This is a genomic window from Staphylococcus coagulans (assembly GCF_022557135.1).
Taxonomy (GTDB): domain Bacteria; phylum Bacillota; class Bacilli; order Staphylococcales; family Staphylococcaceae; genus Staphylococcus; species Staphylococcus coagulans.
This window is the reverse complement of record NZ_CP092966.1, coordinates 1,711,091-1,768,761: the sequence shown is the minus strand read 5'-3', so window position 1 is coordinate 1,768,761 and position 57,671 is coordinate 1,711,091. Positions and strand designations below refer to the sequence as shown.

Sequence of the window (57,671 nt, the reverse complement as noted above, 5' to 3'; positions counted from 1 at the left end):
ATCATTTTATACAGTGACAAACTCTATATAGTGCTCTTTTTGTTATTTATCTCAGGTACATTTTCACCAGCTAATGATATATTATCTAATATCTTAATACCTAAAGTCGTTAATAAAAATGAATTAATATCTGCCAATAGTATTTATTATATCCAATTTGATGTAGCGCTTATTTTAGGCCCAATTATTTCAGGTGTTTTCTTGAGTCTTCATTATAATAGTATTGGTTTTATAGTTAACGCAATTACATTTTTAATTTCGCTCTTTTTATTTTTAAAACTTATAAATAAGCTAGATAATGAAAAAACTAATGATATAGAGCAGAAAGTGGTTCTAAAAGAACACTCTTTAAAAAACATTATAAAAGAAACAGGCGTTTTATCTTTGCTAGTCAATAACTCATTGTGGAATCTGCTTATATGGGGTGTTTATCCTGTTGTGATACCCATATTTATTAAGAATGAAATCGATAATAATCCAATTATATTTTCCGTGTTTTCATCTCTCTTATCTTTAGGGATTGTTATAGGGAGTATATTAATTTCTAAATTAAAAATTAAAAGTAGCAGAAAGATTATAGACTTTTCTATTATTGCGCATGGTATCGTCTTCTTTATTATAGGTACAACTCATAATGATTTTTTTCTTTCTATTACTAGCATTTTTATTTGGTATCATTTCTGTTCCAGCAATGATATTTTCTAAAACATATATCCAAGAAAATATACCTGAGCAAAATCAAGGAAGAATATTTTCCTTGCTGTATGCTTTTAGTACGGTAGGTTACCCTTTAGGACTAGCGATATCAGCTTTTATAGTTAATATCATAGGCGTTAGGTATGCTATCCTGACTTTATCAACGATACTTATTGTGACTATTGTTTTTTCAAAAATAACTAGAGGTGCTTACGAGAATTTCAAATCGTTAAATTAAAATGTGTACTGAATATAAAAAGCATTACTTTTACGCAATCGTTAAAAGTAATGCTTCTTAATTTATTGGGTTTAATGACATAATTAAGCGTTATATTTTGCATCCACGAGTTTAAGTGCTTTATTACGGTTGCTAAAATGTTTTTTACTTATTTGATCTAACGTTTGAATACCGTGTTTTTCTATTATTTTTGCTGCGGTGAGATCTACTTTATGACTCGCACCTTTTAATATAGGCATACGATATTTTTCTGATAATAAGTCCATGTGTTTAACAAAAGCGTAGCGTGAAATGATACTTGCTGCTGCAATGGCTAGTGATTTTGATTCACCTTTCGTTTCAAATTGTGTTTTGTCCAATTCAGGGACGTTACCTGATGCATATCTTTGATAAACAGCAGGTTGAGCGAATTGGTCAATTACAATGTAATCGAGCATTGTGCTATCGATTTTTTTTAATACATTTTTAATGCATTCGTTATGTAAGACAGCTTTCATTTTAACTTGTGACCAGCCCAAACTTTGGCGTTCATTGTATTTAGGATTATCGAGTACAAGTAGTGAGTGAGGTAAAAAAGTGACAAGTTGTTCTGCTAATTCTGTAATTTTAGCATCCGTTAATTTTTTTGAATCGTCGACCCCTAATTCTTTAAGGATGGGGATATTTTGTTTTGATACAAAACAAGCACATACCGTAAGTGGACCGAAATAGTCGCCACTCCCAGCCTCGTCGCTCCCTATACAGTTCATATTGTTATATGAAATGGAGGTTGTTGACTTTGATTGCGTTTGTGATGGGGGTGAAGAAGGACTTGCTTTCGATCCAAGAAGTTGCTTAGCGATTGCTTCAGCGTTTTGCCCTTGAAACATTACTTTTTTTGAATGATAAATACTAATCGTAGTACTTTTATATTTCGCACGTGCTTGCATCCCTGTAGGAAGGTTTTGCATTTCTGGTTTCAGTTGAGCTAAAAGTTGTTCGATGTCAGCTGAACTCAGTTTTACAACAATATTTGACATGTTTTAACCTCGCTTCTTATTTTTCCCCTCAAATCGTAACACAGCGACGAGAAGATATAAACGATAAAGTAGAATTCAAAGGTTTCGTCTATAACATGCAGTTTACCATTTGAAATCAACTTTCTATATGGAATATTATTTTATTTGAAGAATATTAATTGTAGATAATAAGCAATGTGACGTGAATTTGATATGTAGGTATAAATGAAAAAAGACGTTCTCTTAGTTTGTAGTTCTAACGAAGCATTGCACTCTGAATGATACACAAAAGCACCTATCTCGTGTATAATGAACCATGATGAATAAAAATGAAAATAGGGCTAGGTGAGTGAAGATGGGTGAGTTCAAAAATCGAATCAATGTAACGATTAATGATCAGAATTATACGATTTTAGGAGAAGACGATCCTGAACATATTCGTTATGTCGCTGACTTAGTAGATGGTAAAATAAAAGAGTTAGGACGCAAAAATGCAGGTTTGGATTCGGTTAGGAAATCTGTGCTAACCGCAGTCAATGTTATGCATGAACTCGTACTCTTAGAAGAAGAAAATGCGCGTTTGCGAGAAGAGATACAGCGTTTAAAACAAAGAGGCAACTAATGTGTTATTATTATTCATTTTAATTGTCATTTTTTTGTTTGCGATGACAGGGTTTCATAGAGGCAGGGTTGCAAGTGCACTACATTTAGGAAGTACGTTTTTTTCGTTATGGGTGGCAAGTCGCTTTTATCACCCACTCAGTCATTACTCTAAATTATTTATACCTTATCCAAGAACGCGTGCATATGAAACGGATTTTGTAGTAGCGTTAGATCATCACGAGGCAAGGTTCAATCACATTGTGGTGTTTCTCCTCATTGTGATTGTCGTCAAAACAATGATGTATCTTGTGATTAACAGTTTTGACCAGCTGTTTGAGACGCAACGGATGACAGTGTTCAATCGTTTAATGGGTGCATTTGTAGCATGTTGTTCTGCATTCATTTGTCTGCATTATATCTGCTTTTTATTTGCGTTATTTCCAGATGCAACCCTTCAAAATGCATTGGCGCATTCTATGACAGGTCAATGGTTCGTAAAAGAGGTTCCACTATTATCAGAGTTTACATTGAATTTAAAATAGACCAAATCAACGAGGCTGAAACGTAAATGGATCTCATACTGTTTCACCCTCTTTTTTAATGAGGTGATATGATGACAAAAAAAGAAGTAATTCGTTTATTAGAAAATATTGCGACATATATGGAATTAAAAGGTGAAAATGCGTTTAAAGTATCAGCATACCGCAAAGCAGTGCAGAGTCTAGAAGCTGATGAACGTACAATGGATCAAATTAAAGATGTGACAGAGTTAAAAAATATTGGGAAAGGTGTAGGAGAAGTGATCAACACGTTTGTACAAACCGGAAAATCTCCTACGTTAGAATCACTGAAAGCTGAAGTTCCGAGTGGCCTTATTCCTTTACTTAAAATAAAAGGATTAGGAAGTAAAAGAATAGCTAAGCTTTATCATGAATTAAATATCACAGATCAGGCTTCTTTTCAAAAGGCATGTGAAAATCATGAAATCAGTGCACTCAGTGGTTTTGGTAAAAAAACCGAAGAGAAATATTTAGAAGAAGTGAAAGCATTAGGTGCAAAAAAAGATCGTTATCCTATTGATACGATGATGGGTTTGAGTCGCACAATTGATGACTATTTACAAACAATTGACGAGATTGAGCGTTTTGAAGTTGCAGGTAGTTTTCGTCGTATGAAAGAAATGAGTAAGGATTTAGACTATATCATTAGTACGAATGCGCCTTTGAAAGTGCAAAAGCAACTGTTAGAGATGCCCAATAAAGTAGAAGATGTCGCGGTAGGTGAAACGAAAGTCTCATTGGAGTTGAGTTATGATGACGAGACGATTGGTGTGGATTTCCGTTTAATCGAGCCTAAAGCTTTCTATCATACACTACAACACTTCACAGGTTCTAAAGCCCATAATATTAGAATTCGTCAAATTGCTAAAGAAACACAAGAAAAAGTGAGTGAGTATGGGATTGAGCAACCAGATGGTCAGCTACTGCAATTGGATAGTGAAGCGGCGATTTATGAACATTTTGGTGTGCAATGGATAGAACCAAGTATGCGAGAAGATGGTTCAGAATTTGATAGAGACTTGTCAAAGATTATCAGATTAGAAGATATTAATGGTGACATTCATATGCATACGACCGCAAGTGATGGTGCACATCAATTGCGTGAGATGATTGAAGCGAATATTGAAAAAGGCTATGGTTTTATGTGTATCACTGACCATTCTCAAAGTTTACGAGTAGCTAATGGCTTGTCAGTCGAACGTTTATTAAAACAAAATGAAGAGATTAAAGCATTAAATGAAGAATATTCAGAGATAGATATTTATTCAGGGACAGAAATGGATATCCTTCCAGATGGCCGATTAGATTATGATGATGACGTATTATCACAATTGGATTATGTCATTGCATCGATCCATCAAAGTTTTAATCAATCTGAAAAAGATATTATGAAGCGTTTAGAAAGTGCGTGTCGAAATCCTTACGTTCGCCACATTGCTCACCCGACTGGACGCCTTATTGGGCGAAGAGACGGCTACAAACCAGATATTAGCCAGTTGGTGAAATTATGTCGAGAAACTGGCACAGTTTTAGAAATCAATGCTAATCCAAAACGGTTAGATTTAAGTGCCGAGGTGTTACGCCAAAATCCAGACTTAATGGTGTCAATTAATACAGATGCGCATCATACAAGACATTTAGATTTTATGAAATTTGGTATCGCAACAGCCCAAAAAGGTTTTGTAAAAAAAGAAAGTGTAGTGAATGCTATGTCTCGTGAAGCATTTAAATCATTTCTTACGAACCCAAAGCAACCTAAATAGAAATTGAGGGATTGGATGAAACAAAAAACTTTAGAAATATTAGAGTTTGATAAGATTAAATCATTGATAGAACAAGAAGTGATGAGTGATTTAGCAGTTGAAAAGGTTAAGCAGCTGACACCCTCTTCTGACTATGATACGGTCGTTTATCAAATGAATGAAATGGACGAAATTGCTAGAATTTATAATCAATATCGTATCCCGAGTATGAGCGGATTATCACGTGTAGAGCCTTTCATTAAACGTGCAACAATTGGCGGTACTTTAAATGTACAGGAATTAAATGCGATAAAGATGCTGATTCAAGTTCAAAATCAGTTTAAGACATTTTACAATCAAATCGTTGAAGATGAAGAGACGATTAATTATGAAATTTTGGACACACAGATGCAACAATTACCGGTCTTAACAGAGTTATATCAATCAATTCATCAAAAATGTGATAGTGATGATTTGTATGATTCTGCAAGTGTGCAGTTACAGTCGATTCGAAGTCGTATCTCTAAAACAAATCAAAATGTTAAAACACAGCTTGATCGCATTGTAAAATCTACCGGAAATCAAAAAAAGCTTTCTGATGCCATTGTGACAGTGAGAAATGAACGTAATGTTATTCCTGTTAAAGCTGAATATCGACAAGATTTTAATGGTATTGTTCATGACCAATCGGCTTCAGGTCAAACACTCTATATTGAGCCTGCATCAGTTGTAGAATTAAACAACCAAGTTAGCCGTCTACGCAGTGAAGAAGCAATAGAGCGTCAACGGATTTTAACTGAATTAACACAAGAAGTTGCAGAAGCAGCTGATGCTTGCTTGCTTTCTGAAAAGGTTATGGGACATTTAGACTTTTTGATTGGTAAAGCGAGATATGCCTCTAAAATCAAAGGGACTAAACCAGAATTTTTTAAAGAGCGACAAGTCTATTTGCCGAAAGCATTTCATCCACTCTTGGATCGTGAAACGGTTGTGGCGAATACTATAGAATTTGCTTCTTCTATTCAAACCGTAATCATTACCGGTCCGAATACGGGTGGTAAGACCGTAACGCTTAAAACATTGGGATTAATTATTATCATGGCGCAATCTGGTTTACTGATTCCAACTTTAGATGGCAGTCAATTGAGCGTATTTGATCATGTATTTTGCGATATTGGTGACGAACAATCTATTGAGCAGTCGCTTTCAACGTTTTCTTCACATATGAAAACCATCGTTTCTATTTTAGACGAAGCGAATGCACAAAGCTTGATACTTTTTGACGAATTGGGTGCTGGAACTGATCCAAGTGAAGGTGCGGCATTAGCTATGAGCATTCTAGATGATGTTCATGAGTTAGGCGCGCTTGTGATGGCAACAACGCATTATCCTGAATTAAAGGCTTATAGTTATAATCGCGCAGGTGTGATGAATGCAAGTGTTGAATTTGATGTCAATACGTTAAGTCCGACTTACAAATTATTAATGGGTGTACCCGGACGTTCAAATGCGTTTGATATTTCTAAGCGTCTTGGATTAAAATCTAAAATTATTCATCACGCAAAATCAATGATTGGTCAAGATGAACAAGAAATTAATGAAATGATTGCAGCATTAGAAAACAATGCAAAACGTGTAGACAATCAACGAATTGAATTAGATCGTCTTGTTCGTGAAGCTTCTCAAACGCATAAAGCATTATCAGCAGCATATGAGAAATATCAAAATTATGAAGCGCGGTTAATGGAAGAGGCTAAAGAAAAAGCGAATCAGCGTGTGAAATCGGCAATGGAAGAAGCAGATGATATTTTGAAATCGTTGCGAGAGATGCGCGATCAAAAAGGTGCAGAAGTTAAAGAACATGAACTTATCGAACAAAAGAAACGACTTGAAGACCAGTATGAAGCATCCTCAATCAAACAAAATGTTAAAAAGCAAAAATGGGATGATATTGTGGCTGGCGATGAAGTTAAAGTATTATCGTACGGTCAAAAAGGTGAAGTTTTAGAGCTATTGGATAATGAAGAAGCCGTTGTACAAATGGGGATTATTAAAATGAAAATCCCGTTAAAAGATTTAGAGAAAAAAGAAAAGACGAAAGAAAAAACGACAAAAATGGTCACAAGAACAAACCGTTCGCCAGTGAAAATGGAGTTAGATTTAAGAGGATATCGCTATGATGAAGCTATGATTGCTTTAGACCAATATCTTGATCAAGCGGTATTGAGCAATTACGAAGACGTTTATATTATTCACGGAAAAGGAACGGGTGCACTTCAAAAAGGTGTGCAACAACATTTGAAAAAACACAAAAGCGTCTCCACTTTTAGAACGGGAATGCCAAGTGAAGGTGGTTTTGGTGTGACGGTTGCTACAATTAAATAATGAGCAATTGTAGTGAAATGCTAAATACAATTTGTTATAATTTGACCATCACATGATAATTAAGGAGGCAACTTCCTATGGCATTAATAGAAGTAAAAGATTCAAATTTTGAAGAACAAATTAATGAAGGTGTTAAATTAGTAGACTTTTGGGCAACTTGGTGTGGTCCATGTAAAATGATTGCGCCTGTTTTAGAAGACTTAGCGCAAGATTATGACGGTAAAGTAGATATCTTAAAATTAGATGTCGACCAAAACCAAGCAACAGCTGCAAAATACGAAGTGATGAGTATTCCAACACTTATCGTATTTAAAGACGGTGAACCAGTTGATAAAGTTGTTGGTTTCCAACCAAAAGAAAATTTAGCTCAAGTTCTAGATAAACACATTTAATGTGAGTGCCTCTTTTTTAATTTAAACGAAAGACGTTATCGCATTATTATGGAAAATTAAAAGCGCAATAGGTGATGACATGATTGATGCGCTTAAAAGAAGCTAATATCTATAAAATCGCCATTGCGGGGGTGAGATAGATTATAATTGTAATTGATTATAATTCTATTTCACTCCCTTTTCATTGTTAGAGCTGGGGAAATAAAGAAGGTGAATGAATGATGGAGGATACAAAGCAGCATATTAAGCAAAAATTGTCTGTGTTGCCTATGGAGCCGGGTTGTTACTTAATGAAAGATCGGCAAGACCAAGTGATTTATGTAGGCAAAGCGAAGAAATTAAGAAATCGTGTCCGTTCTTATTTTACAGGTGCACATGATACGAAAACAACGCGACTTGTAAGAGAAATAGTTGATTTCGAGTATATTGTCACATCGAGCGAGACAGAGTCATTGCTATTGGAACTAAATTTGATTAAAAAGTATCAACCTCGTTATAACGTATTATTAAAAGATGATAAAAGCTACCCCTTTATTAAAATAACAAAAGAGCGACATCCTAAACTAATTGTAACCCGAACAGTTCGTAAAGGAAGCGGAAAATATTTTGGGCCTTATCCTAATGCTTATTCTGCACATGAGACAAAAAAATTATTAGATCGTATCTATCCATTTCGTAAATGTGATAAAATGCCAGATCGTTTATGCCTCTATTATCATATTGGGCAATGTTTAGGACCTTGTGTGTATCCGGTAGACCAATCTGAATATGAAAGAATGACAAGGGAAATTACCGAATTTTTAAACGGGGAAGATAAAACGATTTTAAGAAATCTTGAAGAAAAAATGCAAAAAGCAAGTGAGAATCTAGAATTTGAACAAGCGAAAGAATATCGTGATTTAATTCAACACATTCATAATCTAACCAAAAAGCAAAAAATTATGTCAGCCGATCAAACGGTTAGAGACGTTTTCGGTTATAGCGTGAATAAAGGATGGATGTGTATCCAAGTCTTTTTCATTAGACAAGGTAATCTGATTGAAAGAGAAGCAACGATGTTTCCATTGCAACAAACCCCTGAAGAAGAATTCTATACATTTATTGGTCAGTTCTATCAATTAAATCAACATTTCTTACCTAGGGAAGTTCACGTTCCTTCAAATCTTGATACGACTATGATTGGTTCAGTAGTAGATACAAAAATCGTTTCGCCTCAGCGTGGTCAAAAAAAGCAACTTGTTGATATGGCAAATAAAAATGCACATATTGCATTAGACAATAAATTTGAACTCATTGCTAGAGATGAATCTCGAACAGTCAAAGCAATCGAACAATTGGGCGATGCGATGGGGATTCAAACTCCCATTCGTATTGAGGCTTTTGATAATTCGAACATACAAGGTGTTGATCCCGTTTCTGCAATGGTCAGTTTTGTCGATGGAAAGCCAGATAAAAAAGGTTATCGTAAATACAAAATAAAATCTGTTGAAGGTCCAGATGATTATAAGTCTATGCAAGAAGCAGTGCGTCGTCGCTATACACGTGTGTTAAATGAAGGTTTGCCTCTTCCAGACTTGATTATTGTTGACGGGGGGAAAGGACACATGTCAAGTGTCGCAAGTGTATTAGAAAATGAGTTAGGCTTAGACATTCCCATTGCAGGGCTCGCTAAAAATGACAAGCACCAAACTTCAGAATTATTGTATGGAGAGACCGCACAAGTTATTCCTTTGAAGAAAAATAGTCAAGCCTTCTATTTATTGCATCGTATTCAAGATGAAGTGCATCGTTTTGCGATTACTTTCCATCGTCAAACGAGACAAAAAACAGGAATGCAATCGGTACTAGATCAAGTCGAAGGTATCGGTCCAAAACGTAAAACAAAATTATTAAGAACATTTGGTTCGATTAGAAAAATGCGTGAAGCAAGTGTGGAGCAACTTCAAGAAGCAGGACTGCCTAAAAATACGGCCACTTTACTCTATGAAACACTAAAAGAGAAAAATGAATGAATTTGGTATGAGAATCATTCTCATACCCAAATTTGTCACATTTAGTGTTACAATGAAGGAGAGTTGATTTCTTTTTTTATATTCATATGCAAACGTTTTCTAAAATCCGACAGTTAAAAAGAAATCAAAAATTTAAAAGTATTGCAGGGGGGACTTCCTTTGGCACAATCGAAGAATCAATTCTACCTTCGACGTTTACATTCTTTACTTGGTGTGATTCCATTAGGCGCATTTTTACTTGTTCATTTAATGGTAAACCATCAAGCAACACAAGGGGTAGAAGCATTTAATAAAGCGGCGCACTTTATGGAGTCGCTACCATTTCTATACGCCTTAGAGATTATCATGATTTATATTCCAATTTTATATCATGCAGTCTACGGCGTACATATTGCATTTACGGCGAGTCAAAATATCGGGCATTACTCGTATATGCGAAACTGGTTATTCTTACTTCAACGTGCATCTGGATTATTAACATTTGTCTTTATTATGATTCACTTATGGCAAACACGTATTCAAAAATTCTTCGGGCAAGAAGTCAATTTTGATATGGTCCATCAAATTGTTTCTAATCCAGCTTGGCTCATTTTCTATATTGTATGTATTATTGCGGTAGTATTCCATTTTTCGAATGGTCTTTGGTCATTCTTAGTTACATGGGGTTTCCTACAATCACCAAAATCACAACGCGTATTTACTTGGATTTCACTTATTGTGTTCGTGATTGTTTCTTACATCGGTGTTAGCGCAATTTTAGCTTTCGTATAACGTTTAATCATTTCAGGGGAGTGACAATTCTATGGCAGAGAAGAAAATTATTGTTGTCGGGGGCGGACTTGCCGGTCTCATGTCAACAATTAAAGCAGCGGAACAGGGAGCGCATGTAGATTTATTCTCAATTGTTCCAGTAAAACGCTCTCACTCTGTTTGTGCGCAGGGTGGTATTAATGGAGCAGTCAACACTAAAGGTGAAGGTGATTCTCCATGGATACACTTCGACGATACAGTTTATGGGGGCGACTTTTTAGCGGATCAACCTCCAGTTAAAGCCATGACTGAAGCAGCGCCGAAGATAATCCACTTATTAGATCGTATGGGCGTCATGTTTAACAGAACAAATGAAGGTTTATTAGACTTCCGACGTTTTGGTGGAACGCTACATCACAGAACTGCTTTCGCAGGTGCCACAACAGGTCAACAGTTGCTATATGCACTAGATGAACAAGTTCGTAGCTTTGAAGTTGATGGCTATGTAACAAAATATGAAGGTTGGGAATTTTTAGGTATCGTTAAAGACGAGGACAATGCCGCACGTGGTATTGTAGCTCAAAATATCACAACTTCAGAAATTCAATCTTTCGGTTCAGATGCTGTTATTATGGCAACAGGTGGCCCGGGTATTATCTTCGGTAAAACAACGAACTCTATGATCAATACAGGTTCTGCAGCTTCGATTGTTTATCAACAAGGGGTTAAATATGCTAATGGCGAGTTTATTCAAATCCATCCAACTGCAATTCCAGGCGACGATAAACTTCGTCTTATGAGTGAATCCGCACGTGGTGAAGGTGGACGTATTTGGACATACAAAGATGGTAAGCCATGGTATTTCTTGGAAGAAAAATATCCTGACTATGGTAACCTTGTACCGCGTGATATTGCGACACGTGAAATTTTTGATGTCTGTGTTAACCAAAAACTCGGTATCAATGGTGAAAACATGGTTTACCTCGATTTATCACATAAAGATCCACACGAGTTAGATGTTAAACTCGGTGGTATCATTGAAATTTATGAAAAATTTACTGGTGATGATCCGCGTAAAGTACCAATGAAAATTTTCCCAGCGGTTCACTATTCAATGGGTGGCCTTTATGTAGATTATGATCAAATGACAAATATAGATGGGTTATTTGCAGCAGGAGAGTGTGACTTTTCACAACATGGGGGTAACCGCTTAGGTGCCAACTCACTCTTATCCGCAATATATGGCGGAACAGTAGCTGGACCAAACGCAGTTAAATATGTTGAAAATGTTGAAAAATCATATGTCGACATGGATGAAAGTATGTATCAACGTCGTGTAGAAGAAGAGCAAGCACGTTTTGATAAGTTGTTGAATATGAAAGGAACAGAAAACGCATATAAACTGCACCGTGAACTTGGTGAAATTATGACAGCGAATGTAACGGTAGTACGTCATAACGATAATCTTTTAGAGACGGATAAAAAGATTGTTGAATTAATGAAACGTTACCACGATATTGACATGGAAGATACATCACAATGGAGTAACCAAGCGGTCTTCTTTACACGTCAATTGTGGAATATGCTTGTACTAGCACGTGTGATTACAATTGGTGCATACAATCGTAACGAATCACGTGGTGCACATTATAAACCTGAATTCCCGAACAGAAATGACGATGAGTGGTTGAAACATACATTAGCTGAGTATAAAGGACCAGAAGAAAAACCAGCATTCACGTATAAACCAGTTGATGTAAGCTTAATTCCACCTCGTAAACGTGACTACACAAGTAAGTCAAAAGGGGGTAAAAAATAATGGCAGAAACGGCAGAAAAACAACCAACTGAAACAAAAACTTCTAACAAAACAGTTACGTTAATTATTAAACGTCAAAAAGATCAAAATTCAAAACCTTATGAAGAAACATTTGTTATTCCTTATCGAGAAAACATGAATGTGATTGCTGCATTAATGGAAATTCGACGTAATCCGATTAATGATAAAGGGGAAAAAACAACACCTGTCACATGGGATATGAGTTGCTTAGAAGAGGTTTGTGGTGCGTGTTCAATGGTGATTAACGGGCGTGCACGCCAATCATGTTCTGCTATTGTTGATCAACTAGAACAACCGATTCGACTTGAGCCTATGAATACTTTCCCTGTTATCCGTGATTTACAAGTAGACCGTACACGGATGTTTGATAACCTTAAACGTATGAAAGCATGGGTACCTATCGATGGAACATATGACTTAGGACCAGGACCTCGTATGCCAGAGAAAAAACGTCAAACAGCATATGAATTATCTAAATGTATGACTTGTGGGGTATGCTTAGAAGTATGTCCAAACGTGACAAGCACTAACAATTTTGTAGGCGCTCAAGCTATTTCGCAAGTACGTTTATTCAACTTGCATCCAACAGGCGCTATGACTAAAGATGAACGTTTAAATGCGCTTATGGATCAAGGTGGCTTACAAGCATGTGGTAATTCACAAAACTGTGTGCAAGCTTGTCCTAAAGGTATTCCATTAACAACATCAATTGCTGCACTTAATCGTGAAACATCATTCCATATGTTCAAATCGTTCTTTGGTTCAGACCATGAAGTTGAATAATTGAAATATAGGCGGTGAATGGACTCAAATGTGAGTCTATTCACCGCTTTTTCTATTTCAAGATAAAAGAAAAAAGTACAGGAACGACTGGACGACACGTACGCTTTCAGTGTCCAATAATATAACAGATATGATAAAATAAAATACATAATGAAAATGAACAGGATGAATGTGATGGATAAACCGATTGGAGTTATGGATTCGGGCGTTGGGGGCCTTACTGTTGCGAAAGAGATTATGAGACAACTTCCTAATGAAACGATTTATTACTTAGGGGATGTTGGACGTTGTCCATATGGGCCGAGAAACCAAGAAGAAGTTAAACAGTTTACGATTGAAATGGCGATGTATTTAACACAGTTTGATATAAAAATGCTGGTAATAGCTTGTAATACAGCGACAGCCGTTGCTTTAGAACCTTTACAAAAGCAATTAAGAATTCCGGTTATCGGAGTGATTGAGCCCGGAGCCCGTACAGCAATTATGACAACTAAAAATCAAAACGTACTTGTTCTAGGGACAGAAGGAACAATTAAATCTGAAGCTTACAGAGAGCATATTAAGCGTATCAATCCTAAAGTAGATGTATACGGTGTGGCATGTCCAGGATTTGTCCCATTGGTAGAAGAAATGAAGTATAAAGATCCGACCATTACGAATATTATTATTCACCAAACGCTTAAGAGTTGGAGACAAACAGATGCGGATACAGTGATTTTAGGGTGTACCCATTATCCACTGCTTTATCAACCGATATTTGACTACTTTGGTAAAACGAAAACAGTCATTTCATCCGGTCTAGAAACAGCGAGAGAAGTGAGTGCACTTTTAACATTTAGTCAAGAGCATGCAAACTATGATCCACATCCGAAACATCGTTTTTTCGCAAATGGAGAAGTGAGATACATGACTTATATTATTAAAGAATGGCTCAACATAGACACACAAGTAGAACGCATACATTTAGGTGAGGAGGAATAAAAATGACGGATATTGTTATTGCATCGTCAAACAAAGGTAAAATAAACGATTTTAAAGTTATTTTTTCAGATTATAATGTAATTGGAATCAATGAAATCATTGAAGACTTTGATGTAGAAGAAACAGGGACTACATTTGAAGAAAATGCACGTTTGAAATCTGAAGCGGCAGCTAAAGCTTTAAATAAGACCGTGATTGCTGATGATAGTGGTTTAGAAGTAACCGCATTGAATGGCGAACCTGGCGTTTATTCAGCACGATATGCAGGGCTAGAGAAAAATGATGAAGCTAACATTCAAAAAGTACTCGAAGGTTTAGAAGATAAAAGCGATCGCACGGCTCGTTTTGTTTGTGTCATCAGTATGACCACTGCAGAAGGCGTAACGAAAACATTTAGAGGTACGGTTGAAGGGGAAATTACGTTGAACAAAATTGGTGAAAATGGATTTGGATATGATCCTATTTTCTTAGTACCTGACCAACAAAAAACAATGGCGCAATTAACAGCTGAAGAGAAAGCGGATATCAGTCATCGACGAAAAGCAATTGATCAACTGCAAGCCTATATTGAAGGTGAGGCAAAATGAAAAAGCTAATAGTCGCTAGTGATAACCATTCAGAATCAGGTATCTTGTATCAAATTTATGAAGAACACCAAGATGCAGATGCATTTTATCATTTGGGCGATTCTGAATTTGCCTATCAAGATACGGAGTTAAGCTTATATCATCGCGTAAAAGGCAACATGGACTTTTATCCTGAATTTCCAGAATCACAAGCAGACAATTTTGAAGAAGTAAATGTTTTTTACACACATGGCCATTTATTTGGAGTCAATCGTTCACGTGTAGAATTGGCATATGTTGCAGCACAACATCAAGCAACGATTGCATTATATGGACATACCCATGTGGCACGTTACGAAAAAATCAATGATGTACACGTGATTAATCCAGGAAGCATATCACAATCTAGAAGTGATATTGAAGAAACATATGCAGAACTGATAATCGATGGAAAAGACAGTGAAGTTCGATTTAGAAATCGTGATCACAAGATAATAGAAACAATCCCTTTCGAGCTATAAAGTAGCATTTTTAAATCGCTTATTTTATAAAGCGAGGATATTGCGACAGAATTATATTAATTAATGTACCATCTGTATTTATAGATATTTGAAGAAAGTCTTGTTTTGGCTCAGTCAAAGTGAATTATCATTTAAAAAATAAAAAAGCCGCTGTTCCATACTATTTTATGGATGCGCGGCTTTTTAGGTACATACATCATACATACGAGCGGTTCGTGTTAAAAGCAAGATTATTTGTTGTCGCCACCAAATAAACCTTTGATGAATTCGATGGCTTTTTTGATTAGGTTGATGATAAACATTGTCTTCACCTCCTTTGTATTTCTTAACTGTAGTATAACGGTTAATTTCCGAGTCTAGTGCATTTTGACCTACTTGGTAACTTTAGTTTCTTAAATGTAGTTAATAAACATATGTCTTACAGTCATGATTGCGTAAGTGTAGTATTTTATTAAATAATAAATATAAATAAAAAGTAATTATTGTATTATTCTGTATTTCAGATTTGCAAATTTATAAAACAAATATTATAATGGTAAACTTTGAACTTAAAAGGCTCAAAAAAATAGACTTTAAAAGTAAGAGGGGCTATTATTTCGAAAATGGAATAGTAGTTGAAAAATGAACATGATTAAATCATTTAAATTAGATTGCAAACTACTGATTATTTATAAAATGATAAACTTTTTATTAAATCTAAACAAATAGATTGCTTGATTATATTTAACTCTATATAATACAGCTTAATGCAATTGAAACATTGTAGACATTTGATTATAAGGGAGAAAAAAATTAGTGAAAAAAACGCAAAAATTCGGTATTAGAAAGCATAAATTTGGTGCTGCCTCGGTTTTATTAGGGATTATGGTATTTATAGGAATCGGTCATCATCATGAAGCTGAAGCCGCAGAAGATGTTAGAAAGCAAAATACAATAGGGAATAGAAATGAAGATAATAGTGAAATAGATGAAAATACTGCAGAACAAGTAAATATAGAGCAAGAGCAAAATCAAGATTTAAAATTACAGGCAGAAAATCAACAAAGCCAAAGTGAAAAACAAACAGAAGTGAATGCTGTTTCAGCACAACCGTTTAAAGCAGAAGCACAAGAGCAAGTGCCTTCGAATACAACAGTTGAAGCATCTGAGCGAAAATCTGAAGAAGTAGGTGAGGGGAAACCTGCAACTCAGAATCAAACAACTGCACCTCAGTCATTAACAGCGCCCACTACAGCAAAGAGCGCAGAAACACAAACATCCACATCACCACAAGTAAGGGCTACAACTTATAACAATACCCAACAAGGTCAAGACGTTACGAATAAAGTGAAAGTTACAAAGAGTTCAATTGAAGTACCAAACAATAATGAAAACGCCATTAATCCACATAATGCTGAACGAGCAAAACTAAATTATGAATGGGAGTTTGAACAAGGCATTAAAAAAAATGACTATTTCGATTTCACAATTTCTAATAATGTGAATACGAATGGTATCACTGTAAGAAAAAAAGTTCCTGATATAAAAAATGGGTCATTAGTTATGGCTACGGGACAAGTATTAGAAAATGGTGGAATAAGATATACATTTACAGATTATGTAGACGATAAAATTAATGTTAAAGCCAATCTTTCTTTAAACTTATTTATTGATCCAGTGGTCGTTAAAGAGGAAGGAAATCAAACGATAACTTCTAAAATTGGTGAACATACGGTAACAAAAGATGTAAATATCAAATATTTAAAAGGTGTTAGCCACAATGGAATAGAAGTAAATGGTTCCATCGAATCTTTGGATAAAGAAAAAGGAACATTTACACATGTTGCCTATATAAACCCAAATGGAAGAAGTATTGGCACCGTGAGCGTATATGGAAGAATTACTGAAGGACAAAAAGCTAATGCTGGCACGCCGAAAGTTCAAATATACGAATATGTGGGTCAAGGAAATTTACCAAGTAGTGTAATAATAGAAAAAGATAAAACAGATTTATATAAAAATGTAACAGATAGTTTAAAAAAGAATTTAACAATTAATAATGAAAACTATCAATTGAATTTTGAAAGCTTGAACAAAAAATATGTCATCGTTTATGAGGGGTATTACAAAAACGATACAGACAAATTCAATTTTCAAACTCAAATGAGTGGTTATCCTTCTTTTTATAGTAACTATTATTATAGTAATTACTATGGCAGTGCAATTTGGAACAATGGAATTAAGTTTTATGATAATAACGCCAATGGTGCTGGGGATAACGCACCAAAAGTAGAGAGTAATCTTTTCGAATTTGAAAAACTAACTGCTGCTGAAGGCGCAAGTGGTTTTAATGAAGGTACTATTGAAATAGAAGATACGAAACCATTAGAATGGGATGAAACTTCAATACCAGATGGAATGAAAGGTGAAAATTCTGGTGATATCATTACCGAGGATTCTAATCCAATCGAAATTTCAGAATCAACACATGAGAATTCAGAACATCATTCAGATGTTGTAGAGTTTGAAGAAGAAACAAATCCAGGTGGTAGTGAAAGTCAACATGAGTCAAATGTTGTTGAATATGATGAAGATACGGCTAAAGGTATTGTGACAGGTGCTGTGACTGACCATACTACAGTTGAAGATACAAAAGAATATACAACTGAAAACAGTTTAGTTGAATTAGAAGATACGTTGAATCCTAACGTGAGCGGACAAGCTGAAGGGCCTATTGAAGAAATCACTGAAAATGACGACTACAATGAAATGAGTGGTCTGGGCTTAGAAGGTGGAGATAGTGGTTACACAAAAACTGAAGAAATTGACGAAAATCATTTTATTGATACAAATAGTCAATTAGGAACTGAAAATGGAACAAATTCAGATAATCAAACATTTGAAGAGGATACAGAAGATGATAAGCCTGTATACCAAATCGGCTCAAGTCAAGAAATAGTCGAAGATACAACATTAGCAAGTGAAAGTGGAATGAATTCAGGCAACCAAACATTTGAAGAAGATACAAATGAGGACAAACCTGTATACCAAATTGGCTCAAGTCAAGAAATAGTCGAAGATACAACATTACCAAATGAAAGTGGAATGAATTCAGACAATCAAACATTTGAAGAAGACACAGAAGAAGATAAAGATGTTATCCAACAAGGTGGTCACAGTCCGGTAGATATTACTGAAGACACACAACCACAAATCAGTGGTCAGCATCAAGGTGAACAAACGTTTGAAGAGGATACTGTAACACCAGATCAACCGCAACCACCTGTTGATCGTGAGTTCACGCCTCAAGATAACGTACCGCCTATGCCACCTACAGATGAGGAAATATCGCCGAAGGATCCAGAAATGCTAACACCACCAGTGAATGAAGAAACTCAGCCAAATCAACCGCATCCTTCTTCACCACCAATGGAAAACATAACAGCTAATGATCCAAAAACACCAGTGGCGCCTAAAGATTTAGAGACAGTGCCATCTGTTTCAAAACAGACTACAATGACTAGTGGCCAGGCGAAGAAAACTAATCAATCTGAAGCCATGGTTCAAACAGAAAATCAAAAATCACAGATTAATCAAGCAGAAGATGCAAAAGAAAATCAACATAGTACTACTGACGAAAAAGCATTACCAATTACTGGACAAGGAAGAGCAAATCAAACTCCTGTTGTTTTAGGTACTATGATTGGCGTATTTGGACTGTTACTTCTACGTCGCAGAAAAAATAATCATCATACAAAATAGTATTGTATTTGTATGAAATAAATCTTTTGAATAAGGTTTTAAGCAAAAAGAGTTCGCTTTAAACGGGCTCTTTTTTGTTGTTTAATTTATGGAAAGTGATATGAATATAGAATTCTTAATTCGAAATTAATGTATAGAAAGTAAAGAGAGTTCATTATTGTTTTATTGTTGCTACTGATAAAGCGAATTCATAAGCTAAAAGAAATGATGAATATTTCTCAAAATCATTAAATTCATTTAATAATGATGATAAATATTTATGAATAGTTAATTAATAGTTAATTACTAAATGGTAGAAAATCATGTATTGTATATATCTGTTAGTTATAAAAATTGGAGGAAAAAATTTTGAAAAATAAATTGATAACAAAATCATTATTAGCAATTGCTACAATTGGAATTACAGCAACAACATTTATTGGAACTGCTGATGCAAGCGTAGTTAAAGGAACAAAAGAGAAAACAAATATCACTACTAAAATTGATGTAAATAATAAGTTTAATTTAACACCAAAAAGACAGCAACAACTTGAAAAAGCAAAACAATTAGTAACTGAATTCGAAAAAACACATACAGTTCAAGCACATCGAAAAGCACAAAGAGCCGTAAACATTGTTTCTTTTGAGTATCAATCTCAAAAAAATGAATTACAACAAAGAATAGAAAATGTTTTAAAACAAGGATATGTAAAATAATCAAGCATTTAAGTACTGGTTGTAGATTTTAATTCATGACATTACACTTTTTAAAGCTAACATATCGGTTAATCTGACATATTGAGAGTTTGTCAGAATGAATTCAATAAACCTATACCAACCAATAACTGACATGTCTATGCGATAGGAAAGTTTAAAATTTAATTTAATCCAATGAAGAGCGCCATGATTTCTAATAATTGTTAGAAATCATGGCGCTTTTTACTGTAAGAAGAAAACCATGCGTTATGCGATAGAAAGGGTTTTGAAATAATAGAAGCTATAGCATGTAAAGAATATATTCATATGTTAATGAGTATAGCACCAAAACTAAGTGTCGATCAATTTGTGGATATTTAGAAGGTAAGAGTAGTTAATGATATTGGATAGACACGCCCATTTAACCTCCAAACATTGAAAAGGAAAATTAAAAACTTAATATTAGAAAATGCTGAAAAATATATAATTATCAAAAACAACTTGAGAAAGAAAATGAATAAATAAACCCCGCCTACAATAGGTGGGGGTGAAATAACAGGGACTCGGCTCCTTAATGGGTCCCTAAAAATCTTTTTTATATAATGAGTTACTAATAGATAAATAAAAAGAACCCCGTCGTTACGGGATTCTTAATTTTAAAAAGTACTTAAATTTCAGTAAATAGCGTCCTGGGAGGGATTCGAACCCCCGACCGATGGCTTAGAAGGCCATTGCTCTATCCAGCTGAGCTACCAGGACATTTTTAACACAAGATTAATTATAACGAACAATTTGTGATAAATCAATATTGTCTTCAAATCTTTTATATACAATTAACACGATATACAAAATATTACAATATAAATTTGTCGGTATATATTAGAATCTTAAACTGGAACAACATGAGGCGATTATAAACAATAAATTTTGATTTCTCATAGTAATCTTAATATGCAATCCATTTTTAAATTAAAGAGACAGTTGCTGACTAAAATATGCGTTAGTTTTAAAAGATAGCACAATCTTTGTCAGTAACTGTCAAATTCGAAAGAAGTATCACAAGTATAAGTGGCTTTTTGCGTAATGGAATGTTTCTCTAGTTCTATGCTGCAAGAGTCCTAATAATGTGAGTACACCTACTTTACCCACAATCATTGTTATTATAATAAGCAACTTAGCGACTGAGCCATATTCCGTCGAAATACCTGTAGACAAACCGACTGTACCAAATGCAGAAATGACTTCAAAGGCAATCGCTTCAAATTGTAAGTTAGGTTGTGCGACTGAAAAGCAAAAGATAATCATAATCACGAACATCATAGCTGTTAACGTAATCGCAACTGCTTTTTGAATTTGTTTTTGATCAATAGATCGGCGGAATAAATGTGTGTGGCGGTGCCCATTCAATGATGTGATGACATATAAAATCACAAGTGCGAATGTCGTAACTTTAATCCCACCCGCTGCACTGATAGGTCCAGCACCGATAAACATTAAAATCATCGTCAACATTAATGTACCTGGCGCGAGATGTGAAAAATCGATGGTATTAAAGCCAGCTGTTCTGGTACTTACAGACTGAAAGAATGATGCTAGAAGTTGTTGTGAAAATGACATACCTTTAAAAGCGTGTGCGTATTCTAAGATAAAGTAACCTAATGTACCAACAACAATTAATATAAACGTGACAAAAAGTGTGACTTTTGTATGAAGCTGCAATCTTTTAAGTTGATGTGTTGTGACAATATCGAATAAAACGATATAGCCGATACCACCTAAAATAATTAACATAGCCACCATCAAATTAACGACGGGATCATGAGCGTAAGTAATTAAGTTATCACTAAAAAGTGAAAATCCTGCATTATTCAGTGCAGAGACAGAGGTAAATACGCTAATAAAAAGGCCATAAGACCAACCATATTCAGGCACAAATACAGTTGAAAGTACAAGTGCACCTATTGTTTCGAAACTGATTGTGAATATGAAAATAAATTTGGAAAAATCCGTGACATTTAATGATTCGTCAATATTTAACTCCAATTTGAAAAGCTGATTATTTCGATAACTAATCCGCTTTTGAGATATAATTAATGCCAATATTGAAACAGCAACAATCCCCATACCACCGATTTGGATAAGCAGCATGATGATTGTTTCTCCTAATACATTAAACTGTGATGTAATATCGACTGTTGATAAACCTGTAACCGTAAAAGCACTCGTTGCTACGTACATTGCGTCAATAAAAGAAATGGGCTTTTTACCCGTCCACGGTAAATAGAGAAGGATACTTCCTATGAGCGTGGTAGTTAAAAATAATGTGAGATATATTTGAATTGGTTGTTTTTTACTATACATCATTAAAGCCTCAGTTCTTTTTTGGATATAATAACATGTTATTTTGAAAAAACAAGTCTCTACTTTTTTGAACAACAAAATAAAGTAGGAAGTGGATACACTCGAGAAAAGTGTCTCTATCTTCCTACTTTATCATAAAAGATTAATACTGAGATAATAGAAAAAATATTATTTTGCAAATGTGTCAACTAGACCTTTAATTAATTTGACAATTCCTAAGATAATGCTTGCCCATGTCATTAGAATGACCTCCTTAGAATAAATTGTACTTTTATTATATAAGGAATGTCATTAAAAAAGTGGCATATTTCCTAATAAGTAAATTTTTATGCGTATGTGTCTAATATTGTTAAATTCAATGACAGTTAGGCATTATTCTATACAGATATGCATATAAATTAATTTATAAAGACAATTAAGTTGCGTAACTGTATATATTAAATTGTAAAAAGTACAGTTGCGCATGTTTTGTTGTCATTCAAGAAATAAATAACACAATTTAAAATAAATAGGCTATCGTAAAGACAACAAAGTTGTTGAATGCAACACTTTGTTACAAAAATCTATCTTAATTAAAGGAGTGTATTTTAATGTCAGATTTAATCAATGTAATTAAAGATACTATCCAAGCAGGTATTGATCAAGATTGGGTTACTATGGGGACAGGCATCGCAGATATTGTAGCAAAAGGTATTGACGTTATTTCTGGTTTCTTTGGATAAGATTTTCTTTCAATTAACAATCAAACATAGCTCATATTGTTCGATTCAACATAGAATATAATAGTGAGACAACAAGTGGTGAAAAGAACCTACTTGTTGTCTTTCTTTTTATTTAAAATTGTAAGTTGATTTTGGTAAACTTGAAAACAGATTAACTAAAAATGGAGTGGACAAATTGAGTTATAAAGTGATTTTATTCGATTTTGATGATACATTAGTTGATTTTGATGATGCGGAAGTTAAAGCATATGATCATTTGATGGCCGTCTATCAAGTTCCTAAAGCATTACATAATTACAAAGCATTTAAAAAGATTAATCAAGCACATTGGGAGGCATTCCAACGTGGAGAAATAACAAAACAAGAAGTGTTATGTCATCGTTTTATAGAAACGTTTTCAACTTATCAGATGGAAGTAGATGGATACGAAGCAGATGTAACTTTTCGTGACGGGTTAGCATTAGCGCCCATTAAATGGTTAGAAGGCATTGAAAAGGTATTAGATGATTTAAAAAGTAAGTATAAAATTGCTATTGTGACAAATGGTGTTACAGATACTCAAAAACGACGTATTGCCCAAACTGATCTGAAAACTTTTGTTGATTCCATTTTTATTTCAGATGAAATTGGGGCACAAAAACCGCGTGTAGAATTTTTTGATGCTGTATTTAACGTATTTGATCAATATGAAAAAAATGATTTCTTAATCGTTGGAGATTCTTTAACTTCAGATATCCAAGGTGGAATTAATGCAGGGATTGACACGTGCTGGTACAATCATCGTCAGTTACATAATAAAACAGCGATCAAACCCACATATACAATTCAACATATTCAGGATTTAATTCAGATTTTGAGATAAATGGTATATTGGTTCCACCGGTGAGGACGGGAACGTGTAATTGAGCCCAATTTTACTGATTTACAATTTGATAGTGGATACATAGCTAAAAAGGTAGAGATGTGCGATGTTCAGAGTGGGTATTCAACTGAAATCAAGTAAAAAGGCGAGAGTGTGATATTTGCATCTTATTTACAAAAGGCTTTAAACATATAAGGAGCAATAGCTGACTGAGCGTTGTACCGTTCCCTACGGCCAATGGAGGCTGTGTCATTGAATTTATAACTTATTAAAATAAGGAGGCAGGACGTAGAAGTCTGCCTCCTTAATCAATTGTGATACAGTTTGGAATTGTCCTGAAACAGGTTACAAAAAATCACTGCATATGACTTTTAATCATTTATAAAAAGGGATGGATATCGTATTCAATCATAAAGACAAGCCTAGCACGGGTGAAGGTGTATGAATATGATGATGTCCCATCCCTTAAATAATTTATACTCTAATTTTACATGAATTATGCATGAATTATGATTTAGTTTGAGGATCCCAAACTAAAATATCATGGCCATCATCATTTTTGGCATTTAAATCTTTAAAACCATTTTTGACAAAGAAATCCTTTGATTCAAATCTCGCAATTGCTTTAATTGGTAATTCAAATGATTTTGCATAATCAATTAATGCAGAACCATAACCTTTATCTTGATATTTTTTTAAAACTTCCAGCTTCCAAACGACGAGATAATCTTCATAATCAGGGAAATATGTTTCTTCAACTTCACCTTTTCGATATAAAGCCATCCTTGCGCCTATTTTTTCACCCACATAAATGCCGTAAAACGGTGATTCTGAGCTTGCATCAATCATTTCCCCATGTAGTTCATTCACCATATACAAATCTTTGTTACCAAAATTCTGACGAAAGTCCTCAAAAAGTTCCTCAGTTTTATAGTTAATATCGAGGTGTTCAACTTTAGTCATGTGATACCCCCCCTTTGTTTATATTAATTTAATTATAACTTATTTATTTTAATTTTTGAAGCAAGCCGTAAGATTGTCAGATGTTGATTGAAGCTTTATACTGTTATGGAATACTGTTTAAGGAGAAATGAGCATGGATTGTTTAAGTATTTCAGTTAATGAGAGGGATCAATTTATACAGCGCATCATGAAGCAAGATAACGATGTGTTGAAATTTTATGATTATGATCCAACTGAAGGGGAGAGTTTTGAGCGGCGATTGCAAGTGCCTAATAATGGAAGAGAAAAGGCAATTGCTAAAGTAATTCGCGATTATATGTCTGATTTGGTTTTATCTGATACACAAGCACGTACAATAGAAGCACTTGAAGCGGGTGCGAAAGTGGTGATTGGTGGCCAACAGGCGGGATTATTTACAGGCCCTTTATATACTTTCCATAAAATCATTTCCATTGTAGTTAAAGCAAATGAACTCGAAAATATGTATGGAGAAGCTGTTGTTCCAGTGTTTTGGATTGCCGGTGAAGATCATGATTTTGATGAAGTAAATCACACTTATGTCATGCAAGAACGTACGGGTCACATACAGAAAGTAAAATATCATACAATGACACCACCAGAATCGAATATATCCAGATATGTACCTGACAAAGATGCTTTGAAAGACACATTACGTGCTTATTTTGAAGTTTTGCCTGAAACAAAGCATTCCAAATCACTTTATCAAAACCTCTTGCAGTGGATTGATGAAGCGACAAATTGGACAATGTTATTTAAAAAGATAATTCATGCGTGTTTTAAGTCTACGGGCTTGCTTTTAATCGATGCACAATTTGAGCCATTAAGAGAGTTAGAAAAACCACTTCTCCAATCAATCATTAAAAATCATCAAAAGCTGGACGATGCTTTTAGATTACAACAAAAAGAAACTGTGGCAGATGGTTTATCACCGATGATTCAAACAGATACAAATGTGCATATGTTTATCCATTATGAAAATCAACGCCAAATGATAAAGTATGAAGATGGGGCGTTTCGTTTGAGTAAATCTGATGTGACATTTGATGAAGCGACATTATTAGCTGAAATAGATAAAAATCCAAGCATGTTTTCAAATAATGTTGTGACTCGTCCTTTGATGGAAGAATGGCTTTTCAACACGGTTGCATTTATTAGTGGACCGAGTGAAATTAAATATTGGGCTGAGCTGCAAAAAGTCTTTCATGAAATGGACATTGAAATGCCAATTGTATTACCGCGAATGCGCATGACTTACCTCTCACCAAAAGTTGAAAAATTATTGGAAACATATGACTTGGATTTAAGCGAGGTCATTGCTGAAGGTACAGCATCAGCGAAAGCACGCTTTATACGAGCTCAAGCTTCAGATGAAGTTTTAAACGAAATCGCACGTATGCGTGAACAGCAAATCGAATTTTATAAGAAATTAGATGCTATTGTTGGGGAATCAGAAGACAATCATAAGTTGCTAAAGAAAAACCATCAAATTCATACACATCAATATGATTATTTGAAAGCGCGTTATTTAAAAAACATTGAGCGGGAAAATGAAATTAGCATGCGCCATTTTCATATTTTGTCACAAACACTCCATCCAATGGGGGGCTTACAAGAACGTGTTTGGAATCCTCTCCAATTATTGAATCAATTTGGGATAGATATGTTCACATCCTCCACCTTCCCTCCACTTCACTACACATTTGAGCAAATCATTATAAAAACATGATAATATCAAGCTTTTGATAGTGGTTCGATTGAGTCGAACCACTGTTTTTTTATGTCGAATTTGATAAATTTTGGAGATTTTTACAGAATTAGTGGAGGATAGTGGGGAGATGTGGTAAATTATATTTAAGGTGAGGTGAGATAAAATGTTCATGGGCGAATATGAAAATAAATTGGACGCTAAAGGCCGTATGATAGTTCCATCTAAATTTCGTTATGACTTAAATGAACGTTTTATTATCACTAGAGGCCTTGATAAGTGTTTATTCGGTTACACACTTGAAGAATGGCAAACCATTGAAGAAAAAATGAAAGCCTTACCTATGACAAAACGAGACGCACGTAAGTTTATGCGTATGTTCTTCTCTGGTGCGATTGAAGTGGAAATTGATAAACAAGGGAGAATTAATATCCCAGCAAAATTAAGAGAGTATGCAAATCTTGATAAAGAGTGTACGGTCATCGGTGTTTCAAATCGTATTGAAATATGGGACCGAGATACTTGGAATGCTTTCTATGATGAGTCTGAAGAAAGTTTTGAAGAAATTGCAGAAGACTTAATCGATTTTGATTTTTAAATTGGAGGGTTCGCGGTGTTTCACCACATTAGCGTGTTATTAAAAGAAACAGTAGATCAATTGAATATTAAAGAAAATGGCATCTATGTTGATTGCACGTTAGGTGGCGCAGGGCACTCGCAATATCTCTTGAGCCAGTTGTCTGATGAAGGTCGTTTAATTGCGATTGATCAAGATATCACGGCAATTCAACATGCAGAAGAAAAATTACAGCAAGACATTCACAAAGTGACTTTTGTACATAATAATTTTAGAAATTTAGCACAAATTTTAGCGAATTTGAATATTGAAAAAGTAGATGGGATTCTTTATGATCTCGGCGTTTCAAGCCCTCAACTCGATATACCTGAACGTGGATTTAGCTACCAACATAATGCAAAACTTGATATGAGAATGGATCAATCTCAATCTCTTTCCGCCTACGAAGTTGTCAACACGTGGCCGTACGAAGCGTTAGTGAAAATCTTTTTTCGTTATGGGGAAGAAAAATTTTCAAAGCAAATCGCAAGAAAAATTGAAAGTAAACGTGAAGAAAGACCGATTGAAACAACTTTTGACCTTGTTGATTGCATTAAAGAAGGCATTCCTGCAAAAGCAAGGCGAAAAGGGGGACACCCAGCGAAACGTGTTTTTCAAGCGATTCGTATTGCAGTAAATGATGAACTGTCAGCATTTGAAGACTCGTTAGAACAAGCAATTGAGCATGTTAAAGTAAACGGACGCATTTCAGTCATTACATTCCATTCATTAGAAGATCGATTATGTAAACAAATATTTCAAGAATATGAAAAAGGGCCAGAAGTACCGCGGGGGCTTCCGGTAATCCCAGACGCCTATACGCCAAAGCTCAAACGAGTCAATAGAAAACCTATAGTAGCAAGTGATGTAGATTTAGAGGATAACAATCGAGCGAGAAGTGCCAAACTTCGAGTGGCAGAAATTTTAAAATAGAGAGGCGAGAAGAGATATGGCTGTAGAAAGAATTTATGATGCTTATCAACCACAAGTTGAAGAACAACCTAAATTAAGACCGCAAAAAAAGCAAGCGACACATAAACAAACAGTTACAAAGAAAGTTACCGTTAAATTAACACGCTTTGAAAAAATGTTATACATAGCACTTATTACAATTATTGCCGCTATTAGTATCTATATGCTATCTTTAAAAATGGATGCTTACGATACAAGAGGCAAAATTGCAGATTTAGATCAAAAAATTGAAAAACAATCCAGTCAAAATAGCGCATTAAAGTCAGAAACTATGAAAAATGCTTCGTATCAACGCATATATGAAAAAGCCGAAAAACAAGGTATGAGTTTAAAGAACGACAATATAAAGGTAGTGCGTAAAGATGGCGAAACGAAAAATTAAGATTAAAAAAAATAAGCTAGGAGCAGTCCTCCTGATGAGTTTTTTCGGGCTGCTCTTTTTTCTATTGATTTTAAGATATAGTTTTATTATGTTAACCGGCCATTCGTCTGGCGAAGATCTAATTGTACGCGCCAATGAAAAATATTTAGCACATTTAGATCAAGATGCCGAACGAGGAAAGATTTATGACCGAAATAACAAAGTGCTTGCAGAAGATGTCGATAGATTTAGATTAGCGGCTGTTTTGGATAAAAGGGCGAGTAAAGACTCTAAAAAACCAAGACATGTAGTTGATAAGAAAAAAACAGCAAAAGTCCTGGCTAAAGTCATTGATATGCCTGAAAAAGAAATTGAAAAACGACTTAATACTAAAAAAGCGTTCCAAGTTGAATTTGGACGAGCAGGGCAAAACTTAACTTATCATGACAAAGAAATCATTGAGAAAGCCAATTTGCCGGGTATTACGTTATATCCTGAAGTTCAACGATTTTATCCGAATGGTAACTTTGCTTCACATTTAGTAGGGATGGCCCAAAAGGATCCTGATACAGGTGAGTTAAAAGGTGCACTTGGTGTAGAGAAAATTTTTGATAGCTATTTATCAGGTAAAAAAGGTCATTCCTCTTTTACAAAAGATATCTGGGGTTATATTATTCCAAATTCAAAAAATGAAGTTGCACCTAAACGTGGTGATGATGTACATTTGACGATTGATTCAAATATTCAAGTGTTTGTCGAAGAAGCACTCGATGATATGGTCAAACATTATGCCCCAAAAGATGTGTTCGCAGTCGTTATGGATGCTAAAACAGGAGAAATTTTAGCCTATAGCCAACGACCTACTTTTAATCCAGATACAGGTGAAGATTTTGGAAAGAAATGGGCAAATGACTTATATCAAAATACGTATGAACCGGGTTCTACATTTAAAAGCTTTGGTTTAGCAGCAGCAATTCAAGAAGGAAAGTTCAAACCAAATGATAAATATGAATCAGGATACAGAGATATTGAAGGCTCACGTATTTATGACTGGAACAAAAAAGGGTGGGGCAAAATTAGTATGAGTTTAGGTTTTACATACTCATCTAACACCCTCATGATGACACTTCAAGATCTTGTGGGTGCTGACAAAATGCAATCTTGGTACGAAAAATTTGGTTTTGGAAAATCCACAGGTAGCCTATTTGATGGTGAACAAAAAGGAAATATTGCTTGGGAAAACAAGTTAATGCAAAAAACATCAGCGTTCGGTCAATCAACAACAGTGACGCCTGCGCAAATGTTGCAAGCTCAATCCGCATTTTTTAACAAAGGTGAAATGTTACGCCCTTATTTTATTCAATCCATTATGAACCCAGTTTCTAATCAAACATTCTTTGAAGGTAAACGTGAGGTAGCGGGTAAACCGATTACGCCTGAAACTGCGAAAAAAGTGGATAAACAATTGGATGAAGTCGTGAACAGTGAAGATAGTCACGCTAAAAACTATCGTATCGATGGCTATCGTATCGGCGGTAAAACAGGAACTGCCCAAGTTGCCGATCCGGACAATGGCGGTTATGTCAAAGGGCCTAACCCATACTTTGTAAGCTTTATGGGACACGCACCAAGCAACAATCCACGTGTCGTTGTTTATGCCGGTATGAGTCTCGCTCAAAAAAATGACCAAGAAGCATACGAAATGGGTGTCAGCAAAGCTTTTAATCCAATCATGAAACACACTTTACAATATTTAAACGTTGATAACAATGAAGTGAATGACAAATCAACAATCAATAAAGTGCCAGATGTTAAAAATAGTAATGTGCAACGTGCCGAAGACGAAATTAAAGGTAAAAAATTGAATCCAGTCGTTATCGGTAATGGGGACAAAGTGATTAACCAAAGTCCTTCTTCAAACGCAAAACTATTACCTAACAGTCATGTATTACTGATGACAGATGGTGATATGACAATGCCAGATATGACAGGTTGGACACGTGATGATATTGTTGCATTTGAGTCATTAACAGGTATTGAAGTCAAAGTTAAAGGTAGTGGATTTGTAAAATCACAATCTCAGTCTCCACAATCTGCAATTGATAAGAAAAGCAAAATTGAAGTTTCGCTTGAGTCTGAAAATACAGAATAGCTGAATGGAAGAACTATCATTCTTGAATAAGGCGCACATTGGAGTGAGGAGAGGACAAGGGCTTGAAATCCTTTCCTTCATCTCCGCCTTGTAAAATATGATTGTTTAGATTTAAGTTGAATGAAGGAAGAACAACATCTTTTAAACAAATGAAGGTAAAAAATGAATGAAAGATAGAGGAGAATAATATGGGAATTTTCAGCGCAATCATCGCATTTATCATTACTGCAGTTTTAGTTCCAATACTCATACCAACTTTAAAGAGGATGAAATTTGGACAAAGTATTCGTGAAGAAGGTCCTCAAAGTCATATGAAGAAAACAGGTACACCAACGATGGGTGGATTAACATTTTTAATTGGTGCAATTGTTACAACGATTATTGCAAGTGTATTTGTAGAACCAGCAAGTCCGTTGCTGTTACTGCTCTTTGTCACAATTGGTTTTGGCTTAATTGGCTTTATTGACGACTATATCATTGTAGTGAAGAAAAACAATCAAGGTTTAACAAGTAAACAGAAGTTTTTAGCACAAATCGCTATCGCAGTTATATTTTTTGTCGTGGCAAAAGTGTTTAATGCATTTGACTTCTCAACTAATCTGAATTTACCTTTCACGGATATCAGTATTCCTTTATCGTATGCCTATGTTATATTTATCATTTTTTGGCAAGTTGGTTTTTCTAATGCAGTAAATCTAACTGACGGCTTAGACGGATTAGCCACAGGTCTTTCTATTATTGGATTTACAATTTACGCAATTATGAGTTTCGTATTAGAGCAACCTTCAATTGGTGTATTTTGTATGATTATGGTTGCGGCGCTTGCAGGCTTTTTGCCTTATAATATTAATCCTGCAAAAGTGTTTATGGGAGATACAGGTAGCTTGGCATTAGGCGGTATTTTCGCGACGATTTCAATTATGTTGAATCAAGAATTGTCACTCTTATTAGTTGGGTTTGTTTTTGTCATTGAAACTTTATCAGTAATGATACAAGTGACATCTTTTAAATTAACAGGTAAACGTATATTTAAAATGAGTCCACTTCATCATCACTTTGAACTTGTTGGTTGGAGCGAATGGAAAGTCGTTACTGTATTTTGGTCAGTAGGTTTAATTACAGGCTTAATTGGCTTGTGGATTGGAGTGAGTTAATTGATTAACTATACAGGGCTAAAGGGTAAAAAAGTACTCGTTATTGGGTTAGCAAAAAGTGGCTACGAAGCTGCTAAGTTATTACATCGTCTTGGTGCAGAGGTCACGGTTAATGATGGGAATGACGTTTCGCAAGACGCGCATGCTAGAGATTTAGAAGATATCGGGATTAATATCGTGAGTGGTTCGCATCCACTGGCCTTATTAGATGAAGCCCCAATTATTTTTAAAAACCCGGGAATACCGTATACAGTCCCAATTATCCAAGAAGCACAGAAACAAGGATTGAAAGTCTTAACAGAAGTTGAATTAAGTTATTTAATTTCTGAAGCGCCGATTATTGGGATTACAGGAACAAACGGAAAAACGACGGTCACTTCGTTGATTGGTGACATGTTTAGTAAAAGTAGAGAAAATGGCAGACTAGCAGGAAATATTGGCTATGTTGCTTCAAAAGTCGCTCAAGAAGTACGTGCAGATGAATATCTCGTTACAGAGCTGTCCTCATTTCAATTGTTAGGTATTGAGCATTACCGCCCGCATATCGCGATTATTACAAATATCTACTCAGCACATCTTGATTTCCATGAAAATCTTGAAAATTATCAAAATGCTAAAAAGCGTATTTTTCAGAACCAAACAGAAAGTGACTATTTGATTTTCAATTATCATCAACGCCATTTGATTGATGTCTCAAAAGTTAAAGCAAAAATTTTATATTTTTCTACACAACATGAAGTTGAAGGTATTTATGTAAAAGATCAATATATTGTCTATAATGGCGTTCGTATTATTCATTTGGATGACATCGTATTGCCAGGCGAACATAACCTTGAAAATATTTTAGCGGCTGTTATGGCTGCGATATTAGCAGGTGTGTCAGTAAGCGCGATTATTCAGTCATTAACTACTTTTTCAGGCATCGAACACCGCTTGCAGTATATCGGTAATAATAAAACGAATAAATATTACAATGACTCTAAAGCAACGAATACGTTAGCGACTCAATTTGCTTTAAATTCATTTAAGCAACCTATTATTTGGTTGTGTGGTGGTTTAGACCGAGGCAATGATTTTGATGATTTAATTCCTTATATGTCGAATGTTAGAGTTATGGTAACCTTTGGTGAAACGCAAGAAAAGTTTGTTAAACTAGGAGAGAGTCAAGGCAAATACGTAATCCGAGCAGTAGATGTTTCAGATGCTGTCGCTAAAGTACAAGATATTATTGAGCCAAACGATGTTGTATTATTATCACCAGCATGTGCAAGTTGGGATCAATATGATACCTTTGAACAGCGCGGTGAGAACTTTATTAAAGCGTTTCGTGAACATTTGCCATCACATTAAAGGATGTGACATTGTATGACGGAAAATAAGGTACCAAGAATTGATAATGAATATTTAAAAGAAAAACGTAAGAAGCAATTGGTAAAACGCCGGCGTAGGCAACGGTATATCGTTATTGTTTTACTCATTGTAGTCATACTGATTCTCTTATATATGTTTACACCGATAAGTAAAATTAAAGATGCTGAAATACATGGAAACCATTATATTTCTGATCAAGAAATCACAAAAGCACTAAAAATTAATAAGCACCCAAGAATTTATGCTTATGCTGCGAGTGACGCGGAACAAAGAATTGAAAAAGAAGATTTAGTCGATACCGTTTCTATTCATAAAGGTTTGTTTAATCATCTCACAGTTGACGTTAAAGAACATGAAATTATTGGTGTAACATCTGAGAAATCTAAAACGGTGCCTATTATTGAAAGTGGCAAAGTGTTAAAAGATTTTAAAGGAGAAATACCGAATGAAGCCCCATACTTGGAAGGATTCAAAGGCGATGATAAAAAAGATATCATCACAGCGCTTCACAAAATGGATCGCACAACACGGGGACAAATTTCAGAAATTGTAAGTACACCGCAAAAAAATCAACCGGATTTGATTAAACTTTATATGAGAGATGGCATTGAAGTGGTAGGTAAGATTAAAACTATAGCCGATAAACTCAAGTATTATCCAAGCATGTCTCAAGCACTAGAAAAAGATGAATCGGGTCATTTGAAAAAATCTGGATTCATAGATTTATCAGTGGGTGCTACATTTATACCTTATGAAAATGTTAAAAATGAAAAAGGCAGTTCGGCAAGTGCGAAAGAAGTTCAAAGTGGCACAGCAATTGAAGATGAAGCAAAAGACGATTTGCAAAAAGCGTTAAATAAAATTAAAGATGATAAAGACGACAAAGATAACAGTGATAGCGAAGAAACAAAAGACAACCCAAAAGATTCCTAAGCAAGATTAAAAAAGCGATGATTTGAATTGAAATCGTAGCATTAGCTTTTTTCAATTCAATCATTTGTTGTCGTCATTGACTCAAAAAATGAGAATAAACTTGTAGTCATTTGTGTTGTTTGATAAAAGGATTTGGATGAATTTAATTCAAAGTATGCTTGCGAATTCATATTCTTAAAAAATGAAGTGCAATATTTGAATTATATTTTTTAAATCTCCTACTAAAGTCTTATGAAAAAGTTGAAAATCCAATGTGTTTATAGTTCACATTGATAGTTTGTTATTGTACACTTATAATAGTGTAATTATGTAAAGAAATGTCAGGAGGTGCCTATCTATGGAAGAGCATTATTATGTTAGTGTAGATATCGGCTCATCAAGCGTGAAAGCGATTGTTGGTGAAAAATTTCATAACGGAATTAATGTGATAGGTACAGGGCAGACCTATACGAGTGGAATTAAAAATGGTTTGATTGATGATTTTGATATTGCAAAACAAGCGATTAAAGACACAATTAAGAAAGCATCAATAGCATCAAGTGTTGATATTAAAGAAGTTTTTTTAAAGTTACCCATTGTAAGTACAGAGGTTTTTGATGAAACAAACAAAATTGAGTTTCACAAAGATACAGAAATTAATGGGACACATATTGAAGAAGTACTCGACGGTATTCGTGAGAAAAATGCCGAACCTGGAACGGATGTCATTAATACGTTCCCAATTCGATTTATTGTTGATGATGACAATGAAGTTTCTGATCCGAAAGAACTTGTCGCACGTCATTCACTTCAAGTGGATGCTGGTGTCATCGCGATCAATAAATCCATTTTAATTAATACGATTAAATGTGTTGAATCTTGTGGCGTAGATGTTTTAGATGTCTATTCAGATTCACTCAACTATCGTTCGGTTTTAACACCTACTGAACGCGAACTTGGTGCTTGTGTCATCGATATCGGTGAAGATCTTACACAAATTGCATTTTATGAACGCGGTGAATTAGTTGATGCAGATGTCGTCTTTAAGGCGGGACGTCGCATTACAGAAGACATCGCAAAATTTTTAAACACTACATATGAAACAGCTGAGAAGATTAAGCAACAATATGGACATGCATTTTATGACTCAGCTTCAGATCAAGATGTATTCAGTGTTGAACAGCTTGATTCTGATGAACCTGCACAATTCACTCAAAAAGAATTAAGTGATGCGATTGAAGCACGTGTAGAAGAAATATTCTTTGATGTTTTTGATATTTTAGCAGAATTAGGATTAAACAAAGTAAACGGTGGTTTTGTCGTAACCGGTGGCTCTGCTAACTTACTAGGTGTAAAAGAATTACTACAGGATATGGTCAGCGAAAAAGTGCGTATTCATACACCGTCACAAATGGGAGTAAGAAAACCAGAATTTTCTTCAGCAATTTCGACAATTTCTAGTAGTATTGCTTTCGATGAGTTATTAGATTATGTTACAATAAGTAATCATGATAATGAAGAAATTGAAGAAGAGATTATTGAAAGCGATTCAAAACGACAAGAACCTAAAGTAGGTGGATTTGAATCATTTTTCAAGAAAAAATCGAAAAAACAACCACAAGAAACTTCAAAATCAGAACATGTTGAAGAAGATACTTCGGTAGAGGTATTTGAAGACGATGTAGACCGAAATGAACAAGCGCAACCAAAACAAGAAGAGAGCAAGTTTAAAAAGATAATGAAATCACTGTTTGATTGATTGGCTACAAAGATTAGGAGGAAATTTAAATGTTAGAATTTGAACAAGGATTTAATCATTTAGCGACACTTAAAGTCATCGGTGTCGGCGGTGGCGGTAACAACGCTGTGAATCGAATGATTGACCACGGTATGAACAACGTTGAATTTATTGCGATTAACACGGATGGACAAGCTTTAAACTTATCTAAAGCAGAATCTAAAATCCAAATTGGTGAAAAACTTACACGTGGCTTAGGTGCAGGTGCTAACCCTGAAATCGGTAAAAAAGCTGCCGAAGAGTCAAGAGAGCAAATTGAAGATGCCATTCAAGGTGCAGATATGGTGTTTGTTACTGCCGGTATGGGTGGCGGTACTGGAACAGGTGCTGCGCCAGTTGTAGCCAAAATCGCTAAAGAAATGGGTGCATTAACAGTCGGTGTTGTAACGCGTCCATTTGGCTTTGAAGGCCGTAAACGTCAAACACAAGCAGCCGCTGGTGTTGAAGCAATGAAAGCAGCAGTTGATACATTAATCGTTATTCCGAACGATCGTTTATTAGATATCGTTGATAAGTCTACACCAATGATGGAAGCATTCAAAGAAGCAGATAACGTATTACGTCAAGGTGTTCAAGGTATTTCTGACTTAATCGCTGTATCTGGTGAAGTTAACCTTGACTTTGCAGACGTTAAAACTATTATGTCTAACCAAGGTTCAGCATTGATGGGTATCGGTGTGTCATCAGGTGAAAACAGAGCAGTAGAAGCTGCTAAAAAAGCGATTTCTTCTCCATTACTTGAGACTTCAATTGTGGGTGCGCAAGGTGTGTTAATGAATATCACTGGTGGCGAATCATTATCACTATTTGAAGCACAAGAAGCTGCTGATATTGTTCAAGATGCAGCAGATGAAGATGTTAACATGATCTTCGGTACGGTGATTAACCCTGAGCTACAAGATGAAATTGTAGTAACAGTGATTGCGACTGGTTTTGAAGATAAACCATCATCTCATGCACGTAAACAAGGTCATTCTGGTTTTGGCGCAAGTGCATCACAAACTGCACCAAAAGAATCAAGTTTCGGTAGCCACAATGCACCAGCAACTTCTCAAGAAAAAGAAGTTGAAAGCGGACGTAGTCATACAACAGCGGACGATGATATTCCAAGTTTTATTCGTAACAGAGAAGAAAGACGTTCAAGAAGAACACGTCGTTAATTGTGTATACGTTGATATATGAAATACACTTAAATGTGTAGTGAACTGCTAGGACAATTGTCATTTCTTCATTGTCCTAGCTTTTTTAATGGCATCTTAATTTAAAGCGCTTTACATTTATTCATAAAGGAGTGATTTTTATGGATTTATTCGTTGAAAAACCGCATCATCTCAGTTATCAGCCTAGTTTAGGACATGGTGTTCATATTGGTATAACAACACGACAAGGTGGTTTAAGTGCTTATCCTTCTGATGCCTTTAACATGGCAAGATATGTTGAAGACAAAGCTGAAAACATTACAAAGCATCAAGAAATGCTGGGTCAAGAAATAGGTTTTTCCCCTGAAAACTGGGTTTTTCCAATTCAAACGCATGAAGCTAAAGTATTAGAAGTATCAAAAGAGGATCGAGGTAAAAATATAGAAGCATTATCGAATGATGTATTATTCGGTGTGGATGGGTTATATACGTATGATACAGATACGGTTTTAACTATGTGCTTTGCAGACTGTGTACCGATTTATTTTTACAGTCCAAAACATCATTATATTGCGCTAGCACACGCTGGATGGCGTGGGACAGTAGCAACGATTGTGCACCGTGTACTAGATCAGTTTCCTTTTGATTATAAAGATATTTATGTGGTGATTGGGCCTGCGACATCGAATAGTTATGAGATTAACGATGATATATTGAAAAAATTTCAAAACTTGCCTATCCCAATTGAGGCATATGTTGAGACGAGAGATACAGACAGACACGGCATCGACTTGAAATATGCCAATCAATTGTTATGTGAGTATTATGGCGTTCCTAAAGCAAATATATATCTTACCGATTATTCGACATCCAAAGACTTAGAACGCTTCTTTTCGTATCGTGTAGAAAAAGGTAATACGGGAAGAATGTTAGCATTTATTGGTCAATCATCGAATGAAAGAGGGAATGAATAAATGTCAGTAAAATCGAATTTAGAGGAAATTCAACAAGAGATACGAGAACACGCACATCAGAGAGACGACGAAACATTACCAAACGTGATTGCAGTGACGAAATATGTTACAATAGAGCGAGCTATAGAAGCATATGAAGCTGGTCTTCGGCACTTTGGTGAAAATCGTATTGAAGGCTTTTTGGAAAAGAAAGCAGCATTACCTGATGATGTAAAAATGCATTTTATCGGTTCATTACAATCACGTAAAGTGAAAGATGTCATCGATGAAATAGACTATTTACATGCATTAGATCGTCAAAGTTTAGCTAAAGAGATTAGCAAACGTGCACATCATAAAATTAAATGCTTTGTCCAAGTGAATGTCTCAGGCGAAACATCGAAACATGGTATATCACTTGATGACGTCATTCCATTTATTGAAATGTTAAAAGACTATCGTTATATTCATGTTGTCGGATTAATGACAATGGCACCTTATACTGACGATACAGCATACTTAAAATCAATTTTCGAAAAACTTAAAATTAAACGCGATGAAGTCCAAGCAATGAATCTAACACATGCGCCATGTACCGAATTATCAATGGGTATGAGCAATGATTTCCATATTGCTACGGAAGCAGGTGCGACATTTGTGAGAATTGGAACGCGTCTAGTAGGAAAAGAGGAGTGAATCCATTGGCTATTAAAGATCTGTTTAACGGTTTTTTCTCAATCGAAGAAGATGATGATGAATTCATTGAAGAAGAAGAGCGTCGTCAAGAACGTGAGCAGCAATCACATAATGCACAGCAACCGGCAAAACAGCAAAGTGAGAGACCTCGTGCAATTCAATCTGTGCCTAATAAACGACAAACTACGCGTATGAAGTCTTCTCAAAATGATAAGCAATACCAAGTTGCACAAAAACAAGAGCAAGGGAATGTGGTGAGTATGAATCAAGCCCAAGAGAATTATCAAAGTGGTAATTCAAAAATGTGTTTATTTGAACCACGCGTATTTTCAGATACACAGGATATTGCAGACGAGTTGAAAAACCGTCGTGCAACACTTGTTAATCTTCAACGCATTGACCCAGTATCAGCAAAACGTATCATAGACTTTTTAAGTGGTACAGTTTATGCTATCGGAGGAGATATACAACGTGTGGGTGCGGATATTTTTCTATGTACACCTGACAATGTCGAAGTTGCGGGTAGTATTACAGATCATATCGAATCCATGGGAAATCATTATGAATAAGGGAGAATTCTATGAGTATACAGTTAATCACGACAATCTTTAATTTTCTTTTATTTTTGGTCGAAGCTTATACATTTGGTATGATTATTTATATTTTCATGTCTTGGCTTCCAGGCGCACGTGAAAGTGTCGTAGGTCGCTTTATGGCTAAAATATATGAGCCTTTTTTAGAACCATTTAGAAGAATAATACCGCCACTCGGTTTTATCGATATATCACCGATTGTCGCATTTATCGTACTGAATTTATTTCAACGTGGACTTCGATCCATTTTTAATTTAATCATTAATCATTTTTATTAGTATGAGTATACCGACAAGGTCGTATGTCTCATGAATGAAAAATGTACTGTGTTTCAAATTACTGAGATTGTCGATAATCTTATTTGTTTCGACATGTGTTAGAAGTGTGTTGTATGAATCACATATCACTAATTCAATAATTTGTTTAGGCGTTTCTCAATGGCGGATTGAGAAACGTTTTTGACATTTTAAGAAGAAATGAAGAGCGTAATTTTCTCATAATGAGATAATCAAGGTACTTTAGATTATCATTAGCCATTTACCATTAATCAGTATTACGCTATCGGTTATATAAGCTTAACTTAATCGATACATCAAAAAAGGTGTTGAACAGAAATCTAGCTGATTTCGTAGTTCAACGTCTTTTTTAGTTTGTGCGTTTAATCATGAATTGATGGATGTGAACGACACTTTTGCTATCAATCATTAAAGAACTTGAAGTTAATGAATTGAATGAGAAGCTTCTTCTTTATTAAAATGCGAAATTAATGATAAAATTAATAGGAAATATTTTATTCGTGACTTATTTAATTGAAGCGCGATGAAAATGGATGTATTAATATGAAAAGGAGTTCCATCTTTGGATATTTATCAACATTTTAGACCTGAGGAACATGAACAAATCGATTATTTATTAGATAAAGTAAGGCAGGCTGAAACACAGTATGCGCCTGTGTTAACACACTTTTTAGATCCACGTGGTCAATATATGTTGCAAGTGATTGTAGGTAGTTTTAGTGATTTGCATGTGACTTTTAATGGTGGACATCAAGCTGAAAGGTGCCGTGCTGTAATTGCGCCGACTTATTTTGAACCCACTTTGGATGATTTTGAAATCAGTTTAATTGAAATCCACTATCCTTCAAAATTTGTGACGATTCAACATCAACATGTTTTAGGAACATTAATGTCATTAGGGATTGAACGTGAACAAGTGGGCGATATTATTGTTGCGGATCGAATACAATTCGTTTTGACAAAACAACTGGAATCGTATATCATGTTAGAATTAACACGTATTAAAGGGGCTACGATTAAACTTAATGTTATCCCGTTTGAAGATATGGTACAATCAGAAGCGTATTGGGAGACACATGAAGCAACAGTCAGTGCAACACGCCTTGATGTCGTTTTAAAAGAAATGATCAGAAAGTCACGTACCATAGCGAAAACTTATATTCAACGTAAGCGTGTCAAAGTCAACCACACATTGATTGAGGCAGCTGATTTTCAGCTTCAAGCTGGGGATTTATTATCAATACAAGGATATGGACGCGCTAAAGTGGTTGAAATAGGGAGTCGTACTAAAAAAGATAAACTAAGAATCACCTATCAAACTTTATTTAAATAGTGTATGATGGAGGAGGGCAATTTATGGCTTTTACACCAAGCGAGATTAAAAATAAATCGTTTACGCGTATTAAAAATGGCTTTGAACCTGAAGAAGTTGAACAATATTTAGAACGGTTGAGTCAAGAACTTGAGCGTTTAAGAGAAGATAAAAAGCAATTAGAAAATGTGTTAAAAGAACGCGACTCACATATTCAATCTTTTAAAGATGTTGAAAAATCAGTCGGAGAAGCAATTGTGAGTGCCCAAAGAGCGGCAGATGAAACCAAAGCAGCTGCACAAAAAGAGCATGATGCGATGATTCAAAAAGCACAAGCAGAGGCAAATCGAATTGTAAACGATGGTTTAGAAAAAGCACGTCGTTTATCTTTCCAAACTGAAGATATGAAGCGACAATCGAAAATTTTCCGTTCTCGCTTTAGAATGCTTGTTGAAGCGCAGCTAGATTTATTAAAAAATGATGATTGGGACTATCTCCTTAATTATGATTTAGATGCGCAACAAGTAACTGAGGAAAACTTCCAACATTTAAACCAACAAGATATCACAGCACAAGAGCAACAGGCTGCTCAAAATAACAATGAGAAGCCACAATCAGATGAAAACGAAACAACACAATCTAAAGATGAAACAGACAAGTAAGAAAAGATAAGCATGGATACAGCGAATTAGGGAGAGTGAGAGCCTAATAGATGTCCTTTTCTTATATCACTGTTTTGTTGAATATTAATAAATTTTTGAGAGAACTCTAAGCTGAGTTAATCAGGGTGGTACCGCGGTCAGTCCGTCCCTGTTATTGAGCTTAGAGTTCTTTTTCAGTTAAAGGAGTGTAATGTCAAATGGACTACAAAGATACTTTATTAATGCCAAAAACAGATTTTCCTATGCGTGGGGGTCTTCCTAATAAAGAACCTCAACTTCAACAAAAATGGAAAGAGCAAGATTTGTATCATAAAATTCTTAAGAAAAATGAAGGGAATCCATCATACATTTTGCATGATGGTCCACCGTATGCAAACGGAAGCGTTCATATGGGGCACGCTTTAAATAAAATTTTGAAAGACTTCATTACGCGTTATAAATCGATGCAAGGTTTCTATACACCGTATGTTCCAGGTTGGGATACACATGGTTTACCAATCGAACAAGCATTAACTAAAAAAGGCGTAAAACGTAAAGAAATGTCAATTTCAGAATTTCGTGATCGTTGCCAAGCTTTCGCTATGGAACAAATTGAAATTCAGAAAAAAGACTTTGAGCGTTTAGGTATTAATGGCGATTTCCAAAATCCTTATATTACATTGAAACCTGAATTTGAAGCAGCTCAAATTCGTTTATTCGGTGAAATGGCAGATAAAGGTCTAATTTATAAAGGGAAAAAACCGGTTTATTGGTCACCTTCTAGTGAATCATCATTAGCAGAAGCAGAGATTGAATATCATGATAAACGTTCTGCATCCATCTACGTTGCTTTTGATGTTAAAGACGGAAAAGGTGTTGTTGATGAAGACGCTAAATTTATTATTTGGACAACAACGCCTTGGACATTACCATCTAATGTTGCGATTACTGTTCATCCTGAATTAACTTATGTCCAAATGAATGTAAATGGGACGAAGTATATTATTGCAGAAGCACTTGTTGATAGTGTTGTGGAGCAATTAGGTTGGGATAAAGAGACAATTGTACGTGAGCAAGATTTTAAAGGCTCAGAGCTTGAGTATGTTGAGGCACAACATCCTTTCATTGACCGTATTTCCTTAGTCATCAACGGTGAACATGTCACTACAGATGCGGGTACAGGATGTGTTCATACTGCACCTGGACATGGTGAAGATGACTATATCGTTGGTCAAAAATATGGTTTAGATGTGATTAGTCCTGTCGATGCTAAAGGTGTGTTCACAGCAGAAGCAGGTCAGTTTGAAGGTATGTTTTATGATAAAGCTAACAAAGCTATTACAGAATTGTTAACTGAAAAAGGTGCTTTATTGAAACTCGAATTTATTACACATAGTTACCCTCACGATTGGCGTACGAAAAAACCAGTTATTTTCCGTGCAACACCGCAATGGTTTGCATCAATTTCGAAAGTACGTCAAGATATTTTAGATGCGATTGATAATACGCAATTCAAAGTTGAATGGGGTAAAACACGTATTTATAACATGATTCGTGACCGTGGTGAGTGGGTCATTTCGCGTCAACGTGTTTGGGGTGTGCCTTTACCAGTTTTTTATGCTGAAAATGGCGACATCATTATGACAAAAGAAACGGTGTACCACGTTGCGGATTTATTTGAAAAACACGGTTCAAATATCTGGTTTGAAAAAGATGCGAAAGACTTATTACCTGAAGGATTTACTCATCCTGGCAGTCCAAATGGTGTGTTTACTAAAGAAGAAGATATTATGGATGTGTGGTTTGACTCAGGTTCTTCTCATAGAGGCGTACTTGAAACACGTCCTGAGCTTAGTTTTCCAGCTGACTTATACTTAGAAGGTAGTGACCAATATCGCGGTTGGTTTAACTCATCAATTACAACAGCTGTCGCAACGCGTGGTGTGGCACCTTACAAAATGTTACTTTCTCATGGTTTCGTGATGGATGGAGAAGGTAAAAAGATGAGTAAATCATTAGGAAATGTGACTGCCCCAGATACAGTTGTAAAACAAAAAGGTGCAGATATCGCACGTCTTTGGGTAAGTTCGGTTGACTATCTTGCAGATGTTCGTATTTCTGATGAGATTCTTAAGCAAGTGGCGGATGTTTACCGTAAAATCAGAAACACATTACGTTTCTTATTAGGTAATGTGAATGATTTTAATCCTACAACAGATCGCATTGCAGAAGCCGATTTATTGGAAGTGGATCGTTATGTTTTACATCGCTTAAGAGAATTTACAGCGAGTACTTTAGATCATTATGAGCACTTTGATTACCTTGATATTTATCAAGAAGTTCAAAACTTTATTAATGTTGAACTTAGTAACTTCTACTTAGATTATGGTAAAGACATTTTATATATTGAAAAACGTGACGCACACAAACGTCGTAGTATGCAAACTGTACTTTTCGAGATTTTAGTTAATATGACAAAATTACTAGCACCGATTATTCCACATACAGCAGATGAAGTTTGGTCACATATTGAACATGTTGAAGAAGAAAGTGTACATTTAACGAATATGCCTGAAAAAGAAGCTGTAGATCAAGCCTTGCTTGATAAATGGGGCCAATTTATGGCACTGCGTGATGACGTTAACCGTGCATTAGAAGCAGCGAGAAATGAAAAAACAATTGGTAAATCTTTAGAAGCAAAAGTAAAAATTGGTAATAGCCCTTCATTTGATACAGTTGAATTTTTAGAAGGCTTTGAAGATTTACATCAACTCTTTATCGTTTCTCAAGTCGAAGTTGTGGATGCACCTCAAGGTGAAGTTTATCAACATGGAACAATCGAAATCGTTCATGCAGAAGGTCAAAAATGTGAACGTTGTTGGAATTATAGTAAATCTTTAGGTACAGTTGCTGGCTTATCTGGATTATGTCCACGATGCCAAGCGGTTGTGAAGACACTATAAGTTAACGTTGGCTTTAAGACAGGAGTCATTTGGCAGTAATTCGATGCATTCTGTTAACTAAAGTCGCCTTATTTGAAAATCAAATATAGCTCACACTATTAACCTTCTAATAACACAAAAATGTTATTGGGAGGTTAATTTATGAAAAAGTAAGCTTCATCTATTTGAATCTATTTTTTCATTATTGTTTTAATTATTCCTTTCGTTTTGAAACAAAGTGGTTATTCAACTTTCACTAATGACGTGTACTTTATTAAGTAAATAGAGAGTATCGTTTACCGTACTTTTTTATATCGTGTTATAATGTAACGGTGATTAAAAGAAAGGAAAAATAATATGAAACGACAATATTATCTCGGGCTTTCAATATTTATAGTGGTTTTGATTTTGATTGCCGATCAAGTAACTAAATTTGTGATTCGGACACAAATGGCAGTAGGTGAATCATTTAATGTGATTCCTCACTTTTTATCTATCACATCACATCGAAATAATGGCGCAGCTTGGGGCATATTAAGTGGTAAAATCACATTCTTTTACATTATTACAGTCATCATTCTCATTGCTTTAGTTGTATTTTTTATTAAAGAAGCTAAAAATCAAATGATGATGCAAATTGCGATAAGCTTACTTTTTGCGGGTGCATTAGGTAATTTTATTGATCGTGTCCGTACAGGAGAAGTTGTAGACTTTGTAGATACGGTCATATTTGGATATGATTTCCCAATTTTTAATATTGCTGATGCAAGTTTAACGATAGGTGTTATTTTGCTTGTGATTATATTACTTAAAGATCAGAACCAAAAAGGTGAGGTGTAACAATGGAAAAATATGAATTTACAATTGATAACGAAGCCCACCATTTACAACGTATAGACAAAATTTTGCCGGAATTTAACTCAGAGTGGTCTCGCAGTCAAATACAAGATTGGATTAAAGAAGGCTTAGTTCAAGTGAATGGGAAAACCATTAAATCCAATTATAAACTTAAAACAGGAGATCACATAGAAGTAACGGAAAAAGAAGTGGTAGAGGCAGATATACAACCGGAAAATTTAAACTTAGATATTTATTATGAAGATGAAGATGTCGCAATCGTCTATAAACCTAAAGGGATGGTCGTTCATCCATCAGCAGGACACTACTCAGGGACGCTTGTAAATGGTTTGATGTATCAAATTAAAAACTTATCAGGCATTAATGGTGAAATTCGACCTGGGATTGTGCATCGTATCGACAAAGACACGTCGGGTTTATTAATGGTTGCTAAAAATGACGTGGCACATCGAAGTCTTGTTGAACAATTAATGGCTAAAACGGTTACGCGTAAATATACAGCGCTTGTCCATGGTCATATTCCACATGAATTTGGCACGATAGATGCGCCCATAGGACGAAATAAAAACGATAGACAGGCGATGGCAGTTGAAGATGACGGAAAAGAGGCTGTTACGCATTTTAATGTAATAGAAAATTTTAAAAACTACACATTAGTCGAATGTCAATTAGAAACAGGACGTACACACCAAATTCGTGTTCATATGAAATATATCGGTTATCCGCTTGTAGGGGATCCTAAATATGGTCCTAAGAAAACGTTAGACATCGGAGGTCAAGCGTTACATGCAGGTGTGATTGGATTTAATCATCCGCGTACAGGAGCGTATATTGAACGTGTAGCACCGTTACCCGAAACGTTTGAACAATTATTAGCACAATTAAGAAAAGAAGAGAAATAAGCTTAATTGCAGAGCGAATAATAATGATAATGGATGTGATTGACATCAAAAGGTCTAATAGTGAATTTTTCTATCACGCATCACAATTATAAAATTAGAAAACTTACTATATAGGCTTTACAAGTCCTGTAAAAAGCGTTACCATTGTTTTAAGAAAAAATTATAAAAACAAACGTCTTTAATTTAGAGTCCTGTGAGGCTCAAAAGACATGAATAGAGAATGTAAAAATCTTTTCAATCCTAATAAGAATGTGTTTTAAACGTACGAGAGACGTTAAAATGTTTCGATAGGGATATGACGAATTTTGCTTATTCTAAACTCGTGTCTATTAAAGACACGAGTTTTTTGTTAGGAGTGAATAATGTTGGTTGAACGTGTGATTTTAGATGAATCGGCGATAAATCGTACGCTAACACGTATTGCTCATGAAATCTTAGAATATAATAAAGGATCAGACAATTTAGCGTTACTTGGTATTAAAACGCGTGGAGAGTATCTGGCAAAACGTATTCAACAAAAGATTCAACAAATTGAAGAAGTCGAAGTCCCAACTGGCACGATTGATATTACTGACTTTCGAGATGACATTGATGCAAGAAGTCAACAGTTAAATAAGACTTTTGAAATTAATGCAGACCTAACGAATCGCGTGGTCATCATCGTGGATGATGTTTTATACACAGGTCGAACAGTTAGAGCCTCACTTGATGCGATTTTAATGTATACAAGACCTAAAAAGATAGGCCTTGCTACACTGGTCGATCGTGGTCATCGGGAGTTACCAATACGCGCTGACTTTGTTGGTAAAAATATACCGACTTCACATGAAGAATCTGTCAGTGTTTATTTAAATGAAATTGATCAACGCAATGCCGTTGTCATCACATAAAGCCTTTTAATTCAGTACGAGAGACTGACAAAGGACGAGCACATCCTATTTGTATTCATTTTATGCTATTCAAATGTTGTATTTGTAAAAGTGATAATGAATAAAATGTAAAGATGTCAAACCTCAGTCTCTTACCTTAAAAAAGGTGAAGAGACTTTTTTTATGCGAAAGGAAGAAAACTATGGAAAACGATCAAATGTTTAAACGTACCGTTCAACCGGTACTCGATGTGAATGAAAGACCAAAAGCGGGGCAGTGGGCATTTTTAAGTTTACAGCACTTGTTTGCGATGTTTGGTGCCACGGTACTTGTTCCGTTTCTCACTGGACTTCCAGTATCATCGGCCTTGCTTGCTTCAGGAATTGGTACATTATTCTACATATTAATAACGAAAGGAAAGATTCCTGCATACTTAGGCTCAAGTTTTGCTTTTATTACACCGATTATTACAGGTTTGAGCACAAATAGCTTAGGCGATATGCTTGTCGCCTTATTCATGAGTGGTGTGATGTACGTCATTATTGGGATTGCCATTAAGTTAAGCGGTATTAACTGGTTAATGCATCTCTTACCACCCGTTGTAGTCGGTCCTGTCATTATGGTTATTGGTCTTAGTCTTGCACCAACTGCTGTTAATATGGCGATGTTTGAAAATGCAGGAGATATGAAAGGCTACAACCTCAGTTATATTGCAGTTGCAGGCATTACATTATTAGTGACTTTGATTATTCAAGGATTTGCGAAAGGCTTCTTTTCTCTAATTCCTGTACTCATAGGTATTGTCGTGGGATATATTACAGCGATTATATTTGGAATAGTGGACTTTAAACCAGTTGAAAAAGCAGCATGGTTCCAGTTCCCGGATATTTACTTACCATTTGCTGATTATCATCCTTCCATTCATCTCGGTTTGATTACCATCATGTTGCCCATTGTATTTGTAACAGTAAGTGAACATATTGGTCATCAAATGGTCATCAATAAAATCGTAGGACGTAATTTCTTCGAAGATCCAGGCTTACATCGTTCAATCATTGGCGACGGGGTTTCAACAATGTTTTCAAGCATTATCGGTGGACCACCAAGTACAACTTACGGAGAAAACATTGGTGTGTTGGCCATTACAAAAATTTACAGTATTTATGTCATTGGTGGCGCTGCTGTATTTGCCATCATGTTAGGGTTTGTAGGTAAATTTACAGCATTGATTTCATCTATCCCGACACCAGTAATGGGCGGTGTGTCTATCTTGTTATTTGGAACAATCGCAGCGAGCGGTTTGAGAATGCTCGTAGAAAGCCAAGTGGATTTTGCTCAAAATCGTAATCTTGTCATTGCTTCAGTCATTTTAGTAATAGGAATTGGAAATATGATGCTTAACTTGTCTGATTTAGGTGTCAAATTAACTATTGAAGGTATGGCATTATCAGCAACAGCAGGTATTTTATTGAATTTACTCTTACCAAAACGATAAACATTAGGAGGTCTTGTCAATGGAACATCTTGTTTCAATGGAACACTTATCTGTAAAAGAAATTGAAAACCTTATTCAAAAAGCTTCTCAATACAAGAAAGGTGAAGACGTACCCAGTTTAGAAGGTCATTATATAGCGAACTTATTTTTTGAAAACTCTACACGTACAAAATGTAGTTTTGAAATGGCAGAACACCGATTAAACATTAAACAAATTAATTTTGAATCAACAGCTTCTTCTGTACAAAAAGGAGAATCGCTTTATGACACTTGTCGTACACTCCAAAGTATAGGTTGCGACGCTTTAGTTATTAGACATGAACAAAATAACTATTATGATGAATTGTTGAACATGGGCATTCCAATCATTAATGCGGGCGATGGAAGCGGCCAACATCCAACACAGAGTCTGTTAGATTTAATGACCATTTACGAAGAGTTTGGACGATTTAAAGGGTTGAATGTTGTGATATGTGGAGATATTAAAAACTCACGTGTTGCGCGAAGTAACTATCACAGTTTGACAGCACTGGGTGCGAATGTTTCGTTCTCAAGTCCTGAAATTTGGCAAGACGATACGATGGAAGCAGAATATGTCGACTTAGATGACGTCATCGATCAAGTGGATATTGTGATGTTACTAAGAGTACAACATGAAAGACATACTGTTGGCTCACATGGGTTTGAAAAAGCTTCATACCATGCACAATACGGGCTCACAGAAGAACGCTACGAAAAATTACAAGAACATGCGATTGTTATGCATCCTGCACCAGTCAATCGGGATGTTGAAATTGCCGATTCTTTAGTTGAAGCACCGCAATCACGAATTTTTAAACAAATGGAAAATGGTGTGTATCTCAGAATGGCTGTACTGACAGAAACAATTAAAAAATAAGGGAGAGAATCGGATATGAAATTAATTCAAAATGCAAAAATGCTAGAAGCAGGTCAATTAAAAAAGGTAGATGTTTTGATTGAAGGTAAAACAATCAAGCAAATTGCTGAATCAATAGAAGCAACAGATGAAATGACTATCATCGATGCAAAAGGTCATTTCTTATCTCCAGGGTTTATCGATGTCCATGTACATTTAAGAGAACCTGGTGGTGAACATAAAGAAACGATTGAAACAGGAACGCGTGCAGCGGCTCGCGGTGGTTTTACAACTGTTTGTCCGATGCCTAATACAAAGCCTGTTCCTGACTCTATAGAAAATTTAACGCATTTGAATGAATTAATTGCTAAAAGTGCACATGTGCGTGTATTACCTTATGCTTCAATCACTGTAAGACAGGCTGGGAGAGAACATGTAGATTTTAAAGCACTTACAGAAAATGGTGCTTTTGCTTTTACGGATGACGGTGTTGGTGTCCAACAAGCTTCAATGATGTATGAAGCAATGCAACAAGCTAAAGCTCAAAATAAAGCTGTCGTTGCCCACTGTGAAGACAATAGTTTGATTTATGGTGGTGCGATGCATGAAGGTAAAAGAAGTAAAGCGCTCGGTATCCCGGGGATTCCAAATATTTGTGAATCTGTCCAAATTGCCCGTGATGTTTTATTGAGTGAAGCAACAGGATGTCACTATCATGTTTGTCATGTTTCGACAAAAGAAAGTGTACGCGTGATTAGAGATGCTAAAAAAGCAGGTATTCCAGTAACCGCAGAAGTCACACCTCATCATCTTTTACTAACAGAGGATGATATTCCAGGTGACAATGCAATCTATAAAATGAATCCGCCGCTAAGAAGTCACGAAGATAGAGCGGCATTATTAGAAGGTTTATTAGATGGCACAATTGACTGCATTGCAACAGATCATGCGCCACACGCAGCAGAAGAAAAAGCACAACCTATGACACGTGCACCATTTGGTATTGTGGGTAGTGAGACTGCATTCCCATTATTGTATACGCACTTTGTTAAAAATGGAGACTGGTCATTACAACAACTTGTAGACTACTTAACAACGAAACCTGCACAAACTTTTGATTTACCATACGGTCGTTTAGAAGAAGGTAGCTTAGCAGATTTAACGTTGATTAACTTAGAAGACGAATACGAAATTAAAGCAGAAGACTTCTTGTCTAAAGCATCGAATACACCATTCTTAGGAGAAAAAGTATACGGTAATCCTATTTTAACAATGGTAGAAGGACATATTTGTTATGAGGGGGCAAAATAAAGATGTTTGAAAAACGTTATCTCGTGTTAGAAGATGGCTCACATTATACTGGATTTAAATTAGGATCAGACCGCTTAACACAAGGGGAGATTGTTTTTAATACTGCAATGACAGGATATCAAGAAACAATTTCAGACCCTTCGTATACAGGGCAAATTATTACATTTACTTACCCGCTTATTGGTAACTATGGGATTAATCGTGATGATTTCGAATCATTGACGCCTACATTAAATGGTGTTGTGGTTAAAGAGGCTTGTACGACACCAAGTAATTTTCGGGCACAAAAGTCGATAGATGAAGTTTTGAAAGAATACGACATTCCCGGTTTGAGTGGTGTAGATACAAGAAGTATTACGAAAAAAATTCGTCAGCATGGGGTTTTAAAAGCTGCTTTTGTAGACCATGAAACAGAAATTGATGAAATGATTCAAAAACTACAAACAATGACATTCCCTAGAACAGAGGTACCAACAGTTTCTACAAAAACGCCTTATGTTTCAACGGGATTTGATCTTCGCGTGGTACTTGTAGATTTCGGTAAAAAACAAAATATTGTGCGTGAATTGAACGCACGTGGCTGTGAAGTGACAGTCGTTCCTTATGATACATCAGCTGATGAAATTCTTAAAATGCGTCCAGATGGTGTCATGTTATCCAATGGACCTGGAGACCCAGAGGATGTCGAAGTTGCCCTTGAAATGATTAATGGTATTTTAGGTAAAATTCCATTCTTCGGAATTTGTCTAGGCCATCAATTATTTGCCTTATCTCAAGGTGCAAAGTCATTCAAAATGAAGTTTGGTCACCGTGGTGCGAATCACCCAGTGAAAGATTTAAAAACTGGGAAAATTGCGCTTACGAGTCAAAACCATGGTTATGCCATTGATGCAGCATCTATTGAAAACACAGATTTAGAGATTACACATATCGCTATAAATGACGGTACAGTTGAAGGACTTAAACATAAAACGTTACCTGCATTTTCAGTGCAATATCACCCAGAAGCATGTCCTGGACCAACAGATTCTAATTACTTATTCGATCAGTTTGTTGAAATGATGCAACAAAATAAACAAAAGGAGCGCGTTACTTATGCCTAAAAGAAATGACATTGAAACGATTCTTGTGATAGGTTCAGGACCTATTATTATTGGTCAAGCAGCAGAATTTGATTACGCTGGCACACAAGCTTGTTTAGCACTTAAAGAAGAAGGTTATCGTGTCATTTTAGTGAACTCGAATCCTGCTACGATTATGACAGATAAGGAAATTGCGGATAAAGTCTATATTGAACCGTTAACACATGATTTTATTGCACGTATCATACGTAAAGAACAACCTGATGCATTGCTGCCTACATTAGGTGGACAAACAGGATTAAACATGGCGATTGAACTTCACGAAAGCGGTGTGTTGGCATCAAATCATGTTCAACTTTTAGGTACAAAATTATCATCTATTGAACAGGCTGAAGACCGGGAATTATTCCGTAGCCTGATGAATGAACTGGATGTGCCTGTACCAGAGAGTGATATTGTAAACACGCTTGAACAAGCAATCGAATTTAAAAATAAAGTCGGTTATCCATTAATCGTTCGTCCTGCATTCACAATGGGAGGTACAGGTGGTGGTATTTGTCATAACGATGAGGAATTACATGAAGTCGTTTCTAATGGATTGAAATACAGCCCAGCAACGCAATGTTTAATTGAAAAATCAATAGCAGGCTTTAAAGAAATTGAATACGAAGTGATGCGTGATAAAAATGATAACGCAATTGTTGTATGTAATATGGAAAATATCGACCCCGTTGGTATTCATACAGGAGATTCAGTTGTTGTGGCACCAAGTCAAACACTATCAGATGTGGAATATCAAATGTTGCGCGATGTCTCTCTTAAAGTCATTCGTGCTTTAGGTATTGAAGGCGGTTGTAACGTTCAACTTGCCCTTGACCCACATTCAATGCAGTACTATATCATTGAAGTGAACCCACGTGTATCTCGTTCATCAGCATTAGCTTCAAAGGCAACCGGCTATCCGATTGCAAAGCTCGCTGCTAAAATCGCTGTAGGTCTCACATTAGATGAAATGAAAAACCCTGTTACAGGAACATCTTATGCGGCATTTGAACCAAGTTTGGATTATATCGTATCAAAAATTCCACGTTTTCCATTTGATAAATTTGAAAAAGGTGAGCGCGAGCTCGGCACACAAATGAAAGCAACTGGAGAAGTCATGTCAATCGGCCGTACGTATGAAGAATCATTATTAAAGGCGATTCGTTCACTGGAGTATGGCGTCCATCATTTAGGTTTACCTAACGGTGAATCCTATGATTTGGATTACATTAAATCTCGAATTCAAGCCCAAGATGATGAGCGTTTATTCTTTATTGGTGAAGCGATTCGCAGAGGAACAACACTCGAAGAACTTCATGAAATGACACGTATCGATTACTTCTTTTTAAATAAATTTAAAAACATCATCGACATGGAACATGCGTTAAAAGAAAACAAAGGGGATATCGATTATTTAAGATTTGCGAAGCGTTTTGGCTTCAGTGATCGTGTCATCGCACATCGCTTTGAAATGACAGAGGAAGCGGTATATCAACTACGTCAAGAACATCATATTAATCCAGTATATAAAATGGTGGATACATGTGCAGCTGAATTCGAATCTGCAACGCCGTATTATTATGGAACTTACGAAGAAGAAAATGAGTCTATCGTTACAGAAAAAGAAAAAATAATTGTTCTAGGTTCAGGTCCGATTCGTATTGGTCAAGGTGTAGAGTTTGACTATGCAACGGTACACGCAGTTTGGGCTATCCAAAATGCCGGCTATGAAGCTATTATCGTCAATAACAATCCAGAAACAGTGTCAACAGATTTCTCTATCTCAGATAAGCTTTATTTTGAACCATTAACAGAAGAAGACGTTATGAACATTATTAACTTAGAACGTCCTAAAGGCGTTGTCGTTCAGTTTGGTGGTCAAACTGCAATCAACCTTGCTGATAAATTAGCGAAATATGGTGTGGAAATTTTAGGAACATCATTAGAGAATTTAAATCGCGCTGAAGACAGAAAAGAGTTTGAAGGTTTGTTAAATCAAATCCAAGTGCCACAACCAAAAGGGAAAACAGCAACTTCAGCTGAAGAAGCTTTGGCCAATGCGAGAGACATTGGTTATCCAGTAGTTGTAAGACCGTCTTACGTATTAGGCGGACGCGCAATGGAAATTGTTTATAACGATGACGAGTTAGAAAATTATATGAAGGAAGCGGTTAAAGCAAGCCCTGAACATCCAGTATTAGTAGACCGTTACTTAACAGGTAAAGAAATAGAAGTCGATGCCATTTGTGATGGTGATACGGTTATTATACCGGGAATTATGGAACATATTGAACGTGCTGGTGTTCACTCTGGAGACTCCATTGCGGTATACCCACCACAAACATTAACTCAAGATGAAATCGCTACGCTTGAAGCTTATACGATTAAACTGGCAAAAGGCTTAAATATCATCGGATTAATTAACATTCAGTTCGTCCTTGCACATGATGGGGTATATGTTTTAGAAGTGAACCCAAGATCAAGTCGCACAGTCCCATTTTTAAGTAAAATCACTGAAATTCCAATGGCACAGCTCGCAATGAAAGCTATTATGGGACAGAAATTAGCAGAACTCGGTTTTGAACCCGGTATTCAACCCTATCAAGAAGGGGTATTTGTGAAAGCCCCCGTATTTAGTTTTAATAAATTAAAAAATGTAGACATCACTTTAGGACCTGAAATGAAATCTACAGGTGAAGTCATGGGACGCGATTTAACACTTGAAAAGGCGCTTTACAAAGGCTTAACAGCGGCAGGGATGGAAGTTAAAGATTATGGAACGGTATTAATCACTGTGAGTGATAAAGATAAAGACGAAATGGTCAAAATTGCAAAGCGTCTGAATGAAGTTGGGTATAAAATTATAGCGACAGAAGGCACAGCTAAAAAATTAGCTGAGCATGCGATTAAAGTGCAAACGGTTGATAAAATTGGTGGTCATGACGATCTTATCACAAAGATTCAAAACGGCGACGTTCAAATCGTTATTAACACAATGACTAAAGGTAAAACAATCGAAAGGGACGGTTTCCAAATTCGTCGCGCATCAGTAGAAAATGGCGTGCCATGTCTCACATCACTTGATACAGCAAATGCATTAACGAATGTGATTGAAAGTATGACATTCTCTATGAGAAATATGTAGGAGGTTAAGTTGTGGTGGAAAAATTAACTGTCATCTCTAATCAAAATATTGCGGATCGTATTTATGAACTGAAAGTATCTGGGCCGGCGGTTGCTGATTTAAAGCAACCCGGTCAGTTTGTACACATTAAGACTGGAGAAGGTTCATTACACATGTTACGAAGACCGATTTCAATTTGTGAAATTGATCAAGAAAGCAATAGCTTTACAATGCTTTTCCGTGCTGAAGGAGAAGGTACGAAGCGTATTGCAGCTTTACATGAAGGGGATGAAATCGACATTTTAGCACCACTTGGAAATGGCTTCCCAGTTGATAAAGCGAAACGAAAAGCATTGCTCGTAGGTGGCGGAATAGGGGTACCACCGCTTTATGAACTGTCTAAACAACTCAATCAAAATGGTATTGAAACTGTTCATGTACTTGGTTTTCGTTCATCTAAAGATGTTTTTTATGAAAATCACTTCAAAGCTTTAGGAGAAACACATATTGTAACAGAAGATGGTTCAAAAGGTGAAAAGGGATTTGTTACAACGGTCATTGACCAACTTCCAATCGATTATGATATTTTTTATACATGTGGGCCAAAACCGATGTTAAAAGCATTAAATGAATTAGAAGCTTTAAAGGATGTACCTGGATACATTTCATTAGAAGAAAGAATGGGATGCGGTATTGGTGCTTGTTTTGCTTGTGTATGTCATGTGCCTAATCATCCGACTGATTACGTTAAAGTATGTACAGATGGACCTGTTTTCGAGAGAGGAGCTGTTGTATTATGAGTCGATTAAATGTAGAAATACCCGGTTTATCTCTTAAGAACCCAGTGATGCCTGCCAGTGGTTGCTTTGCTTTTGGCGCAGAATACGGACAATTTTATGACTTGTCTGATTTAGGCGCAATCATGATTAAAGCAGCTACAAAAGAAGCAAGGTTCGGTAATGAAACACCGCGTGTTGCCGAAACGGATAGCGGTATGATTAATGCCATCGGATTACAAAATCCTGGCGTCCATCATATTATTGAACACGAATTGAAAGCGTTGGAAGCATATGATGTGCCAATTATTGCGAATGTAGCCGGTTCTTTGGAAGAAGATTATGTCTACGTTGCAGAGCATATTTCTAAAGCGCCAAATGTAAAGGCACTAGAATTAAACATCTCTTGTCCTAATGTCAAAGAGGGTGGCATGCAATTTGGTGTCGATCCTGAAGTAGCAGCTGAATTAACACGCAAAGTTAAGGCAGTATCTTCTGTGCCGGTTTATGTCAAATTGTCACCTAATGTGACCAATATTGTGGAAATGGCTCAAGCTATCGCTGAATATGCAGATGGACTTACAATGATAAATACCCTTGTTGGTCTTAAAATCGATCCTCGTACGGGCCAACCTATTATTCATAATATTATCGGTGGCTTAAGTGGTCCTGCAATTAAGCCAGTCGCATTACGAATGGTCTATGAAGTAAGAAAAGCATTGCCTCATATTCCTATTATCGCAATGGGTGGTGTACAAAACGCTCAAGATGTCATTGACTATATTTCAGTGGGTGCAGATGCGGTTGCTGTAGGGACTGCAAATTTCCAAAATCCATTAGTATGTAAAGAAATTATTGATGACTTACCTGAACGATTAGATGCACTCAATGTTCAACACATCTTAGATATAAAAGGACGCACGCAGAAAGGATTGTCAGTACATGAGAAATGACCCCATTATCGCATTAGATTTCGCAACTGAAGCGGATGTTATTGCATTTTTAAACCACTTTGATGAATCTTTATTTGTTAAAGTGGGCATGGAACTTTTTTATCAAACAGGACCTGAGCTTATCAAAAAGATAAAAGCATTAGGCCATGATATTTTTCTCGACTTGAAATTACATGATATTCCAAATACAGTGGGCAAGGCGATGGAAGGATTAGCTCAACTGGATGTTGATATGGTTAACGTTCATGCTGCCGGTGGATCAGAAATGATGAAACGTGCCGTTGAAGGTTTAAAAAAACATAATCCGAATATTAAACTGATCGCAGTAACGCAACTTACATCGACATCAGAAACACAACTTCATCATGAACAAAATATTCAAACAACAATGGAAGAAGCGGTGTTGAATTATGCGCAACTTGCACAATGCGCTGGACTTGATGGTGTTGTTTGCTCACCATTAGAAGCGAGTCTATTAAAATCGGAATGTGGAGAGAACTTCTTAAAAGTGACGCCAGGAATTCGTCCGGCGAATAGTAAATCAGATGATCAAAAAAGAATAACGACACCTGAAGATGCAAAAAAACGTGGGTCCACGCACATCGTTGTTGGTCGACCTATTACACAAAGTGACAATCCTGTAGAAAGCTATCATCAAATTAAGGAAAGTTGGTTAAATGAATGTCAAAATTAATTGCAAAATCATTATTAGATATTGAAGCAGTTTCTTTATCTCCAAACGAGATGTTTACATGGAGCTCGGGTATCAAATCGCCGATATACTGTGATAATCGTGTGACGTTAGGTTATCCTGAAGTACGTGAAGCAATCCGTGATGGTTTAATACAACTTATTGAAAAACACTTTCCAGATGTTGAAGTTGTTTCTGGAACAGCAACTGCGGGCATTCCACATGCAGCCTATATCTCAGATAAAATGAGTTTGCCGATGAATTATGTACGCTCAAAAAGTAAAAGTCATGGTAAGCAAAACCAAATAGAAGGTGCATTAAGTAACAATAAAAAAGTAGTGGTTGTGGAAGATTTAATTTCGACGGGTGGTTCATCGATTACAGCAGTTAATGCTTTACGTGAAGCAGGAGCGGATGTATTAGGTGTCGTTGCCATCTTTACATACGGATTAAGTAAAGCTGATGAAATGTTTAAAGATGGCAAAGTGCCTTTTTATACGTTGAGTCATTACGATGAGTTAATCGAAGTTGCGCAAGCTGAAGGTAAAATCTCAGAAGCAGATATTGAAACATTAATTAATTGGCGTAATCAACTTTAATTGAGAGATACGCAATAGAAAGAGCGGGATAAGAAAATCAATTTGATTGCTATCCCGCTTCTTTATAT

52 protein-coding genes, 1 tRNA gene and 1 pseudogene (1 of these 54 cut by a window edge) are annotated in these 57,671 nt (G+C 35.8%); 48 read left to right on the top strand and 6 right to left on the bottom strand.

Annotated elements, in window-relative coordinates; all coding sequences use genetic code 11:
* A protein-coding gene (locus KM149_RS08410) for an MFS transporter (RefSeq protein WP_241415296.1) crosses the window boundary here: on the top strand, positions 1-705 show its 3' portion. 270 nt of this gene lie to the left of the window's left edge; 705 of the gene's 975 nt are visible here — the last part of the coding sequence; its start codon lies beyond the left edge, outside the window; it ends in the stop codon at positions 703-705.
* The gene (locus tag KM149_RS12040) at positions 635-934 is read left to right on the top strand and encodes an MFS transporter (protein WP_425356268.1); all 300 of its coding nucleotides are present in this window, start codon (positions 635-637) and stop codon (positions 932-934) included. Before KM149_RS08410 ends, KM149_RS12040 begins: the two co-directional genes overlap by 71 nt.
* An 83-nt stretch (positions 935-1,017) precedes the next feature.
* Here the strand turns inward: KM149_RS12040 and rnhC are convergent, their stop codons facing one another.
* Complete coding sequence (gene rnhC, locus KM149_RS08405; protein ID WP_241415295.1) at positions 1,018-1,953, bottom strand: ribonuclease HIII; 936 nt, start codon at positions 1,951-1,953, stop codon at positions 1,018-1,020.
* 334 nt (positions 1,954-2,287) lie between these two features.
* Between rnhC and zapA the strand changes: the two genes are divergently transcribed.
* From zapA to KM149_RS08345, 12 genes are all read left to right on the top strand, one after another.
* Positions 2,288-2,554 (top strand): cell division protein ZapA, encoded by a 267-nt coding sequence (zapA, locus tag KM149_RS08400; protein WP_016424799.1) that lies wholly within the window; start codon positions 2,288-2,290, stop codon positions 2,552-2,554.
* 1 nt (position 2,555) lies between these two features.
* Positions 2,556-3,077, top strand: a complete 522-nt coding sequence (locus KM149_RS08395; RefSeq protein WP_214970300.1) for a CvpA family protein — start codon at positions 2,556-2,558, stop codon at positions 3,075-3,077.
* 71 nt (positions 3,078-3,148) lie between these two features.
* Complete coding sequence (gene polX / locus KM149_RS08390) at positions 3,149-4,858, top strand: DNA polymerase/3'-5' exonuclease PolX (protein ID WP_241415294.1); 1,710 nt, start codon at positions 3,149-3,151, stop codon at positions 4,856-4,858.
* Between the two features lie 15 nt (positions 4,859-4,873).
* Positions 4,874-7,222 carry an endonuclease MutS2 gene (locus KM149_RS08385; RefSeq protein ID WP_241415293.1) on the top strand — a complete coding sequence of 783 codons (2,349 nt, stop codon included), beginning with the start codon at positions 4,874-4,876 and terminating at the stop codon, positions 7,220-7,222.
* 77 nt (positions 7,223-7,299) lie between these two features.
* Positions 7,300-7,614, top strand: a complete 315-nt coding sequence (trxA, locus tag KM149_RS08380; protein ID WP_050331318.1) for a thioredoxin — start codon at positions 7,300-7,302, stop codon at positions 7,612-7,614.
* Positions 7,615-7,835: 221 nt separating this feature from the next.
* Positions 7,836-9,626, top strand: a complete 1,791-nt coding sequence (gene uvrC / locus KM149_RS08375) for an excinuclease ABC subunit UvrC (protein ID WP_060830071.1) — start codon at positions 7,836-7,838, stop codon at positions 9,624-9,626.
* Positions 9,627-9,785: 159 nt separating this feature from the next.
* Entirely contained in the window at positions 9,786-10,397 is a 612-nt protein-coding gene (locus KM149_RS08370; RefSeq protein WP_016424805.1) for a succinate dehydrogenase cytochrome b558 subunit, read from the top strand.
* A 31-nt stretch (positions 10,398-10,428) separates the two neighbouring features.
* Positions 10,429-12,195, top strand: a complete 1,767-nt coding sequence (gene sdhA, locus KM149_RS08365) for a succinate dehydrogenase flavoprotein subunit (protein ID WP_016424806.1) — start codon at positions 10,429-10,431, stop codon at positions 12,193-12,195.
* Positions 12,195-12,998, top strand: coding sequence for a succinate dehydrogenase iron-sulfur subunit (gene sdhB / locus KM149_RS08360; protein ID WP_050345787.1), 804 nt, complete (start codon positions 12,195-12,197; stop codon positions 12,996-12,998). The genes sdhA and sdhB overlap by 1 nt, the downstream gene beginning before the upstream one ends.
* A 174-nt stretch (positions 12,999-13,172) precedes the next feature.
* Positions 13,173-13,979 carry a glutamate racemase gene (gene racE / locus KM149_RS08355; protein WP_016424808.1) on the top strand — a complete coding sequence of 269 codons (807 nt, stop codon included), beginning with the start codon at positions 13,173-13,175 and terminating at the stop codon, positions 13,977-13,979.
* A gap of 2 nt (positions 13,980-13,981) precedes the next feature.
* Positions 13,982-14,566 (top strand): XTP/dITP diphosphatase, encoded by a 585-nt coding sequence (locus tag KM149_RS08350; protein ID WP_050331314.1) that lies wholly within the window; start codon positions 13,982-13,984, stop codon positions 14,564-14,566.
* On the top strand, positions 14,563-15,066 hold the full coding sequence (locus tag KM149_RS08345; RefSeq protein ID WP_241415292.1) for a YfcE family phosphodiesterase: 504 nt from the start codon (positions 14,563-14,565) through the stop codon (positions 15,064-15,066). The genes KM149_RS08350 and KM149_RS08345 overlap by 4 nt, the downstream gene beginning before the upstream one ends.
* A gap of 230 nt (positions 15,067-15,296) precedes the next feature.
* On the opposite strand, the gene KM149_RS12035 is transcribed toward KM149_RS08345, so the two are convergent.
* The gene (locus KM149_RS12035) at positions 15,297-15,368 is read right to left on the bottom strand and encodes an epsilon family phenol-soluble modulin (RefSeq protein ID WP_095658923.1); all 72 of its coding nucleotides are present in this window, start codon (positions 15,366-15,368) and stop codon (positions 15,297-15,299) included.
* 493 nt (positions 15,369-15,861) lie between these two features.
* On the opposite strand from KM149_RS12035, the gene KM149_RS08340 reads away from it, so the two are divergent.
* The 3 genes and pseudogenes from KM149_RS08340 to KM149_RS12030 all read left to right on the top strand — a co-directional run.
* On the top strand, positions 15,862-18,807 hold the full coding sequence (locus KM149_RS08340; protein WP_241415291.1) for an Ig-like domain-containing protein: 2,946 nt from the start codon (positions 15,862-15,864) through the stop codon (positions 18,805-18,807).
* Positions 18,808-19,155: 348 nt separating this feature from the next.
* Positions 19,156-19,503, top strand: a complete 348-nt coding sequence (locus KM149_RS08335; protein ID WP_182281348.1) for a fibrinogen-binding protein — start codon at positions 19,156-19,158, stop codon at positions 19,501-19,503.
* A gap of 255 nt (positions 19,504-19,758) precedes the next feature.
* Positions 19,759-19,863: pseudogene (locus KM149_RS12030) on the top strand (IS200/IS605 family transposase); the annotation flags it as partial.
* Positions 19,864-20,167: 304 nt separating this feature from the next.
* Here the strand turns inward: KM149_RS12030 and KM149_RS08325 are convergent.
* From KM149_RS08325 to KM149_RS12025, 3 genes are all read right to left on the bottom strand, one after another.
* A tRNA-Arg gene (locus KM149_RS08325) sits at positions 20,168-20,241 on the bottom strand.
* A gap of 297 nt (positions 20,242-20,538) precedes the next feature.
* On the bottom strand, positions 20,539-21,843 hold the full coding sequence (locus KM149_RS08320; RefSeq protein WP_182281018.1) for a TrkH family potassium uptake protein: 1,305 nt from the start codon (positions 21,841-21,843) through the stop codon (positions 20,539-20,541).
* A gap of 168 nt (positions 21,844-22,011) precedes the next feature.
* Positions 22,012-22,083: an alpha-1/alpha-2 family phenol-soluble modulin gene (locus KM149_RS12025; RefSeq protein ID WP_106904272.1), complete on the bottom strand. Its 72-nt coding sequence runs from the start codon at positions 22,081-22,083 to the stop codon at positions 22,012-22,014.
* Positions 22,084-22,433: 350 nt separating this feature from the next.
* On the opposite strand from KM149_RS12025, the gene KM149_RS08315 reads away from it, so the two are divergent.
* A complete protein-coding gene (locus KM149_RS08315; RefSeq protein ID WP_060830066.1) occupies positions 22,434-22,565 on the top strand; it encodes a beta-class phenol-soluble modulin in 132 nt (43 codons plus the stop codon).
* A gap of 175 nt (positions 22,566-22,740) precedes the next feature.
* Positions 22,741-23,427, top strand: a complete 687-nt coding sequence (locus KM149_RS08310) for a YjjG family noncanonical pyrimidine nucleotidase (RefSeq protein WP_165546151.1) — start codon at positions 22,741-22,743, stop codon at positions 23,425-23,427.
* A gap of 507 nt (positions 23,428-23,934) precedes the next feature.
* Here the strand turns inward: KM149_RS08310 and KM149_RS08305 are convergent.
* A complete protein-coding gene (locus KM149_RS08305) occupies positions 23,935-24,390 on the bottom strand; it encodes an N-acetyltransferase (RefSeq protein WP_050331310.1) in 456 nt (151 codons plus the stop codon).
* A 133-nt stretch (positions 24,391-24,523) separates the two neighbouring features.
* Here KM149_RS08305 and bshC point away from each other — a divergent pair, with 133 nt between their 5' ends.
* The 29 genes from bshC to pyrE all read left to right on the top strand — a co-directional run bounded on the left by bshC (position 24,524) and on the right by pyrE (position 57,603).
* A complete protein-coding gene (gene bshC, locus KM149_RS08300; protein WP_241415290.1) occupies positions 24,524-26,137 on the top strand; it encodes a bacillithiol biosynthesis cysteine-adding enzyme BshC in 1,614 nt (537 codons plus the stop codon).
* Positions 26,138-26,282: 145 nt separating this feature from the next.
* Positions 26,283-26,714, top strand: coding sequence for a division/cell wall cluster transcriptional repressor MraZ (gene mraZ / locus KM149_RS08295; RefSeq protein ID WP_050331308.1), 432 nt, complete (start codon positions 26,283-26,285; stop codon positions 26,712-26,714).
* A gap of 15 nt (positions 26,715-26,729) precedes the next feature.
* Positions 26,730-27,665, top strand: coding sequence for a 16S rRNA (cytosine(1402)-N(4))-methyltransferase RsmH (rsmH, locus tag KM149_RS08290; RefSeq protein WP_241415289.1), 936 nt, complete (start codon positions 26,730-26,732; stop codon positions 27,663-27,665).
* 16 nt (positions 27,666-27,681) lie between these two features.
* Positions 27,682-28,086, top strand: coding sequence for a cell division protein FtsL (gene ftsL, locus KM149_RS08285; RefSeq protein WP_050331306.1), 405 nt, complete (start codon positions 27,682-27,684; stop codon positions 28,084-28,086).
* Entirely contained in the window at positions 28,067-30,217 is a 2,151-nt protein-coding gene (locus KM149_RS08280) for a penicillin-binding protein (protein ID WP_182281016.1), read from the top strand. The genes ftsL and KM149_RS08280 overlap by 20 nt, the downstream gene beginning before the upstream one ends.
* A gap of 188 nt (positions 30,218-30,405) precedes the next feature.
* On the top strand, positions 30,406-31,371 hold the full coding sequence (gene mraY / locus KM149_RS08275) for a phospho-N-acetylmuramoyl-pentapeptide-transferase (RefSeq protein WP_016424824.1): 966 nt from the start codon (positions 30,406-30,408) through the stop codon (positions 31,369-31,371).
* The gene (gene murD / locus KM149_RS08270; RefSeq protein ID WP_165546157.1) at positions 31,372-32,721 is read left to right on the top strand and encodes a UDP-N-acetylmuramoyl-L-alanine--D-glutamate ligase; all 1,350 of its coding nucleotides are present in this window, start codon (positions 31,372-31,374) and stop codon (positions 32,719-32,721) included.
* A gap of 15 nt (positions 32,722-32,736) precedes the next feature.
* Positions 32,737-33,675: a cell division protein FtsQ/DivIB gene (locus KM149_RS08265; protein WP_050331300.1), complete on the top strand. Its 939-nt coding sequence runs from the start codon at positions 32,737-32,739 to the stop codon at positions 33,673-33,675.
* Between the two features lie 337 nt (positions 33,676-34,012).
* Positions 34,013-35,413, top strand: coding sequence for a cell division protein FtsA (ftsA, locus tag KM149_RS08260; protein ID WP_050331299.1), 1,401 nt, complete (start codon positions 34,013-34,015; stop codon positions 35,411-35,413).
* A 29-nt stretch (positions 35,414-35,442) separates the two neighbouring features.
* A complete protein-coding gene (gene ftsZ, locus KM149_RS08255) occupies positions 35,443-36,612 on the top strand; it encodes a cell division protein FtsZ (RefSeq protein ID WP_050331297.1) in 1,170 nt (389 codons plus the stop codon).
* Positions 36,613-36,752: 140 nt separating this feature from the next.
* Entirely contained in the window at positions 36,753-37,565 is an 813-nt protein-coding gene (pgeF, locus tag KM149_RS08250; protein ID WP_165546159.1) for a peptidoglycan editing factor PgeF, read from the top strand.
* Positions 37,566-38,240: a YggS family pyridoxal phosphate-dependent enzyme gene (locus tag KM149_RS08245; RefSeq protein ID WP_241415288.1), complete on the top strand. Its 675-nt coding sequence runs from the start codon at positions 37,566-37,568 to the stop codon at positions 38,238-38,240.
* A 5-nt stretch (positions 38,241-38,245) separates the two neighbouring features.
* The gene (locus KM149_RS08240; RefSeq protein ID WP_050331291.1) at positions 38,246-38,809 is read left to right on the top strand and encodes a cell division protein SepF; all 564 of its coding nucleotides are present in this window, start codon (positions 38,246-38,248) and stop codon (positions 38,807-38,809) included.
* Between the two features lie 11 nt (positions 38,810-38,820).
* A complete protein-coding gene (locus KM149_RS08235; protein ID WP_060830060.1) occupies positions 38,821-39,111 on the top strand; it encodes a YggT family protein in 291 nt (96 codons plus the stop codon).
* A 580-nt stretch (positions 39,112-39,691) separates the two neighbouring features.
* A complete protein-coding gene (locus KM149_RS08230) occupies positions 39,692-40,462 on the top strand; it encodes a YlmH family RNA-binding protein (RefSeq protein ID WP_165546160.1) in 771 nt (256 codons plus the stop codon).
* 23 nt (positions 40,463-40,485) lie between these two features.
* Positions 40,486-41,103, top strand: a complete 618-nt coding sequence (locus tag KM149_RS08225) for a DivIVA domain-containing protein (RefSeq protein WP_241415287.1) — start codon at positions 40,486-40,488, stop codon at positions 41,101-41,103.
* 197 nt (positions 41,104-41,300) lie between these two features.
* Positions 41,301-44,045, top strand: a complete 2,745-nt coding sequence (ileS, locus tag KM149_RS08220; RefSeq protein ID WP_241415286.1) for an isoleucine--tRNA ligase — start codon at positions 41,301-41,303, stop codon at positions 44,043-44,045.
* A gap of 336 nt (positions 44,046-44,381) precedes the next feature.
* Positions 44,382-44,864 carry a signal peptidase II gene (gene lspA, locus KM149_RS08215; RefSeq protein WP_165546161.1) on the top strand — a complete coding sequence of 161 codons (483 nt, stop codon included), beginning with the start codon at positions 44,382-44,384 and terminating at the stop codon, positions 44,862-44,864.
* A gap of 2 nt (positions 44,865-44,866) precedes the next feature.
* Positions 44,867-45,784 carry an RluA family pseudouridine synthase gene (locus KM149_RS08210; protein WP_215021594.1) on the top strand — a complete coding sequence of 306 codons (918 nt, stop codon included), beginning with the start codon at positions 44,867-44,869 and terminating at the stop codon, positions 45,782-45,784.
* A gap of 365 nt (positions 45,785-46,149) precedes the next feature.
* Positions 46,150-46,674: a bifunctional pyr operon transcriptional regulator/uracil phosphoribosyltransferase PyrR gene (gene pyrR, locus KM149_RS08205; RefSeq protein WP_050331977.1), complete on the top strand. Its 525-nt coding sequence runs from the start codon at positions 46,150-46,152 to the stop codon at positions 46,672-46,674.
* Positions 46,675-46,855: 181 nt separating this feature from the next.
* Positions 46,856-48,148, top strand: a complete 1,293-nt coding sequence (locus KM149_RS08200; RefSeq protein WP_050331271.1) for a uracil-xanthine permease family protein — start codon at positions 46,856-46,858, stop codon at positions 48,146-48,148.
* Positions 48,149-48,167: 19 nt separating this feature from the next.
* Positions 48,168-49,046 (top strand): aspartate carbamoyltransferase catalytic subunit, encoded by an 879-nt coding sequence (locus KM149_RS08195; RefSeq protein ID WP_182280438.1) that lies wholly within the window; start codon positions 48,168-48,170, stop codon positions 49,044-49,046.
* A 15-nt stretch (positions 49,047-49,061) separates the two neighbouring features.
* A complete protein-coding gene (locus KM149_RS08190) occupies positions 49,062-50,336 on the top strand; it encodes a dihydroorotase (protein ID WP_103356588.1) in 1,275 nt (424 codons plus the stop codon).
* A gap of 2 nt (positions 50,337-50,338) precedes the next feature.
* Positions 50,339-51,439 (top strand): carbamoyl phosphate synthase small subunit, encoded by a 1,101-nt coding sequence (locus KM149_RS08185; protein ID WP_050331266.1) that lies wholly within the window; start codon positions 50,339-50,341, stop codon positions 51,437-51,439.
* Positions 51,432-54,605 (top strand): carbamoyl-phosphate synthase large subunit, encoded by a 3,174-nt coding sequence (gene carB, locus KM149_RS08180; RefSeq protein ID WP_241415285.1) that lies wholly within the window; start codon positions 51,432-51,434, stop codon positions 54,603-54,605. The genes KM149_RS08185 and carB overlap by 8 nt, the downstream gene beginning before the upstream one ends.
* A 14-nt stretch (positions 54,606-54,619) precedes the next feature.
* Positions 54,620-55,384: a dihydroorotate dehydrogenase electron transfer subunit gene (locus KM149_RS08175; protein ID WP_050346229.1), complete on the top strand. Its 765-nt coding sequence runs from the start codon at positions 54,620-54,622 to the stop codon at positions 55,382-55,384.
* Positions 55,381-56,313: a dihydroorotate dehydrogenase gene (locus tag KM149_RS08170; protein ID WP_241415284.1), complete on the top strand. Its 933-nt coding sequence runs from the start codon at positions 55,381-55,383 to the stop codon at positions 56,311-56,313. The genes KM149_RS08175 and KM149_RS08170 overlap by 4 nt, the downstream gene beginning before the upstream one ends.
* Positions 56,303-57,007: an orotidine-5'-phosphate decarboxylase gene (pyrF, locus tag KM149_RS08165; RefSeq protein ID WP_214970326.1), complete on the top strand. Its 705-nt coding sequence runs from the start codon at positions 56,303-56,305 to the stop codon at positions 57,005-57,007. Before KM149_RS08170 ends, pyrF begins: the two co-directional genes overlap by 11 nt.
* On the top strand, positions 56,995-57,603 hold the full coding sequence (gene pyrE, locus KM149_RS08160; protein ID WP_241415283.1) for an orotate phosphoribosyltransferase: 609 nt from the start codon (positions 56,995-56,997) through the stop codon (positions 57,601-57,603). Before pyrF ends, pyrE begins: the two co-directional genes overlap by 13 nt.
* The last annotated feature ends 68 nt before the right edge of the window (positions 57,604-57,671 follow it).

What these genes read in the sequence shown, in the direction of transcription:
- KM149_RS12040 (WP_425356268.1), top strand. Translation starts at nt 635, where the DNA reads ATGATTTTTTTCTTTCTATTACTAGCATTTTTATTTGGTATCATTTCT.
- rnhC (WP_241415295.1), bottom strand. Translation starts at nt 1,953, where the DNA reads ATGTCAAATATTGTTGTAAAACTGAGTTCAGCTGACATCGAACAACTT.
- zapA (WP_016424799.1), top strand. Translation starts at nt 2,288, where the DNA reads ATGGGTGAGTTCAAAAATCGAATCAATGTAACGATTAATGATCAGAAT.
- polX (WP_241415294.1), top strand. Translation starts at nt 3,149, where the DNA reads ATGACAAAAAAAGAAGTAATTCGTTTATTAGAAAATATTGCGACATAT.
- KM149_RS08385 (WP_241415293.1), top strand. Translation starts at nt 4,874, where the DNA reads ATGAAACAAAAAACTTTAGAAATATTAGAGTTTGATAAGATTAAATCA.
- trxA (WP_050331318.1), top strand. Translation starts at nt 7,300, where the DNA reads ATGGCATTAATAGAAGTAAAAGATTCAAATTTTGAAGAACAAATTAAT.
- uvrC (WP_060830071.1), top strand. Translation starts at nt 7,836, where the DNA reads ATGGAGGATACAAAGCAGCATATTAAGCAAAAATTGTCTGTGTTGCCT.
- sdhA (WP_016424806.1), top strand. Translation starts at nt 10,429, where the DNA reads ATGGCAGAGAAGAAAATTATTGTTGTCGGGGGCGGACTTGCCGGTCTC.
- sdhB (WP_050345787.1), top strand. Translation starts at nt 12,195, where the DNA reads ATGGCAGAAACGGCAGAAAAACAACCAACTGAAACAAAAACTTCTAAC.
- racE (WP_016424808.1), top strand. Translation starts at nt 13,173, where the DNA reads ATGGATAAACCGATTGGAGTTATGGATTCGGGCGTTGGGGGCCTTACT.
- KM149_RS08350 (WP_050331314.1), top strand. Translation starts at nt 13,982, where the DNA reads ATGACGGATATTGTTATTGCATCGTCAAACAAAGGTAAAATAAACGAT.
- KM149_RS08345 (WP_241415292.1), top strand. Translation starts at nt 14,563, where the DNA reads ATGAAAAAGCTAATAGTCGCTAGTGATAACCATTCAGAATCAGGTATC.
- KM149_RS08320 (WP_182281018.1), bottom strand. Translation starts at nt 21,843, where the DNA reads ATGTATAGTAAAAAACAACCAATTCAAATATATCTCACATTATTTTTA.
- KM149_RS08315 (WP_060830066.1), top strand. Translation starts at nt 22,434, where the DNA reads ATGTCAGATTTAATCAATGTAATTAAAGATACTATCCAAGCAGGTATT.
- KM149_RS08305 (WP_050331310.1), bottom strand. Translation starts at nt 24,390, where the DNA reads ATGACTAAAGTTGAACACCTCGATATTAACTATAAAACTGAGGAACTT.
- bshC (WP_241415290.1), top strand. Translation starts at nt 24,524, where the DNA reads ATGGATTGTTTAAGTATTTCAGTTAATGAGAGGGATCAATTTATACAG.
- mraZ (WP_050331308.1), top strand. Translation starts at nt 26,283, where the DNA reads ATGTTCATGGGCGAATATGAAAATAAATTGGACGCTAAAGGCCGTATG.
- ftsL (WP_050331306.1), top strand. Translation starts at nt 27,682, where the DNA reads ATGGCTGTAGAAAGAATTTATGATGCTTATCAACCACAAGTTGAAGAA.
- KM149_RS08280 (WP_182281016.1), top strand. Translation starts at nt 28,067, where the DNA reads ATGGCGAAACGAAAAATTAAGATTAAAAAAAATAAGCTAGGAGCAGTC.
- mraY (WP_016424824.1), top strand. Translation starts at nt 30,406, where the DNA reads ATGGGAATTTTCAGCGCAATCATCGCATTTATCATTACTGCAGTTTTA.
- KM149_RS08265 (WP_050331300.1), top strand. Translation starts at nt 32,737, where the DNA reads ATGACGGAAAATAAGGTACCAAGAATTGATAATGAATATTTAAAAGAA.
- ftsA (WP_050331299.1), top strand. Translation starts at nt 34,013, where the DNA reads ATGGAAGAGCATTATTATGTTAGTGTAGATATCGGCTCATCAAGCGTG.
- ftsZ (WP_050331297.1), top strand. Translation starts at nt 35,443, where the DNA reads ATGTTAGAATTTGAACAAGGATTTAATCATTTAGCGACACTTAAAGTC.
- pgeF (WP_165546159.1), top strand. Translation starts at nt 36,753, where the DNA reads ATGGATTTATTCGTTGAAAAACCGCATCATCTCAGTTATCAGCCTAGT.
- KM149_RS08245 (WP_241415288.1), top strand. Translation starts at nt 37,566, where the DNA reads ATGTCAGTAAAATCGAATTTAGAGGAAATTCAACAAGAGATACGAGAA.
- KM149_RS08235 (WP_060830060.1), top strand. Translation starts at nt 38,821, where the DNA reads ATGAGTATACAGTTAATCACGACAATCTTTAATTTTCTTTTATTTTTG.
- KM149_RS08225 (WP_241415287.1), top strand. Translation starts at nt 40,486, where the DNA reads ATGGCTTTTACACCAAGCGAGATTAAAAATAAATCGTTTACGCGTATT.
- ileS (WP_241415286.1), top strand. Translation starts at nt 41,301, where the DNA reads ATGGACTACAAAGATACTTTATTAATGCCAAAAACAGATTTTCCTATG.
- lspA (WP_165546161.1), top strand. Translation starts at nt 44,382, where the DNA reads ATGAAACGACAATATTATCTCGGGCTTTCAATATTTATAGTGGTTTTG.
- KM149_RS08210 (WP_215021594.1), top strand. Translation starts at nt 44,867, where the DNA reads ATGGAAAAATATGAATTTACAATTGATAACGAAGCCCACCATTTACAA.
- KM149_RS08200 (WP_050331271.1), top strand. Translation starts at nt 46,856, where the DNA reads ATGGAAAACGATCAAATGTTTAAACGTACCGTTCAACCGGTACTCGAT.
- KM149_RS08195 (WP_182280438.1), top strand. Translation starts at nt 48,168, where the DNA reads ATGGAACATCTTGTTTCAATGGAACACTTATCTGTAAAAGAAATTGAA.
- KM149_RS08190 (WP_103356588.1), top strand. Translation starts at nt 49,062, where the DNA reads ATGAAATTAATTCAAAATGCAAAAATGCTAGAAGCAGGTCAATTAAAA.
- KM149_RS08185 (WP_050331266.1), top strand. Translation starts at nt 50,339, where the DNA reads ATGTTTGAAAAACGTTATCTCGTGTTAGAAGATGGCTCACATTATACT.
- carB (WP_241415285.1), top strand. Translation starts at nt 51,432, where the DNA reads ATGCCTAAAAGAAATGACATTGAAACGATTCTTGTGATAGGTTCAGGA.
- KM149_RS08170 (WP_241415284.1), top strand. Translation starts at nt 55,381, where the DNA reads ATGAGTCGATTAAATGTAGAAATACCCGGTTTATCTCTTAAGAACCCA.
- pyrF (WP_214970326.1), top strand. Translation starts at nt 56,303, where the DNA reads ATGAGAAATGACCCCATTATCGCATTAGATTTCGCAACTGAAGCGGAT.
- pyrE (WP_241415283.1), top strand. Translation starts at nt 56,995, where the DNA reads ATGTCAAAATTAATTGCAAAATCATTATTAGATATTGAAGCAGTTTCT.